The following is a 57,671-nucleotide window of genomic DNA, read 5'->3' on the forward strand; positions in this document are numbered from 1 at the left end:
AAAATCTCCCTTAAAAAGGGGGATTTACGGGGATATGCGGGTGTTATATCCTATAAGAAAAAGTTTTCAAATAACCTCTTAATCCTGTTCATCCTTAAATCCTGTAAATCCTGATTCAGACAATTTCCCTAACTAGTTTAGACGCGGTTTCTAACCGCCGATTTGACTTGTGTATATCTTTATTTTGACAAGTGATATTTTTTCTATAAAAAGTGGGTAGTATAAAAATGCTATCTTTATAAAAACTTTATACAATGAACGAGAAGCAACACCTCAACCCAGTAAATACACCATCAATATCCAGGTGAAGATAGTATTTACAGTTGCACAAATCAAAAAATTCAGTATTTTCCAGTTTAGAGTTTGGTTATCAACAATGTTATAACCGAAATACTCACACACAATCAGTCTCAGTGTATTTCAGTTTACCAACGACCTCTATTATAAAGTTCTGCTTTAAATTCGGCAGTCAGGATTATTAGTAATCATAACCAGAAAATATTCACTCCAATTACTTGACGGGGAAGCAACTATGTCTCGAAAACGTCAGCCATTAAAAATAATTACGAGAATCTCCAGCAGGTTTATCCGGCGATTCCTAGCTAACACCAAAAAACAACTTATTTGGTTACTGAGGGCTGTTTTTGGTACTCAGAAAAGACAAACAACAGCAACCGCAGGTTTCGTATTGCCAACAGTAGCCATGGTATCAGTAGTGGTGATATTACTGACCACTGCGATCATGTTACGTTCTTTTGACCGGGCAAAAAATGCCAGTAACGTTCGCGTTAATGAAGCTGTTCTGAGTGCTGCTACCCCAGCAATTGATCGAGGTAGAGCCAAAATCGCTAAACTCTTTCAGGATAGATCCTTACCACGGGCTACACCAACAGATGATGCGCTGTATAACACTCTCATTAAAAATATAGACAAATATACCTTTGGTGATGAAACTAAGCTCAAACTAGAGTTTGAGTTTAATGGTGAGAGTAATATCCAAGAACCAACTGACGATACACCAATAGCATTAAATAAAGACGAAACCGTAAAAACAGCATGGCGATTTCCTGTTGATACTGACAACAATGGGAAATTCGATAGCTATACCCTCTATGGAATTTTATTTAGAACTCCTCCAGTCGTTAATGTTACGGTAAATGGTCAACCTGTTAGTAAATATCAACGGGCTAGAAATCCCTTAGAAGCCAGAACTCCACCAATGTCTACAGGGACAGCGGATGCTAATTGTGGTGGTACTACCAGCGCCAGTTTAGTCGGTAATACGGGTTGGGTGAGACAAGATAATGAACTAAAGAAATCCTTTTTTGTTTATACAGCTACAGTGCCAATCACAGGTACTCCTCCTGGTACTAATTATGAAACCTATAAAGGTGGCAGTGGTTTTGCCGCAGTAGAGTATCAACAAGACAGAATTCAAATACCCCCAAATAACACCGCTGTTATTTATGAAGATGATATCGCACTGACTCCTGGAGCAGCCTTTAATTTGAACGGTGCAGTTTTCACCAACAGCAATTTTATTACTTCTAATACTAATGGTGGAGCAATCAAGTTCTATCAAGTTAGTAGTAGGTCATCTTGTTTTTATGATGCTAAAAACGCGAAAATCATCGTTGGTGGTAATACAGGACGTGGTGGTTTTACAAATACCAGCCAGACAGGTTCAGCAACCGTTGATTTATACCAAGGGAAAACTACTGCTGTTTCTACCAGTTCTTGGATACAATCAAACACCAATGCTCCTAATGTCACAGCCTATAACAACCTAGCCTATGCGAGACGCATCAATACTCTAGTTGCTGCTCAAATGGCAAATGGTATAGATAGTGACCCACAAGAAGTTAAAGACGGAATTGAGAAGAAAAAGACAGATTTAGGGTTAGCAAGTTTTACAACAGCAGAATTTGATAAATATCGGCGGGAAAACCTGACACGTTATTTTAAGATTCGTACCCGCCGTGTACCTTATACAGAAGTTGCTTTTGGTGTTACAGAAACAAATCCTAGCCCATTATTGCAAACTGAGAACGGTGATCCTGATACTCTCCGTCCTAATGATATATGGATTTATCCCACAGACCCAACTGATGGCAAAACAGGGACTAACTACACCAAACTAACACTTAATATTGGCGGATCATCCTTAGAGCCAGAAGCCACAGAACCAACAGAACTGAAAAAAAATAGTGGTAAAGAAGGAAAAGTAGGTGACAGAGTTTTAGTCGGTAACAATCTTCCGGAACTGTGGTGGGATAAGACTAAAGAGCAGTTTGTCGGTTCAGGGCTTGAAGATACTCAAGAAATTAGCGGTGTTAAATGGGACTTACCCACTGGAACAGATGAAGTTCGGACTCGAAAATCTTTAGTACAGACTTTGGCTGATGTCGGAAGTACAGATAGAGACGGAGAGTGGGAATTAGATGCAGCTAAAGTACCCAGTGACCCCACAGAACCAGTTGGTGGTTTGCGTGTTGTTACAGGTGCAGGGGTTTATTTACCGATTGATAAGACTCCTACTAGTAGTAGTTTTAGCACCTCTCCTACAACAATCTGGCCAGATACAATGCCAGTTCCGGGTACAGCACCATTTCGTCAGCTACCACCCAATTTTGATCCAAGAACTGGTGTAATAACAGCATCATCTACTCGACCAACACCACCACTAGGCAGAACTGATAAGCCATATTGGATGTACGCATACATGGGAACTAATGCTCAAACTATTGCGGGTATTACATATAGGTGGCCGGATGTTAACGATACTACTGATGCTGTAGCTAACACGCCATATCTGAAAATGCGAGCCACGGCGGTTTATCACTACAAATCTGCTGGCTATGATCCCACAAATCCCCAGCCTATAGCTTGTGTAAGTAGTTATTATGTTCCTACTAATAGCATTTATGCTAAAAACAAACCTACATTTGCGGGGAAAACTATTACTTATAATACTGGTGTAACAACACCACCTACACCTACAGATACAAATCCCCAAACTGGTATAGCCCTATCTAATAATGGTGTAGTTTATGATTAAAACAGGATACCTTTTTGATGATCCCGACTCGTTTGGTAGTGAAAATAATAAAGGACCCAAATGTTTTGATGATGCTGCACCTCGAAGAATAGCCTTTGTTCGCGATTTAGCCACTGGTGTACCTCTAAACCCTCTAAAAGTATTAGGTGTGAATAAGTCTGGAAAAGTGCAAATTTTTGATTTTGGCAATCCTGGACCAGATTTAATGCCACCTCCTAATGGTGTATCAATGCCTTGGTTAAAGCCGAATTTTGATGGCAGTAACAACATTACATCTCTTGCTGCACCCATACTACAGATTCAGAAACCATTTCTTAAACCTGGGGATACAACAGATAATAATACGACCCTTAATAGTAATGGTACTAGTGGTGTAGATACGCGGCGATGGTTACAACCAGTATTAGCTGATACTACTTTCAACTTAATTGTTGCTGCCGGTGATAGCCCAGCCCGTTCTAATGAAGATAATGGTGGTTTACATAACTTTGTGCGGTTTCAAGAAAACTGGCAATCTGTAGAGGGCAAATTCAAAACCAAGATTAGTGGAGCTTTTATGCAGGTGAAAAAGAGTGCCTATGCCACAGGTTCATTTACTACAGCTTTAACCACTACAAATGCTCTTGAATATGCCATTGAGATTAATAATGGTAAAGGTACTGGTTATCTTCCTCCTAACAGACAGTGGGGTTATGATGTAGCGTTACTGTCTCAATCTCCTGACTTATTTGCCAGCAAACTGGTACTCACACCACCTGATTTACCCGATGAATATGTGCGGGAAGTTGGCAGAGATGACAAATGGGTTCAGACTTTGTTATGTGCTAAAAAAGCTAGTGACAATAATAAAGCCATAGATGATAATCAACGTCCTTCTAACTGCCCTTCATAGTAAAAAGCAGGTGATACACAATGATGAAACGCAAACTACAACCACCAATTCGATCTTCTAGTGATTCTGGTTTTACGATTATTGAATCACTCATGGGCATAGTTGTAGTTGCCATTCTCTTGGCATCTATAGCCCCGGTTTTGGTTATGTCAACAGCTATCCGGGTTCAATCTCGGCGGATAGAAAAAGCAACTCAAGCTGCAAATACTTTTGTTGATGGTGTGAAAACTGGTTCAATTGAAGCGCCCAGTATAAAATTTGAATTAGATCCACCAACTAAAGAAGTTCCTCGAGACCTGGCAGACTCTTTAATTGACACAGACAAAATGCCAATTCCTGTAAGTAAAACTGATCCAAAAGTTAACTTGTATTTCTTAAAAACAGATGGAACTATTTGCCTAGTAAGTAATGAGAAGTGTAAAACAGAGTCTACAAATCCATTTGAAGAGTTTTATATTCAAGCTGCTCAAATAATAGTTAAAGATAGTAACCCAAATGACGGTTATCGTTTAGGACTTCGGGTTTATCGAGGTGATGTTGATTTTAGTAAAACTCTCAAAGCTAGTAAAGATGATATTAAAACCGTAGAATCACCCATTACAGGAACTCTAGGAAATAAACAAGCTCCAGCAGTAGAAAGAACAGTTGATATTGGCAATAGAAATACTACGTTTCAGGCTTTATGTTCCCGTCTGGGCATGGTAGTAATAAATAAGGAAGATGGTACAAAAGAATATCAACCTTGTCAATAAATTGCTTTTTAAGTTGGGTTGACATACTTCAACCCAACATGATTTAGGACTAAAGTCCTAACTACGAACTTATGGTTTATGTAAAGTAAAAAAACTGGAAATCTGCTGGTGGTGTATCTATTGAAAAGAGGAAAATCCAATGTTGAAGACACTTAAATTTATACTCAGGAGTCAGATTAAAAGCTCCAAAATCATTCATAAAGCTGGTGGTTTTACTCTGATTGAATTATTGGTAGCTTTATTAATTGCGTTTTTAATCATTACACCGTTGTTAGGTTTCATGATTAGTGTCATGACTACAGACAGAAATGAACAAGTTAAGGCCAACTCTGAGCAAGAAATTCAAACTGCTCTCAATTATATTTCTCGTGATGTACAACAGGCTATTTATATCTATGATGATGATGGGATTAAAGCGATAAAATCTCAATTGCGTTACCCAGATGATGATGATAAAACGCCCATATTGGTTTTTTGGAAACGGGAATTAGTTAGTAATGTCATTTCACCAGCAACAGGAACAGAAAAAGATGACACTTTTGTATACTCTTTAGTTGCTTACTATATAGATAATTCTGAAAGCACTACTTGGTCAAAAGCTGCTCGTATTAGTAGATGGCAAATTAAAGATGGTGTAGCTACTGATAGTCCTGTTTGTACAGGAAATAATGAGCCGGGTTGTCGCAATCCAGGTTTTGCTGCCTTTAATGGTTATTTTGAGGGATCTGATAGTTTAGCGGAAGGGATGAATAAATGGAAGAAATCATCTGAAGCTTATACGACTGATGCTACAGTGCTGATTGACTATGTAGATCAAACCACAGATTCACCACCAGCAGCTACTTGTCCTCCTCCTCTCGACAAAACAGACACAACACCTGAAATCACATGGTCAGCAGTGAAACCAACAAGTATGACAGGTTTTTATGTTTGCGTAGATAGAGACAACACAACTGCACAGGTATTTATCCGTGGTAATGCTATGGCTCGGATGGAGAATGATGCAGCGAAAATCAAGTATGATGAAGATAATAAAACTTATTTTCCTACAACCAGTGTGAGAGTCCAAGGACGAGGATTCTTGTATCAATAAATATTTTAAGTGGGAGAAAAACTAATGGCTACTAATTATAAAATTGCAAACCGACGGATTAAGTTATTACAAGGTTACAGTAAACGATACATTGATCAGAATGCTGGTTTTACATTGATAGAAATGATTTCAGTGGCGTTGATTATTGGTATTTTATCAGCGATCGCTGCTCCCGGTTGGTTAGGATTTGTCAACAGACAACGCTTAAATAAAGCTAGTGACGGACTGCTCTCTGCTGTCAGACAAGCACAGACAGAAGCTAAAAATAAGAAACTCAGTTACAGCGTCAGTTTTCGAGTTAACAATGATATTCCTGAATACATAGTTTATAACTATGCTCCTACTACTCTTAAACCTGCGCCGACTACAGGTTGGAATCCTTTAGGTGATACCCTAGAACTAAAAGCCAGACAAGTTTTTATATATACCAATCTTACATCTCTAACAGCTTATAATACCACAACTGCAACTCCTAGTGATATAGTTACAACCGCAAAGGGAGAAGGGACAATAACTTTTGATTATCTAGGTGCTTTAGCAAATAAAGCTGATAATAGTGTCATTAATGAACCTTTAAAAGTCATGGTAGCCATACCCCAAGCCACAGGTGACGCAGCAGGTGATTTAAAACGCTGTGTGATCATTGAAGGTTTGATTGGGGGAATGCGAACCGAGAAGGATGCAAGCTGTAAATAATTGAATTCGTATCCGCAAAATATCAAAAATCCGTAAATAAACGGTATATTAAAGAGTAGCCTATATAGCATTATATATATGTTGGGTGCGATATTTAGCTATGTATTGCATACTGTCCGCCTTGGCTAAAAACACACCAGACAAAATTCCTATAAACATAGTTTCATGAATAATTGTCTTGATTTGATCATTGCTATTCCTACCTACAACGGTGAACACCGTTTACCGGAATTACTAGAACGGCTAAAAAATCAGATTAACACAGAACATTTTTCTTGGGCGATTATAGTTGTTGATAACAACAGCATAGACAATACAGCTAAACTTGTTCAAAGCTATCAAGAAAATTGGCAATGTCCCTATCCACTGTATTACTGTGTTGAACCCCAGCAGGGAGCAGCTTATGCTAGAAAAAAAGCCATAGTAGAAGCCAAAAGTGAACTTATCGGGTTTCTCGATGATGATAATTATCCTAATTCTACTTGGGTTGCAGCAGCTTATAATTTCAGTCAACAGCATCCCCAAGCAGGGGCTTATGGTAGCCAAATCCATCCCAATTGGGAAGTAGAACCAACACCTAACTTTAAACGAATAGCGCCATTTTTAGCGATTACAGAACGAGGAAATTTACCACTACTTTATCAACCACAGAAAAAAATACTTCCTCCGTCGGCTGGATTAGTTATTCGTCGTCAAGCTTATTTAGAAAGTGTCCCCAGTCAACCAATTTTAATTGGTAGAGTTGCTGGGAATATGCTCGCTGGTGAAGATATAGAAATGGTATCTTATATTCAAAAATCTGGGTGGGAAATTTGGTATAACTCCGATATGGAAGTTTATCATCAAATCCCTAAAGCTCGGTTAAGTAGAGAATATTTAATTCCTTTTTTCCAAGGTATTGGATTAAGTCGTTATGTTACTAGAATGGTGAATATTAAACCGATTACTAAACCATTTTGGTTAATAGCTTATTTAGTTAATGATCTGCGAAAGCTTGGCTTACATTTAATTAAATATAGAACCAAGATAAAAACAGATTTAGTCGCTGCTTGCGAAATGCAATTGTATATTAGTAGTTTAGTTAGCCCGTTTTATCTGTGGAAAAATGGCTATCTGAAGAAGTAAATAATCTAGAATTACGTAGGTGGAAGTTAGAACATCAAAATTTGTGAATAAAAGTAAAATACCCCAAAATTTCCTTCTTCTTCCTTGTTATAACGACAATTTTTAACGCCAACCTAATTAAAATACTTGAAACTATGAATGATAAAAATCACATTTTAGATATTACAGTAGCAATTCCTACCTATAATGGTGAAAAACGTTTACCTCTGGTTTTAGATTTACTTTTGAATCAGACAGGGTTAGAGAACGTCAAATGGGAAATTATTGTTATTGATAATAATAGTTCTGATCAAACATCGGAAGTTGTTGCCAAATACATAAAAACTGCTAATAGCAATAATATAGACTTGCGTTACTTTTTAGAACCTCAACAGGGAGCAGCTTTTGCCCGATTGCGAGCCGTAAATGAAGCTACAGGTAATATTATTGCCTTTTTAGATGATGATAACTTACCTGATGTAGATTGGTTGGCGGCGGCTTATAAATTTGGCATTGATTACCCACAAGCAGGTGCTTGGAGTGGGCAAATTCATGGAGCTTTTGAAGTTAGTCCTCCAGAAAATTTTAAGAGAATTCAGGCTTTTTTGGCAATTAGAGAACATGGTAATAAACCCTATATATTTGATGGGGATAATTTAAGGCTTCCTCCTGCTGCTGCTTTAGTTATCCGTAAACAAGTATGGTGTGAAAATGTTCCCAAAAAACCTATTCTGAGTGGAAAATTACCTGGTATCTTAGTCCAAGGTGACGATTATGAACCACTACTTTACATACATAAAGCAGGTTGGGAAATTTGGTATAACCCTACCATGCACACATATCATCAAATTCCCCAGTGGAGATTAGAAAAAAATTACTTATTAAATATAGCTCGTGGCTGTGGTTTACCTACTTTCCAGCTAGTCTTAATTAATACCAAGAAATGGCAAATACCTAAAGTTTTTGTTTACACTGTTTTAGGTAGTTTACGTCGTTTATTAAGGCATATCATTAAGTACCGAGGGAAAATAAATAGCGATTTAATTATTATGTTTGAAATGGAATTTTACAAGGCAAGTATGCTCAGTCCTTTTTACTCTTGCCAGCTTTACATGAAAAGATTTTATAGATAATCAAGGCTCAGAAAATGATTGAAAATTATCAAGGTAGAGAACCTAAAATTTCTGTAGTTATACCAGCTTATAACTGTGAAAAAACCATTACAAAAACAGTTGAATCTGTTATCAATCAAACTTTCACTGACTGGGAATTAATCATCATTAACGATGGCTCAGAAGACTCAACTTTAAAGATAATTTCACAGATTCATGACTCACGAATCAAAGTATTTTCTTTTGAAAATGCTGGAGGTAATGTTAGTCGGAATCGGGGTTTAAAATATGCAGTTGGAGAATTTGTCAGCTTTTTAGATGCGGATGATATTTGGACGGCTGATAAACTTGCAAGTCAGTTAAAAGCTTTAGAAGAAAATCCCCAAATAGCAGTTGCTTATAGTTGGACTGATTATATTGATGAAAACGATGAATTTTTAGGTTCAGGTGGACGAATTACGGTTAAAGGTGATGTTTATGATAAGTTGTTAGCCACTAATTTTTTAGAAAACGGCTCTAATCCTTTAATTAAGAGAGAATCTTTAATATCCCTAGCTGGCTTTGATGAATCACTGACTGCGGCTCAAGATTGGGATATGTGGTTAAGATTAGCTGCAAAGTTTGAATTTGTTTGTGTCCCATCTGTACAAATACTATATAGAATTAGTAAAAATTCCGTTTCTACTAATCTAGACAGACAAGAAAAATCTTGCTTATTAGTCATTGATAAGGCTTATCAATTCAGACCACCAAAACAGAATTTTAATTTAAATTCAAGTCTAGCAAACTTGTATAAATATCTAACTTGTAAAGCATTACAAAAGCCTCTGTCCCGTCAAAAAGCACTGCCAGGGATTAGATTTTTATATCATTATATGATGTATGAATCTTTAACTATGAACAGGATTATATTCATCGCCAAATTAGCATCAAAAATCTTGATTATCATGATTTACCCTCCTTTGCTAAACCGGAATTATAGAAAACATCCTTAAATCAGAATTCACCAAGTCACAATCAATATGAATAGCAAAGCTAATTTATTGTCTTTAGTTAAGTTAACAAAGAGATGCAATATTTCTAGCGGTGGTTTTACCATGCTCGAAATGTTAGTAGTCGTTTTTATGAGTGGTATATTATCAGCAATAGTCGCACCAAGCTGGTCAGCTTTTATTAATACTCGTCAATTGAATGTTGCTCAAGGCCAAGTTTATCAAGCTATGCGTCAAGCCCAAAGTCAAGCCAGAAAAGAAAAGTTAAGTTGGCACGCTAGTTTTAGAGAACAAAATAATGTTCTCCAATTAGCTGTTCATCCGGCTACAATTAATCCATCTGATGCTAATTGGCATAATTTAGATGCTAGTGTGCAATTGGATGCAGAATCAACACTACAATTGTCTAATGACGTGAGACGAGTTCCCTTTGATTATATGGGTAGTGTGAAACCTCCATTCGGACGAATCACCTTATCTAGTAAGTCTGGTGGAAAAGTCAAGCGTTGTGTTTTTGTTTCCACTATTTTAGGTGCAATGCGAACCGCCAAGGAAAAGGCTAAACCTGACAGCAACGGAAAATATTGTTATTAGAGGGTGTTTGCAAAGGCGACTAGAAGTCGCTACTACACAAACAAAGTCCGCCTGCGCGGACTAATATTCAAGATTTCCCAACCCTATTTAAGTTTTACTTATATGCTTAATCAAATTAGTGCCGCTTTTGAATGTAAAGATTATGAAACAGCAGCTAAATTAATCCAACAAATGCTGGTAGAATCACCGGAAAATCCGTGGGTACAACTGTATTTTGCTAGGTTACAGGAAGTTTCTCATCAAGTACAAGATGCAGAAAAATTATATCGCCAATTACTACGATTAACAACTCATAGTAAAATCATTTCTCAAGCCCGTCAAGGTTTACAGCGATTAGAGGAAATTAAGCAAGAGGAAAAACAAAGAGCGATCGCTAAAGCTACAGCCGCACCAGATAAAAACGAACTGGGAATATTAGTTTTAGAACCGATTAATAATGAACTAAAAGCGAATGCTGCCCTTAATTTCGCTCAAATCATGCAGATAGACGCTTACACAGCCAGAATGATATTACCTAGCCAGAATTGGCGAGTTTACCGCATAGGTAAAGTGGGAGAATTAGCATTTTATGGAACGCAATTACAGCAATCCGGTATTCCCTGTTTTTGGGTGAAAATTCCTCAGATTCAAGAAATTCAAGTATTTCAAGTTAAATATTTATCACTAGACAAATCTCAAATCAAAGTAGTTTGTCAAAATGAAGCAAATCAAGTTGGTTCTATGACCTTTGATTTATCAGAAATTACGGCTAGAGTTGTGGGAATGTTACCAGTTTTTGAACAAGTTGTAGATATTAATGCTAGAGGTAAACTAGAACGCAAGACTAAAACTCAAGATTATGCTCAATTTTGTGATTTACACCTATCAACAAGAAGGAGTATTTTGCGAATTTATGATCAAGGCTATGAATTTCAGCGAGGTTTAGAAATTAGCCCCCAATCTAACCAAAATACAATTAGAATTAATTGGAATAATTTGATGAATTGGGTTGAGCAACAGTTACCTCAAGTTAATCTTTGGTCAGATTTTACGCCTTTTGCACAAACAGTTATTGACCAAACAGAAACCCTAAAGCAAATTCCATCTCATATTAATCTTTTTCGGAGAGAAAAAAGTAATTGGGATACAGCTTTTCATCTATATAGTGGAATTATTTTTACTAAAAATGCTTCTTTGCAAACATCTAGTACCGCAGGGCGGAATTAAAAATTCTTACACAAGCTTCTTGAAAATTGTTAATGATTGCTTTGTTTTATTTACACCATTGTATACTGGTAAAAAATTATATAGAGACGCTCTATAGCGGTTATCGCCCTTGATGCAATACAATCGAGGGCGCAGACCCTGCGCCCCTACAGGATTTGTTTGATGTTTAATCAAAAACTTATCCGGGAGTTTTAACCTGACGGGCCATATCTAAAAAGCTATTCATATTCACCCCAGGACGACGACGAACATTGTTATTAGTAGGAATCAGATACTTGGTTGCAAAATTAGTTTCCTTTGGTACTGATACTTTCACAGGTTCAGCCTTAGTGACTTTTGCTGCTGCTGGTGCAGCTTTGACTTCTACTGGTGCTGCTGTTGGTGCAGATTTTTCTGCTGGTGCTGCTGCTGGTACTGGCGCTTGAGCAACATTTGCTTCTTCTTTTAGTTCCAGATAGTAGCTATTATCTTTTTTGCTAAACAATCCAGTAATAAAACCCACAATACCCGCAATGAGATTTTTGATAAAGCCCATAAAAAAATGCTCCTGGTTTGAATAATCTGGAAGAAGACCGAAATTGTTAAAAATCACGGTGTAATATTACATTTGATTGCGCTATTTGTTGTCAGTCATGAGACATAATATCTTTCAATGAAGAAGCCAAAATGAATACACAGAAAGTATTTTCAGGCTTTTTATGTCAGCGATCGCAACTGGTAGATAATGCAAATTAATTATTAAATTTTATTATAACTATAAAATTCTGAGAACTTACTTAACAAATCTTAATAATTACTCTTCGTCTGTAGAGGCGTATTGCAATACGCCCCTAATATTGCTGAGTTAGATTATTAACAATAATGAGAAAATAAAATTATGACAACAACACAGCAAAATCCCGTTTTATTAGTGCATGGTATTAACGACACTGGGGCAGTTTTTAATAAAATGGCGTTTTACCTCAGACAACGCGGGTTATCTGTGCATACATTGGATTTATTTCCTAATAATGGTGTAGAAGTTCTAGATAAATTAGGACAGCAGGTAGCTGATTATATAGATAATACTTTTGCATCTGAACAACCACTTAATTTAGTTGGTTTTAGTATGGGTGGTATTGTCAGCCGTTATTATATTCAACGTTTGGGGGGAATAAAAAGAGTACAGCGATTTATTACTATTTCTTCACCCCATAAAGGAACTATAGTTGCTTATGGTTCATGGCTACCTGGATGTCTACAAATGCGTCCTCATAGTCTTTTTCTAGAAGATTTAAATTCTGATGTTCAGATGTTAAAACAATTAAATTTTACATCTATATGGACACCTTATGATTTGATGATTCTACCAGCAACAAGTTCGCAACTGGGGATTGGGAAAGAAATAGTTTTACCTGTGATTTTACATCCTTTAATGTTAACAAATACTCAGGTGTTAGCAATAGTCTTAGAAAGATTGACAGAACCAATGAAATTATAAATTTTCAATTACCAAAAAATACATTTTTTTTGTGCTTCTGAAAGATTTTTGCTCAGGAGACGTAAATCATTGTACGCAAGAGTAGGTGTACCATACAATACTTGTTTATGTCTTCTAGTAGTGTAATCAAAAAAGATCGTAAATCGGTCGGAAATAATAGGTGGTTTACCTCTATGAAAAATATTAGCTGTATCAGCAATGATGACTGTACCAGCAATGCCGGTGCATGATTTATAAATTGATGATGATATAACTCCTTGCATAATTTTGTCTTGAATGTAGCCAGATGTATATTTTAAACACTGAGCGATTTTTGATGTGAAAGGCTTAGGAATATATTGAAAAGGTCCATGATCTTCACTAACATCATGTAAGTAAATAATTATCTTTAAAATTTTTCGGTCTTCTTGATCTATATGCCATAATCTTGAACCTACTTCTATGCCATTGGCAATATCTCGGCGAAAATATGCACCTTGATAAGCTACTGGTAAACCAATAAAATGTTCGATGATATTAAGTAAACGTTGTTCTAGTCCCCATAGAAAAATTTTCGGATATGCCATTATTTGTTGAGGACTAGCATGAGTAACAATTTGATTGGGTTGAAAAAATATATGTTGTGATATTTGTGGAATCAACTTTTGGGCTGATTCAATCATCTCAGGTGTAGATGTAATTTTCAATTTTTCCAAAGTAGTAATTACAACTCCTTCTTTTTTAAGTCTCTCCACTAAATCAAGGTCTTTTGGTGGAATAGGAGGAAGATTGTGAATATTTTTTTCTATAGCTTTTTGATAAAAACAATCAGCTTGATGTTTTGTATATGGATGTGTATCAATTTTTCTTAAAATTTTTTTCCGAATCTTCAGCAAAATCTTATTCACAAATTATTATCCTTATGTTATTGATATTTGATGCCAGTTGCCCAGACTGAGGTTAATTTTAAGATATTTCAAAATTATGAATAACTATAAATGCAATTGACATTAAGATATCTGTTTTTATATTTATAAAAATCATACTATTGATAGTTGTTATATAGGAATTAACTTTAATTCTGATAAATTGAAGTGGGTATTCTTACTCAGTTCATTATATAGTTATCGCCCTTGATGCAATACAATCGAGAGCGCAGACCCTGCGCCCCTACAGGCTTTATGATTGGCTGACTGTATCTCACAAAGAGTGCATACCGCTATATTTGATTTATGAAATACAGCAGATTGCTAGTGAATAAGGATAAACAAAAACTTATTACACAGTCATGATGTTAGTAATAATGCTATTGATAAAATTATAATTGGGAGATGAAAATAATTTGTGCTATAAAACTTACATTCGTTAAACTGATTGCATATAAAGATCAAATTAACTGAATTTAATAAAATGGATTTTAGTCAACTCCTGGCTGATAAAACTGATACCATCATAGATAGATGGGTGACAGCTGTTCGTCAAGATCATCAAATTGAACGTACTGATATTTTATCATACGGTGCGATTAAAAATCATATTCCATACGTTTTGAAAGCAATGGTGACGGTACTTTCAGGATCTCAGAATAATGATTTAAAATCAATAGTAAGCGCCAGTTGGCATCATGGAGTAATTAGAGCTACACAAGGCTTTAACCCCGTAGAAATTGCTAGGGAATATCATCATTTAAGAACGGTAATATTTGACACTATCCAAGCAGATTTATTGCAAGGAAGTCCTACAGATATTATTCGGGCTATGCGATTAATTAATGTTGTAATTGATGAAGCGATCGCTCGGTGTTTCCATAGTTATGTTGATGAACGGTTACGAGAATTAGAACATCTACATAATACTTTGGCATTACATAATCAAGAACTAACTCGTTTAATTAATGCTAATCAAGAAAATCTCTCTCTCCTAGCTCATGATTTAAAACAACCTCTAGCTTCCATTATTGGTTATTCCGATTTATTTTTGCGTCAACATCGCCAAACCAAAGTAAAAGATAATTATACCAACATCGAACATATTGAAAGAGTATTACGGAATGGTAGACATTTGTTACATTTAATTAATGATTTACTAGAATTATCACAGTATGAAGCCGGAAAAATCAAACTTCAACTGACATCAGTTGATGTCTGTGAAATTATTGATAATGTTTGTAAAATGTTAGATCCTTTAGCGTCTGAAAAAGATTTATCCCTTGTCGTAAATTGTGAGCAATATCCCCAAAAAATAATCACAGACCCATTTCAATTACAACAAATTCTCACAAATCTTGTTAGTAATGCGATTCGCTATACAGAATCAGGAGGTATTCAGATTACTTATCATGTCTTAGATAATCAAAAGTGGAAATTTGTCGTTGCTGATACAGGTATTGGAATTAAATCAGAAGACCAGAAGCATATTTTTGAACCCTATTTTCGTTGCAATAATCAAAATTACCACCTTCCTGATAGCACTGGTTTAGGTTTAGCAATAGTTTCGCGGTTAGTGAAACTGTTACAAGGTGAAATTATGCTATTTTCTCAACCGGGTATTGGTTCTACATTTACTGTAATTTTGCCATTGCACCTGAAAATCCCATCAAGTTGATTTCAGTCTAACAGTGGGTAAGTGCTTGATCAAGAAGTTTTTCGTTATGAAATGTGAGAATTTTGTGCATTTTTCTTTAGACAATATTATTGCATTAACTAAATTTCTACCCCACGGGGGTGTTTGAATCATTGGCGTTGCTGATAGCCATATTGAGGTATGAAATTCCTAAATTGAACCTTTAAAACTCTTACCTTTGCGTCTTTGCTACGGCAGTCGCTCATGGGGGAAACCCCCAAGACCGCGCTGCCTCGCCTTTGCGTGAGACTAAAATTCATACCCTTAATCAGCAACGCCGAATCATTAATAGGACTTAAGCAATAACTCTCTGAAACTCTTATTTCTCCGCATCCTCTGCGGTATGGCTAACGCCACGCTTCGCAAACGTTTCTTCAAGATTAAGTTAACATCTCCTTTAAATGCTGTGTTGTATACAAATATAATTGTATAAGAACAAGTAAGTATAAACACAACGAGAAGTGGTTTCTGTAGAAATTGCTGATGAGAGATAAAATATAAGAACTAAAGGAAGGGTTTGCCAAGAGTTAATATGCGATTACTACACACCATGCTTAGGGTAGGTAATTTAGATCAGTCTTTGAAATTTTACTGCGATGTGCTGGGAATGAAGTTACTCAGACGTAAAGATTATCCAAGTGGAGAATTTACCCTGGCTTTTGTTGGTTATGGAGAAGAAAGTGATCACACCGTGCTAGAACTCACCCACAACTGGGGCGTAGAAAAGTATGATTTAGGTAATGCTTATGGTCATATTGCTTTGGGAGTGGATGATATTTACGCTACCTGTGAGACGATTAAACAACTTGGCGGTAAAGTAGTCCGAGAACCGGGTCCTATGAAACATGGTTCTACGGTAATTGCTTTCGTGGAAGATCCAGATGGTTATAAAGTTGAATTAATTCAGTTGAAAAATCAAGGATAATCTAGGGTAGAGGGTAGGAAGACAAAGAACTTCTTTACCCATTACCAATTCCACCCCTAAACAAAAATCTAAAATCTAAAATCTAAAATTTTACAAATGCAGCCTACAGACCCCGATAAATTTACTGATACAGCCTGGGAAGCAATCACAAAATCCCAAGACGTAGTTCGTGCTTATAAACAACAACAATTAGAGGTTGAACATTTAATTATTGCGCTTTTAGAAGAACCTACCAGCCTTGCTACAGCTATTCTCACCCGTGCGGAAGTGGATTCTGGGCGATTTAAACAACAATTAGAGGCTTTTACCCAACGTCAACCAAAAGTAGGTAAAAGTGATCAACTTTACCTGGGACGTAATTTAGATTTACTCTTAGATAAAGCTGATGAAATTAGAGTGAAAATGAGGGAGGAGGAAATCTCAGAAGGGCATATAATCCTAGCTTTCGGTAGTGATGAACGAATTGGTAGAAGATTGTTTAAAAGCTTAAATGTAGATATTGTTCAGTTAGAACTTGGGGTGAAATCTGTTCGTACTAGTCCCGCTATCAAAGCATCCCCCAAGGTAGAAGCAGATGTCCCTTATGAAGCTTTAAAAAGATTTGGACAAGATTTGACAGAACAGGCAAAAGCGGGAAAATTAGATCCTGTGATTGGCCGAGATGATGAAATTCGCAGAGTAATTCAGGTTTTATCGCGTCGTAGCAAAAATAACCCTGTGTTAATTGGTGAGCCGGGAGTTGGAAAAACTGCGATCGCTGAAGCATTGGCACAAAGAATGGTAAATGGTGACGTTCCTGAATCTTTGAAAAACCGCCAATTGATCTCTTTAGATATCGGTAGCTTGATTGCTGGGGCAAAATACCGAGGTGAGTTTGAAGACCGTTTAAAAAATGTTCTCCATGAAGTTACTGAATCTAATGGGCAAGTAGTTTTATTTATTGATGAACTTCATACCGTCGTTGGGGCTGGTTCTAATCAACAAGGTTCAATGGATGCCGGAAACTTACTTAAACCAATGTTGGCGCGTGGTGAATTGCGCTGCATTGGTGCAACGACCTTAGATGAATATCGTAAATTTATTGAAAAAGACGCAGCTTTAGAAAGAAGATTTCAACAAGTATATGTAGATCAACCAACGGTAGAAAACACAATTTCCATTTTGCGGGGTTTGAAAGAGCGTTATGAAGTGCATCATAACGTCAAGATTTCTGATTCTGCTTTAGTAGCTGCTGCAACCTTATCAGCGCGTTATATTGCAGATCGCTTCCTACCAGATAAAGCCATTGACTTGGTTGATGAAGCCGCAGCGAAATTGAAAATGGAAATCACTTCCAAACCAGCGGAATTAGAAACTATTGACAGACGTTTAATGCAGCTAGAAATGGAAAAGCTGTCATTATCTGGAGAAGAACAGAGTATTTCTCCAACCAGAGAAAGGTTAGAACGCATTCAGGAAGAAATTGCCAGTTTAACCATCAAACAGCAAATATTTAATGAACAATGGCAAGGTGAGAAACAGATATTAGAATCTATTAGCAGCTTAAAGAAAGAAGAAGATGCGTTGCGGGTACAAATTGAACAAGCAGAACGGGACTATGATTTAAATACAGCCGCTCAACTTAAATACGGTAAATTAGAGGGAGTACAGAGAGAGCGAGAAGTAAAAGAAGCGAAACTGTTAGAAATTCAAAGCCAAGGTTCTACTTTGTTGCGCGAACAAGTCACCGAAGCCGATATTGCCGAAATCGTGGCTAAATGGACAGGAATCCCTGTAAATCGGCTTTTGGAATCAGAACGGCAAAAATTACTCAAACTCGAAAGTCATTTACACGAAAGGGTAATTGGTCAAGAAGAAGCCGTTTCCGCCGTCTCTGCGGCGATTCGTCGCGCCCGTGCTGGGATGAAAGACCCCTCTCGACCCATTGGTTCATTTTTGTTTATGGGACCAACTGGCGTGGGTAAAACCGAACTCGCCCGCGCCTTAGCTCAGTTTCTCTTTGATTCGGATGATGCTTTGGTGCGTTTGGATATGTCCGAGTACATGGAAAAACACTCAGTTTCCCGCCTCGTAGGTGCGCCTCCTGGATACATCGGTTATGAAGAAGGTGGACAACTTTCCGAAGCAATTCGCAGACATCCCTATTCTGTTGTGCTGTTGGATGAAGTGGAAAAAGCCCATCCCGATGTATTTAATATTCTGCTGCAAGTATTAGATGATGGTAGAGTTACGGATTCTCAAGGGAGGGCTGTAGATTTCCGTAATACTGTTATAGTCATGACTAGTAACATCGGTAGTGAGCATATTCTGGATGTATCTGGTGATGATTCCAAGTATGATATGATGCGGAATAGAGTGATGGAAGGTTTGCGATCGCACTTCCGCCCCGAATTCCTTAACCGCATTGATGACTTAATTCTTTTTCATGCTCTTAACCGCTCAGAAATGGGGCATATTATCCGTATTCAACTCAAACGAGTGGAAAACCTGCTGAAAGAGCAAAAAATCTCCTTTGAGATATCCCAAGCCGCTTGTGATCATCTGGTAGAAGCTGGTTATGATCCAGTTTATGGCGCACGTCCCTTAAAACGGTCAATTCAGCGAGAGGTAGAAAATCCCTTAGCTACAAAGTTACTGGAAAATACCTTTATTGCTGGTGATACAATCATCATTGATATGGGGGAAACTGGTTTAACTTTTAACAAAAAAGCAGCAGTATCTTTACCTACTAGTGTAAAATTGTTAGAAGTTTAAATTTTATTAAACGCTAGGGCAGAATTAAAAATTAAAGAATCTGATAACACAAGGTTTTTTGTGTAATTTTTAATGATTGCTTAACTGATAATGCTTTGTAGTATGAATACGGCTGAAAAGAGTAGGTAAAAATGAATCTTTTTACAGGAAAAGCTATAAAGTGGATAGTAATTTTTATCATTACCGCTTTGTGTGTAGTAATGATCAGAGTTAAATTAGAAGATCTTTCGCGCAAACAAACAGAAGGATGGACCCAAACAAGCCAACCATTCCCAGGATACGAAGAAATAGATGCAAAAATTAAGACTACTTTTATAAATGAAAACCAATCCCCTTTTTTGCGATACAAAGCGTTATTTGAATATTTTACTCTTGGCTTTATCAAATACCGTTCTCCTCATGGGGCGTTAATTTATTACCCAGGTGCTGCTAGTTCTCATGGAAGAAAGGTAGATGCATTAGAAGGATTTGCCCGTTTTTTCCCTCTAGCTGCTGTATGGATGTCCTCTGGACATGGAAATATTGTAGATATTAATAATGAAAAGATTGATCTAATTCAAATTTTACATCAAGGTATAGTTGCAGGAACTGATCTCCAAAATACCGAATATTGGGGACAAATGAAAAACCGGGATCAACGTATTGTCGAAGCAGCCGATATTGCGCTGGGACTTTGGATTAGTCGTAATCATCTTTGGACTACCTTTTCACCTCAAGAACGCCAACAAATTGTGACTTGGTTAGAACAAGTAATGGATCAAAAATTGCATGATAACAATTGGTATCTTTTTCCGATAATTATTCAAAAATCCCTGGAAAGTCTAGGAGTAAGTAACAACAAATATGACAAATTAATTGAGGATTTATATCAAGATTATAAACAACGCTATTACATAGGAGAGGGCTGGTTTAATGACCCACCTAAGGGCGTAGATTATTATAATGCTTGGGCTATTCATTATAGTCTTTTCTGGTTAGATCAAATAGATCCTCAGTTTGACCCTATTTTTATTAGAAAAACCCACGCAGAGTTCTTAAAGTTTTACCGATATTTCTTTAGTAAAAATGGGTTTCCCTCTATGGGAAGAAGTATCTGTTACCGCATGGCTGCACCAGCACCAATAGTGACTGGAACTATGTTAGCACCAAAGGAGATATCCCCAGGTTTTGCTTTGGGCGCTTTAGATTTAACTTGGCGTTTTTTTGTAGAGAAAAATTCATTGCAGAAAGGTACAGTTACACAAGGTTATTTTACTCCAGACTTAAGTATTATTGATTCATACTCAGGACCTGGTAGTTGTTTATGGTCTCTGCGTTCTCTGATTGTTGCTTTTTATGTAGATAAATTTATTCCTTTGTGGAATTCATCTCCAGAGAAATTACCTATTGAAGTTGCTGATTTTTCTGAAGTTAATAAGTCTATTGGATGGCGCATTAAAGGGGACAAATTAACACAAAATATTGAATTAGAACTGTTGAAAAACCAAGGTAATAAATTTACAAAAATTAAGCAATATGGCATATTTAATCAAATCAAAGAGTTTATTGCTAAACGTCCTTTTCGTCCTCAAAACTATGAAGCACTATATCGCCGTCCTTCATATTCTACTGCTTCACCAGTATCAAATCCTCAAAAAGATAATATTTAAAAAGGTTACAAATTAGCAGATTTACTCAAAAATTTATAACTTAATAATTATGGAACTAATTTCTGTGATCATCCCTGTGTATAATGGCGAAAAAACGATCAAAGGAACTATAGAATCTGTTTTACAACAAACTTATGCTCACTTTGAACTGATTGTTATTAATTCAGATTCTAGTGATGGAACATTCGAGATAGTTTCTAGTATCCAAGATCAAAGAATAAAAATATATAATTATCCAAAAGCAAATGCGGCAGTTAATAGAAATCGTGGTTTAATTTATGCTAAAGGTGAATTTGTTAGCTTTATAGATGCTGATGATATTTGGACAGCAGATAAACTGGAAGCACAATATACAGTGCTTAGAGAAAATCCTCAATCTGGTTTAGCCTACAGTTGGACTGATGTCATTGATGAACTAGATAAATTTGTGCGTCCATGTAGTTATGCTACTTGGCAAGGAGATGTTTATACAAAACTATTATTAAAGGATTTTATTGCGAGTGGATCTAATGTCATGATTCGCAAAAATATTTTAGCTAAAGTAGGTGGCTTTAATGAATCTCTCACTAATGCTCAAGATAGTGATATGTGGCAACGTTTAGCTGCAATAACTGATTTTGTATGTGTGCCAAAAGTGCAAATTTTATATCGCATTATCCCTAATTCTATGTCATCTAATGTTTTGGGCATGGAAGCAGCAAAATTACAAATTATAGAAAGTGGTTTTTCTAGCCAAAAAGCAAAATCCCTAGAGCATCTCAAAAAATACGCTTTATCTAATCTTTATCAATACCTAACTTTCAAGTCTTTAGAAGCACCTCCAGACAAAATCGAACGCTGGACATCTATACGATTTCTGTGGAATTGGGTGCGGTATAATCCAGCCGTGCTAAAACAACGCCAAACTATGTTGATAGCAGTGTTTAAAATAGCTTTTCCTCGACTATACTACTCTTTTAAAAAGTTTTGGAAAGCCAATAACTAAATCTAACCAGAATGTGATGTAGGGAAATCCGCATCAGTATTAGGGTGTAAACAAACCCAGACAAGAGAAGCGATCGCTCTCGCAATCCGATTAAAATTCAGAGTGAGCGAATTTTATTAAACCAAGACTATGTTAGAACAAGGCAATATCAGTATTCATACTGAGAATATTTTCCCGATTATCAAGAAATCACTTTACTCAGATCATCAAATCTTCTTGCGGGAACTGGTATCCAACGGGGTAGACGCTATCCAGAAGCTAAACATGGTATCCCGTGCTGGGGAATACAATGGTGAAATTGGCGAACCAGAAATTACAATTAGCATTGATAAAGAGAACAAAACCCTCTCCATTGCTGATAATGGCATTGGGATGACAGCAGAGGAAGTAAAAAAATATATTAACCAAGTTGCTTTCTCCAGTGCTGAAGAATTTATTCACAAGTATGAAGGGAAGGCAGATCAACCGATTATCGGTCATTTTGGTTTGGGTTTCTACTCCTCCTTCATGGTGGCTAAAAAAGTAGAAATTGATACTCTATCTTACCAAGAAGGCGCACAAGCAGTTCACTGGACTTGTGATGGTTCACCCAAATTTACCTTAGATGAATCTTCCCGTACCACTCGCGGAACGACTATTATCCTCACCTTGGAAGGGGAAGAAGAGGAATTTTTAGAACCAGCACGAATTAAGAATCTGATCAAGACTTACTGCGATTTCATGTCAGTTCCCATCAAAATGGATGGGGAAGCTTTAAATAAACAAAAAGCAGCATGGCGTGATTCTCCCAGTAATCTCACTCAAGAAGATTATTTAGAGTTTTACCGCTATTTATATCCTTTCCAAGAAGAACCCCTACTGTGGGTGCATTTGAATACAGATTATCCCTTTGTAATTAACGGGATTTTGTATTTCCCGAAAATGCGTCCAGATGTAGATGTTACCAAAGGACAAATTAAGTTATTCTGCAATCAGGTATTTGTCAGTGATAACTGTGAAGAGATTATCCCCCCAATTTTTTGATGCCTATGCGGGGTGTAATTGATAGCACAGATATACCTTTGAACGTTTCTCGGAGTGCATTACAAGGCGATCGCACTATTAAGAGAATTGGCGATTATATAGCCAAAAAAGTCGGCGATCGCCTCAAAGAATTATACCGCGACAACCGCGAACAATACGTAACAGCTTGGAAAGACTTGGGAACATTCGTTAAATTTGGCGTTCTCAACGATGATAAATTTAAAAAACAAGTTGAAGACATCATTATCTTCCGTAGCACAGCCAAACTAGAAGCCCCTGTAGCCGATACCGCAGCCGTTGAAGTCCAATCTTCAGAAGGTGATGCGTGGCAAGATGTCACCCCAGCCAATGGCACTAGCATCCCTTACACCACTCTCAAAGAATACCTCGAACGTAACAAAGAACGTCACGAAAACAAGGTATTTTACAGTACGGATGCAATCAGTCAAGCTACTTACATTGAACTGCACAAAAATCAAGGTTTAGAAGTCCTATATATGGACTCCTTCATTGATACCCACTTCATTAACTTCCTAGAACAAGAATATCGGGATGTTAAATTTACACGGGTGGACTCTGACCTCGATAATACCCTCCTCGATGACAAAACCAGCGAAATTGTTGACCCCACCACCAACAAAACCAAAGGTGAAGTCATTAAAGAACTATTTGAGAAAGCCCTCAACAAGCCAAAACTCAATATCCGCACCGAATCCCTCAAATCAGATGATCCTCAAGGTACACCACCAGCAATGGTGCTATTACCAGAAATTCTTCGTCGTCTGCGAGACATGAACGCCATGATGCAGCAGCAAAACGCTGAATTTCCTGAAGATCATATTTTATTGATCAATACTGCCCACCCTTTAATTCAAAACCTCGTCAGCCTCAGTCAAGGTAGTATTATTCAAGGTGATGGTGAGTCACCTTCTCATCAATTAGTTAACATGATGTGTCAGCACGTCTATGATTTGGCGCTGATGTCTCAAAAAGGCTTTGATGCAGATGGGATGAAATCCTTTGTAGAACGTTCTAATGACGTACTCACCAAGCTAACAGAACAAGCCAGCAAATAAACAACTAGATTCCTGACTTCTGCCAGAGGTCGGGAATCTGAACATAAGCTGTCAATCAGGCTTTCAGCAGATATAATGGAAAGGTTGTCTTTAAATAACACTCTAGGAGATATTTATTATGTCCCGTCGTTGTCAACTAACTGGTAAAAAAGCCAATAACGCTTGTTCCGTATCCCACTCCAACCGTCACACTAAGCGCCTACAACACGTTAATCTGCAAAACAAGCGGGTTTGGTGGGCTGCTGGCAACCGTTGGGTAAAATTGAAACTTTCCACCAAAGCCATCAAAACCTTAGAATTCAAAGGTTTAGACGCAATGGCAAAAGAAGCAGGAATCAACCTCAACCATTACTAAATAGTAGGGCATAGGGAATAGGGAATAGGGAATAGGAAATAGGGGAAGAAAAGTCCTTTGATATTGATTATTCTTCTTTCTAGTTTACAAGAGCATCCGGTAAGAGTAAAGCTCAGTGTCTTTAGACCTGAGATATAAGCGACTCGTGCGGTTTTAACCGCATAGAGTCTTTCTTTTCATGAAGATTGGTTGAGATGCGCGAAGTTTTGTTATCTTTGCTCTCAATGATGTTATACTGTTCACAACAGGAATGGTAATCAACCTGTATAAAAACCTAACTGCCTAACGGCTTTTCTGGTCCTTGACAACTGAAGATATGGGTTCTATTCCATAGTTCTAGTGACTGCCCTCCGAATAGGTAAAATCTTCATGGGAGCTAGACTTGTGTTGAGCGAAGTCGAAACACGACACAGAATTTAAACTCAATCAAAATTTGCAGTCATGCAACTACCTTCGGGCAGAGGGAAAGTTAACGCTTGGGGAGAGAACCACCTCTGGCTTAGATACCGCAAGGGTTCTAAGTTAAGTGGACTCGTTGAACCAAGAATCTCAGTGGCTTTAGCCCTGAGAGTGTCAATTCTTTATTCTTGTTTCTGACTGGGCGCAGGCCCTGCGCCCCTACCTCCTGACTCCTTTGATCAAACACTATTTAATTTAATTACACCCCGATCAAAAACGCGGTTATTAGTACCAATACCTCTGACTTCCATTCTATCTGCGTACACATCATAAGTCGCAAAACTCAAATTACTGGTTGAATATTCTGTCCATTCAGAACGCCCAACAGGACGACTACCAGCACCAGCACCACAAGTTAAATAGGTAGTTCCATTAATAGCACGAGTGCGTTCATAGTTATGTTCATGACCATTTAGATAAAGTTGAACATTGTATTTTGTGAATAATGGAGTAAAGGTTTTAATAAAATTTTTGTTACTCCCATAATTACCAGATGAATAAATTGGATGATGTCCAAATACAACTTTCCAAGGTGCTTTACTAATACTTAATTCCTTCTCTAACCAAACTAACTGATTCGCCCAATCTGCATTACCATTAGTATCTAAAGCAAAAAACTGGACTTGATCTTGACCAAATGTGTAATAACGTCCCTTCATATTAAAACCAGGATATTCAACTTGAGGAACACCATTATCAGTGCGAATATCATGATTACCTAAACAAGCATGAAACTTCACACCTTTTCTAAGTAAAGGTTGATATGGACGTTCAAAAACTGCATTAATTTTCTCGATTTCGCCATTATTATAGATATTATCACCAGCTAAAACTACTAAATTGTATGGATTGAGTTGATGATAAAGATTCATCGCTTTAGCTACAGAATACTGTCCTCTAACACCAGTTCCTGTATCAGCAACAGAGACAAAACGTAATAATAAATCTTTTTTAACAGGGTTAGCAGCGATCGCTGTTTCCATGAGAGAATTTCTGTTTGATAATTTCCAACCCAAAAACCCAGATGCTATGGTACTAATTCCACTTAATAACAAAAATTGACGGCGTTTAATATTCATAAGAATAGACGGTAAGTGGGAAACGAGCGCGGCTTTAGCCCTGATAGGGATGCTTCGACATGGCTCACCAGCCACGGTACAAGCGGTTTTAACCGCCTTAAATAATTTTTCATTACCGCCTTGGAGTTGGTCAATTCGGGGTACTTTTGTGATGTACTTTCAACGGGACAATTACCGATTCAAATTTTCCAACTCTGTACGCATAATGTTTTGCTCCAAAGAGCCTCCCATTTCTGGGGTAATGTTAGCTGATGCCTACGGCACGCTGCGCGAACGACCAGTTATAAGAGCTTGTTAGACTTGCAACACTGTTTCAGTGACCTTAAAACTGTTTAATTGCAAATGACAGAGCAGGGAACTAGCTACGCATTCCGGGGTGTCGTGACTCAAATAACGGCTACCATAAGACTACGCTCAGGGTGGTCTGGTCAGTACGGCTTGATTGATTGCTCTTACAAGCCCAGTCCCTTTAGGGCTGGGTTACTGACATTTCACAAAATGACACAATAGGGAATTATAGTCAAAATATATTTTATATGTTTTTGATTCGATAATCTGGGTAAAAGTTCCATGTCAGGAGAGAAACGAAGAAAACCAAGGAATGAACAAAAAAGTCAGTCATCACCCCAACTTGATCAAAAAAATCAGCCAATTTGGAAAACGACAATCATCCAAATTCTGCGCGGAACGATTGGTGTTTTAGAAAGCACAGTAGTAAAATTAGAGACGGAAGCGCCTACTGATACGCAGAATAAAACCAGTTTTTTGTCGCGTTGGGATAGCTTTTTAAGGACATTTCGTTTATTCTTGCCATCAAGTATATCTAACAATGTGTCAGATACGGTTTTGACAGGAATTTTTGCAGTCATTTTTGCGGTGACAATAGGGATAACTACATTTATGTTTATTCCTAAATCTACGGAAATCGCCACTGTTCCCCCTGTAGAGGAAGTTACCACACCAACTCCAGTTATAGAACCAGAAGAGACACCAACCCCAGTTGTAGAACCAGAACCGACTCCAACCCCAGTTATAGAACCAGAACCGACTCCTACTCCAGTTGTAGAAACAGAACCGACTCCTACTCCAGTTGTAGAACCAGAACCGACTCCAACTCCAGTTATAGAACCAGAACCGACTCCAATCCCAGTTATAGAATTAACACCGGAACAAAGGTTACTAGCAGCAATTGAAAATCAGTTTTCAGAAATTAGTGTTTCCGTAAAAAATACCAAAGACAAAAATATTTTTTCTCAATTAATAAAACCTATTCACGCTAATTTTCGTACCAGCGATTTAACTGTAAAAATTAGTGATATTTGGTATAGTCTAGAAAAATCCCAACAAGATAAACTAGCTGCGGATATATTAAAACGTTCTCAAGAAATTGATTTCACACATTTAGAAATTGTTGATTCTCAGGATAAATTAATCGCCCGCAGTCCATTTGTTGGTAACGAGATGATAATTTTTAAACGCTGAAATTTAATAGACGCTTGCTGACAGTGACTATAGCGCAGGGGAATCGCATTGTAAACAAATGTTAATACAACAAAACATTTCATCTTAATTTCATATTGAAATGAAAAGCTATAATTATAGTCAAACAAATAACTGAATATCTGAAACAAGTTAGGTTTGATAACTTAAGGTTTGTTCTTAAATCTTCATATTCTCAAAGAGGTAAAATTATGAAGAGTAAAAATTTGATTTATGGTTTGATTGGGTTAGTAAGTAGTAGTGCTGTTAGTGGATTATTAATTATCAGTAGTACACAAGCACAAACTCCCAATTCCGAACACGATTCTCATCATCCATCTCAACAAGCTAATCCTCCACAAAAAGAGATGATGACTCACACAGATCAGAATTTCATAGAAATGATGATTCCGCACTATCAAGAAACAGTGAAAATGGCTGATATCGCATTAACTCGCGCTCAACGTCCAGAAATTAAGAATCTAGCGATCGCTATTAAAAAAGATCAAAACCGCAAAATTGAACAACTGCGAACCTGGTATAAAGCATGGTACGGTAAAGAAGTACCCGTAATGGCTATGACTCATCAAGAAATGATGGCAAGTCATGGGAAGATGTGTCAACAGATGAAACCAGACACAATGAAAATGCCGATGAATTGTAAAATGAAGTGCATGAATATGGATTTAGAAACATTAAAAAATGCACCGGATTTTGACAAAGAATTTATTCGTCAAATGATTCCTCATCATCAAAGTGCTGTAAAAATGTCACAGATGATTGCTAAAAAAACTACCAAATTAGAAATCCGTAATTTAGCTGAGTCTATCATTAAAACTCAAACGGCTGAAATTAAGCAAATGGAACAATGGTATCAAAATTGGTATAACTCAAAACCTTTATAAACCATTGTCAAAAACCTAATCAAAAATTTTAGGGTGTTTCAGGGACTTCCAAATAAAAACGCTCAACCACCTAACGCAAAAAATCTCTCAAACTCTCTTTCCTTCGTGTTCTATCCCTGCGGGACACTCCGTGAACGTGCCTTCGTGGTTCATTCTTTCATGACTTGTGCTTAAGTTCTATAGGTAATTTATTTTTTGGAAGTCCCTCAGACTCGATAATTGAGGAAATATTGACAGAATTTCGACAAAAGTTGATATCTGAATCACCCTATCAACCATTATTATTAAGTATAAATTTTATATATGCGTTTATTATTAGTTGAAGATGAACATGATTTAGGTGTTAGTATTCATCATGCTCTTACCCAGCGTGATTATATAGTAGATTGGGCAGAAGATGGACAAACAGCTTGGGATTATCTGAATACAATACCATTAAGATATGAAATTGCAATTTTAGATTGGATGTTACCCAAGTTATCAGGATTAGAAATATGTAAAAGATTAAGAGAGCAGAAAAATCAATTACCAATTATGCTATTAACAGCTAGAGATAGCATGAATGATCGTGTAACTGGTTTGGATGCGGGTGCAGATGATTATCTTGTTAAACCCTTTGGTATGGAAGAATTATTAGCACGAGTAAGAGCATTACAAAGAAGATTACCAAATTTTCAACCACCGCAATTACAAATAGGTTCATTAATGTTAGATTATAGTAATTTTTCAGTTGTGAATTTAGCAGCGGAAAATTATTCACCAATTATTCTCACAGCCAAAGAATTTCAACTTTTAGAATATTTCATGCAGCATCCTCAACAAATACTCACTCATGAGCAAATCCGCGCCAGATTGTGGGATTTTGAAAGTGATACGGTGAGTAATGTTGTAGCTGCACAAGTGAGATTACTCAGACGCAAATTATCAGAATGTGGTTTTTCTAAAGCCATTGAAACTATGCGAGGTTTTGGTTATCGTTTTTGTGGATAATGGATAATTAAATGAACCACGAAGCAGCGAAGAACACGAAGGAAGAAAGGAAGAAGATAGGTAAAAGCCAAGGTTGGATACCTAATAATTCACTATTTAATCATTCTCGGTTTAAATTAGCCGTTACCTATGCTGGTGTCATGGGATCAACTTTATTAATATGTGGATATATAGCTCACATTGTCATGATCCAAGCTTTTACTCGCACAGTTGATCGAGAATTACAAATTTTGGGAAAGGTATTTGAGGATAAATTGAAACCAGAGTTAAAAATTCCTGGAGAATTATCAATTACTACTCAAAAATCTTTACCTGGAATTTGTTTTAAGCAACAAGCTTGTTTAGTAATGAAATCAGAATCAGCGGTAATGAGTTTATTAGCAGAAGGCTATTATGTGAGGTTGTTGACAACGAAAGGTGAAGCGATCGCTGCTATTGGTAATAAATTAGATGAATTTCCTGATAATATGAAAATCAATCATTCTTATGATATCAGAAATCGTCGTGGTGAACTATATCATTTACATTTGATGCCTTTAAAAATCAACAATAATCAATTGTGGGGATATTTACAAGTAGGGCGATCTGTACAACGATTAAATGATTATATGAATAGTTTACATTGGTTATTAGGATTGGGTGTTCCTGCTTCTATGATCATCATTGGTGGTGCAGGTTGGTGGTTAGCAGGTTTAGCTATGCGGCCAATTCAAAAATCATATCAACAATTACAAAAATTTACGGCTGATGCAGCCCATGAATTAAGAACTCCGATTACATCTTTACAAACAATTGTCGAAACAAATTCAATTAATCAAGAAACTCAAAAAGCACTTGAGAGACAAATTAAAAGATTAGTAACATTAACACAGGATTTGTTATTATTATCTAGATTAGAAAGTGGTTTGCAAGCAGCAAAATGGCGGCAAATTTGTTTAAATGATGTAGTCGCAGATGTAGAAGAAGAATTAATGCCAGTAGCTATGAATGCACAAGTTTTATTATCTAGTAATATTCCTGATCAATCTTGTTTTTATATTCAAGGTAATGAAAGTCAAATTTATCGAATGTTGCTAAATTTAGTGAGTAATGCTATTAAATATACGCCTGTTGGTGGGGAAGTGAAAATTAATCTGACAACCAATGATAATCAAGGCATAATTACTATCAAAGATACAGGTATTGGTATTCCTGCTGCTGATATTCCCCATATTTTTGATCGCTTTTATCGAGTCAATGCAGATCGTTCTCGAAATACTGGCGGTTCTGGGTTAGGGTTAGCGATCGCTTTGGCAATTGTCCAAACTCATAAAGGCAAATTAGAAGTCCAAAGTCATGTTGATCATGGCAGTACCTTTACTGTGATTTTGCCGCTCGTTTCCAAAGTAAACAGGTAATTTCAATAAAATAAGATTTTAAGAATCATTAACCGCAGATGAATGTAGATAAAGAGAGATGAGTTAGTTTTGGGCAATTTTATTTTTCTAATCCGGAATGATAAGCTTTAACTAATAAATCAATCCCGGTAATTGCCCCCCCAACAACAACAGCATCAGCACCTAAATCTAAGGCTTTTCTGGCCATTTCCGGGGAAGAAATACCACCTTCACAAATTACAAAAGTATCAAGATTTTCTACTATTTGGGTGAGTAATTCCCAACCGGGAGGAGCAAAGTTTTTAGTCTCTGCGGTGTAGCCAAACAAAGTAGTTCCCACAATATCTGCACCTGCATTAACGGCTAATTGTGCTGCTTCATAGGTATCTACATCTGCCATAACTAACTTTTCTAAGTTTTGATGGATCAGAGTAATAATATCTACTAACTTTTCATTACGGGGACGATTTCTGGTAGTAGCATCTATAGCAATAATATCTGCACCTGCTTCAGCCACAGCAGCGGCGTGATAATACAGGGGTGTAATGTAAACATCAGAACCTGTAATTATTTGTTTCCAAAGTCCAATAATAGGAACTTGTACCTTTTCCCGCACAGCTTGGATATGACTTGGTGTATCAATCCTGACAGCTACAGCACCATTATTAACTGCGGCTTGTGCCATTGCAGCAATTACATAAGGATCATGTAATGGAGAACTTACGGGTGCTTGACAGGAAACAATTAATCCTTTTGTTAAATTAATCATGTTTAATTTTTAATTGTTTTGGTATCCAGACAGTAAAAATTGAACCCATACCCACAGTAGATTCTACTTCAATTCTACCCCGATGTAGCTCTATAAGTTGTTTAGTTAAGGCTAAACCTAAACCAGTACCTTCATAACGACGACGATAGGGTGTATCGAGTTGTTGGAATTTCTCAAACAAGAGTGGGATTTTTTCTTCTGGTATACCAATACCAGTATCTTCTATTTGAAAAATAGCAGTATGATCTTCTACCCAAATCCGTAAGGTGACAATTCCATTTTCTGGAGTGAATTTAATCGCATTAGTTAACAGATTCCAGAGAATTTGTTCAACTCTACTAATATCAGCCGTAAAGTTATCTTGTGTAAGGTTAATTTGTAAATCGAGTTGCAGGGTTACATTTTCACTTTTTGCTTTTTTTTGTAGTGACTCTAAGGTATTTTCAGCAGTTTTAACTAAAGAAAAATCTAAAATATTTAATACGGTTTTTCCAGCTTCAATTTGTGATAAATCGAGGATGTCGTTAATCATTGTTAATAAATGTTCACCACTATCATGAATGGTTTGTAAATAATTCCGTTGTCGGGGACTTAATTCACCCAATGGCCAACGTAATAATGTTGAAGACATTCCAATTACATGAGTTAAAGGTGTGAGTAATTCATGACTCATAGTTGCTAGGAATTCACTGCGGAGACGACTAGCAGCTTCAGCAGCCAGCAGGGCTTCCCGTAGTGCCATTGTCCTCTCAATTACTCGCTGTTCCAGAGTTTGTTTTTCTTGAGTAAGAGATTGCATTAACTCTGTTTGATGAATAGCTATAGCCAATTGTTCGGCTACGGAAGTTAGGAACTTTTTTTCATTTTCATGCCATTTTCTGGGGGTATAACATTGATGAGCAATTAACAATCCCCACAACTTTTTTTCAAATATAATTGGGGCTGCTAACTTAGCTCGGACTTGATTTTTTCTTAAAAAATCTAATAAACAATTTTCTAGAAAATAGGTTTCTTCAATATCATTAACAGCTAAAGTAAAACCTTGTCGGTACTTTTCCCAACATTGAGTATTTGGCTTTAAACAATTTTTCTCTTGATAATTCAAGACGGAAGGAATATCTTCTGTAGCACAGACTTCATAAATAATACAACCTTCTGATAGAGAAACTCCGCGAACATATTGTTGAGAATTAACTAAGATATTTTGATTTTTAGATTTAGTATATTCAAATTTATAAATTACTAATCTGTCTAATTCCAAAAACTCCCGCACTTGTGTAATTGTCGTATTCATAATTAGCGACAAATCAAGACTTTTGCGAATTTGCGTGGTGACTGTATTTAAAAGTTGTTCTTGAGCTATTTGTTTTTTGAGAACATTTTGGATAGCTTGACAAGATTCGGGGGTGTTTGTGGTTATTGGTGCTGGAGAATGAGAAAGCAGATATTCTAATAACAGGAGTGTAAATTGACTTTGGAGAGGAGAATCATTTGGTATAATGTCTCGACGATAGTTGTCAAGAGTTTGATAAGTGTGGGAATCACATTTAAATAATTCACCTAATTGCGATATAAATAAAGCGATCACATCTACATTAAATGTCAAACTAGTATTTACTAATGAGTCTATTTCCTGTTCCCCTGCTTGCAGGTTTCCCACCAACAGCGCATTAAATCCTGGAGAAACAACCAAGTTAAATCTTTGCTTTTGCCACTCTACAGGAACTTCCACCCGTACAAGTATAGCTTCAGTCAAACTCAAAGCATCATTTCCTACTGCTTGAGCCATCTGTTGCAACAATTCCCCAAGCTGATTAAATATACTTAAAGGCAAGGTTTTAGAAAAACCCAAATCAGGAAAAACAAGCATTTTCAAAAATGTAATGAGGAGAAGAAGAAGCAGGAAGCAGGAAATAGGGAGCAATAATTTTTACCAATCACCAATTACCAATTATTAATTATGCATCGTATAAGTGCCACACCAGGGGGATTGAATCAGTCAGAAGGTTTAATTTTCATCGAACAAACTCCAGCCCCTTTCGTGTTGATTACAGCAGCAGATACTGATATTCAAACCTTAGCGACTGTTGTTCCCAAATTACCTAGCCAATTTCCAGAAATTAGAGTAGCCAACCTATTACAACTACAGCAACAAATAAGTATAGATGCTTATAGTGAACAAGTCTTAGAAACTGCCCAAGTAATTATCCTTCGTCTCATAGGAGGAAGTTCCTACTGGGCTTATGGCTTAGAAGTCGTACAGGAAATTGTACAACGGAATGGTACAACCCTAATTGTAATGCCAGGAGATGACGGACTTGATCCTGATTTAATCTCCAAATCTACAGTTTCTAAAGAAATTGTTAATATAATTTGGCAATATTTTCAAGAAGGTGGCATAGAAAATTTCCTCAACGCTTTGCAATTTATCGCTGATACAGCCTTATCAACAACGTTTAATCCTCCACCACCACAACCAGTTCCCCGCGTGGGATTGTATGAATGGAAAGAGGAGGTAGGGGCGGGGTTTCCCCGCCCTCACAGGATTCAGGAGAAGAAGGAAGAAGCGGAAGAAAGTAGAAGTTACCTGTCACCTTCTTCACTTTATCCTAAAGTGGGAATTTTGTTTTATCGCGCTCATTATTTATCAGGAAATACCAAAGTTATTGATGCTTTATGTAAAGCCTTGGTAGAGAAAAATTTACAACCTGTACCTGTTTTTGTTTCCTCATTGCGTGAACCTGGTGTAGCTGAAAAATTATGTGAATTGTTTGCAGCAAAAGATGATCATCATGTTAATTTATTGATGAATACAACGAGCTTTTCTCTAGCACAATTAGAAACAGAAATACCACAAGTTGAACTTTGGGAAAAATTAGATGTCCCGGTTTTGCAAGTAATTCTTTGTGCTAGTTCAGTTGAACAATGGGAATCACAATCACAAGGTTTGACACCTCGTGATATTGCTATAAATGTGGCATTACCAGAAGTAGACGGAAGAATTATTAGCCGGGCTGTGTCTTTCAAAGCCTTGCAAACTCGGAATAATAAACTAGAAACTGATGTCGTAGTTTATGAACCAGTGAGCGATCGCATTGAATTCGTCGCCCAACTCGCCGCAAATTGGGTACGATTGCGGGTAAAACCACCCCAAGAACGCCGCATAGCCCTAATTTTAGCAAATTACCCCAACACCAACGGTCGCCTTGCCAATGGCGTAGGATTAGACACTCCTGCCAGTTGTGTGGAAATTCTCAAAGCCTTAAAATTAGCTGGTTATGAACTAGAAAATACTTGTACTGAGCGACCTGTCCTGAGCGCAGTCGAAGGAAGTCGAAGTATTCCCGAAACTGGAGACGAATTAATTCAAATTCTCACATCTAGCGTTACCAATGATCCAGAAGGAAAAGACTGGAAACCAATAAATCAAAGTTTGTCAGCAGCAGAATATCAAAAATATTTTTCTACTTTACCTGCAAACATACAACAAGAAATTATTGCAAGGTGGGGATTAAACTTCGCTCAGTCTAAAGCTAGTGCAGAAAATTTTTCCCAATCACCAATCACCAATCACCAATCACCATTTCCCATTTCTGGAATTCAATTTGGTAATGTTTTCGTAGGAATTCAACCATCAAGAGGATATGATATTGATCCTAGTTTAAATTATCATGCTCCCGATTTAGAACCAACTCATAATTATTTAGCTTTCTATTATTGGGTGCGAGAATCATTTAATGCTGATGCTATAGTTCATGTTGGAAAACATGGCAACTTAGAATGGCTACCTGGCAAAAGTGTCGCCTTATCTAACACTTGTTATCCAGAAATTGCCTTAGGAGCAATGCCCCATTTATACCCATTTATTGTTAATGATCCCGGTGAAGGTTCACAAGCAAAAAGACGCGCCCAAGCCGTAATAATTGATCACTTAACACCACCCATGACACGCGCCGAATTATATGGACCATTACAACAAGTAGAAAACCTAATTGATGAATATTACGAAGCCGAAAGTTTAGATCCTTCCAGATTACCAACAATACGCGATCGCATTCAAGAACTCGTTATTAAAGAAAACCTTTATAAAGATTTAGGAATTACCAACCCCAAAGACATCGCCAACTTTGAAACCCTCATCTTAAATTCCCTAGACGGTTACTTGTGCGAACTCAAAGAAGCCCAAATCCGCGACGGCTTACACATATTCGGCCAATGTCCCCAGGGAACACAACTGCGAGACTTAATAATAGCGATCGCTCGCATCCCCAATCGCCACTCAATCGGCATTACCCGTGCCATAGCTCAACAATGGAACATAGACATAGACCCCCTCACAGATGACCTTTCCACCCCCCCTCTCCGCGTCTCTGCGCCTCTGCGAGAGACTTAAATCCTGCCACATCATCGGCGATGTCGTCGAACTCCTAGAAGCAGAAGCCGCCCATTTAGTAGAACAAATCATAGTAGGGGCGGGGTTTCCCCGCCCTCATCTAAACTGGATCAGCGACAAACTCCTCCCAGCCCTGCGAAAAACCACCGAAGAAACCACCAACCTATTACGGGGACTGGATGGAAAATACGTTCCCAGCGGTGCTTCCGGCGCACCCACACGCGGCCGCCCCGAAGTCCTTCCCACAGGTAAAAACTTTTACGCCGTGGATATTCGTGCCATACCCACAGAAACCGCCTGGGATATCGGCAGAAAAGCCGCTGAAACCCTAATTGAAACCTACACCCAAGAACATGGAGAATATCCCAAAACCCTGGGTTTATCGGTGTGGGGTACAGCTACCATGCGGACTGGTGGTGATGATTTAGCGGAAGCTTTAGCCTTACTCGGTGTTCAACCTGTCTGGGATGGTGCAGCGCGACGAGTAGTAGATTTTGAAATTTTGCCTTTATCAATTATCGGTCGTCCCCGTGTGGATGTCACCTTGCGAATTTCGGGCTTTTTCCGGGATGCTTTTCCCAATTTAATTGATTTATTTGATCAAGCTGTAAAAGCGGTCTCCTCCTTAGATGAACCAGCAGATCAAAATCCCCTCGCAGATACAGTTCGCAAAGAAACGGAACTATGGACTCAAGAGGGTTTATCTTTAGAAGCAGCCCAAGAGCGATCGCAATATCGCGTTTTTGGCTCAAAACCAGGGGCTTATGGTGCTGGACTCCAAGGCTTAATCGCCTCCCAAAACTGGCAAGATGACCAGGATTTAGCCCAAGCTTACACAAATTGGAGTGCTTACGCCTATTCTTCTAATCAGGGAACAGGGAACAGTAATTTGGAAGCTTTTGAGCAACGCTTGAAACAAATGCAAATCGTCCTGCATAATCAAGATAACCGAGAACACGATTTACTCGATTCTGATGATTATTATCAATTTCAGGGTGGTTTAACCGCAGCGGTGCGTTCTCTTCAAGGTCAAAATCCCGAAACCTATTTTGGTGATAATTCCAACACATCTCAGCCCAAAGTCCGCCAACTTAAATCAGAAATTGCCAGGGTGTACCGTTCCCGTGTGGTTAATCCTAAATGGATAGCCGGAGTTATGCGTCACGGTTACAAAGGTGCATTTGAAATGGCTGCAACGGTAGATTTTCTCTTCGCTTACGATGCTACCGCCCAATGTGTAGAAGATTATATGTATCAAGGTGTCGTTCAAGCATATCTAGAAGATGCTACTGTTTGTGAATTTATTCAAGACAAGAATCCCTGGGCATTGCGTGATATTGCGGAGAGACTACTAGAAGCCAATCAGCGGGGATTATGGCAAGATGTGAACATACAAACTTTAGAAAATCTCCGCAATTTAGTTCATCAAGCGGAAGCAACTATCGAAGAAAAATAATTAATTAATTTAAGTTAGGAAACAGATATGGAGAATCTTGCGTATTTGCATTTATCCTTTGCTAATGTAGATAGTGAAAATAGTGAGTTAATATCACTCAGTTCAGCACCAAATTGGCAACTCTTTTCTAGCAGTGCCTGGCAGTACATGATTCCTCTGGTACTGACTTTATCTATCCTCAATAGTGTTAGTAGTGTTTTAGCATTGGACGCAGGAAATCAAGAAACTGCTGTCCACAATCTTCAACCCCAAAATTCGATAGTTGAGATTGACATTACCAATAACACAGTTATCGAAACACCCCCCACAATCAAGGAAGCAGAAAATCAAGAGACTGCTGTTCACAATTTCCAACCCCAAAATTCCATATCTGAGATTGAAATTACAAATAACACAGTTATTGGCACAGCCCCCACAATCAAGGAAGCAGGAAATCAAGAATCTGCTGTTCACAATCTTCAACCCCAAAATTCCATCTCTGAGATTGAAATTACCAATCACACAGTTATCAGTACAGCCCCTACAACCAGCAATAACACAAATTACATTATCCCTATTACCAACAAGCGTAAAAACCCTAATTTCTTTACCAAAGGTGATGAAGGTGCAGAGGTAAAAATTTTACAACAACGTTTAAGAATCGCTGGTTTTTATCATGGCAACCCGACTGGGGTTTTTGGTCCAATTACAGAAGAATCTGTCAAAAGATTCCAAAGGGCTTATAAATTAACAGTTGATGGTATTGCTGGTAAGTCTACATTAGGTAAATTACCAGCGATTGATGCTGAGAATGGGACAATTGCTGCACAAAGATTAGATAATCGAGATACTCTCAGTTTAGGCGATCGCGGTGAAGCCGTCAGAATTCTCCAAGAACAATTAATTAAGGCTGGATTTCTACAAAGTCAGTCCAATGGTTACTATGGTTCTAACACAGTTGATGCTGTCACTCGCTTTCAAAAACAGCAGCAGCTAGAAGCCAATGGCATGGCTGGACAAACTACCCGCTCTAAGTTGTATAATTTAGTCAGAAATTCCGCCAAAAGTGATTTTACTACTTTAGAAATCCAAAGACGATTACATGAAAAAGGTTTCTATAAAGGTCAAATCAACGGCATGATGGCAAATGATACCAAAAAAGCAATTAGTCGCGCTCAGGAATTCTACGGTATCAGTCTTCAAGATATTAAAAACGGAAGTTTTTAACTCCCGCTTTCTCAATACACTTAGATTTTCGCACGACTTGATTCATCCTCCCAAATAATTGATAATTGTCCATTGTCAATTATCAATTGTCCATTGCTAAAGAGGCATTAACGCCCTTTGGCACTGAGGACAGACAGCATGAATTGTCATTTGACAATCTAATAAATGGAATCCTTCTTTCTGTGCTGTTTTTGCCCCAATCTTTAAAATCGAGTCGTTTTTAAACTCAATAGTCGAGTTACAACGCACACAAATTAGGTGATGGTGGTGATGGGGATAAGGCTGATTAATTTCATAATGCTTATGCCCTTCACCTAACTCTAATTCCCGTAGAATACCCATCCTCGCCATTAACTTTAAAGTGCGATAGATAGTAGATAAACTAATCCCCTCACCGTCAGTCTCTAAGCGATGATATAGATCCTCAGCACTTAAATGTTCACCTTGTGGAAGTTCTTGAAAAATATGTAGAATCGTTTCGCGCTGGGGAGTTAAACGCCAACCACGGTCGTTCAGTTCTGCTTTAAGTGAACCAGTTGTGTAGACAGTCATACTAATTTTTCTCAACAAAGCCCATTAATTGAGAATATAACAAATATTTGACCTGATTTGCAACAATCGTTGCTTCTTGACAATATTTGTTAGTTATCAATTTTTAATTGTCTCTAAGTCAACGATTCTAGATAATCGCGGATCAGGTTGCGGCGCTTTGGCTGGCGGAGTTTTTGCAAAGCCTTTGATTCAATTTGTCTGACTCTTTCCCGTGATAGGTCCAGGGCGCGGCCAATTTCTGCTAAGGAGTAAGCATGACCATCGGACAAGCCGAAGCGCATCAGAATAACATCACGTTCCCGACTGGTTAAATCATCTAAAAGATTATGCAAATCTTTATGTAAAGATTCCCGCATTAACATTTCTTCTGGAGTAATGCAATCAGTTTCTAGTAATTCGCCTAATTCAGTATCTTTATCTTTTCCTACTTTAGTCTCCAAAGAAACAGAACGAGGAACTCTCAATAACACTTCCCGGACTTGGATAGCTGTCATATCTAACTCAACTGCCAGGTCTTCTAAGGTAGGTGTGCGACCTTTTTCTTGGGCAATTTTCCGTTGCGCCTTTTTAATTTTGTTGAGTTTTTCGGTAATATGGACAGGGAGGCGAATTGTGCGGCTAGAAGTAGCGATCGCTCGCGTAATGCCTTGACGAATCCACCAGTAAGCATAGGTACTAAAACGATAACCCTTTGTAGGATCAAATTTCTCTACTGCTCTTTCTAAACCTAAAGTCCCTTCTTGGACTAAATCTAGCAATTCCAAACCACGATTTTGATATTTCTTAGCGACAGATACCACCAAACGCAAATTCGCTTTAATCATGTGCGATTTGGCTTGTAGTCCTTGAGTTTGAACTTGCTCTAGTTCTTCTACTGTTAAATTAGCAATTTCCGCCCAGCGTTTTTTACCATTTGCTAAAGTAGGTTTAAGATCAGGTAAATTGATACCAGCAGTAGTCGCCCACCGTTCCAAAGAAGGGCGATGTCCTAATTCCGATGTTAAACGCTCCTGTACCTCAATTAACCGCAAATAAGGGACAATTACTTCATCTCCCTCTTTGGCAGCTAAACTCAGCACAATTCGCATCTTTAAATAGCGTTGTACCTTTTGAGCTTCGGAAACTTCTTCATCTCGTCCTAATAAACGGACTCGACCGATTTCCTGAAGATATAACCGTACTAAGTCTGTACTGCGGCGGTTATTTTGACCGCCTAAATCAGCTTCAACTGCGGCCAGGTCTAAATCCGGTAAATCATCTACAGATAAATCATTTTCATCACCACTGATTTCCAGATCCAAAGGTGGGGTTGGATTTTGACCATCGTAAGTGGCATCTTTATAAAAGGATGTGGCTGGCATAATGTCTCAAATTGCTCCAGGTAACAATAGATTAGGGTCAGCTAAAATTACGGTCAGCTAATTAACTGTTGCTATTGTTCCCGTAATTCGTCATGAAATAACACGGTTTGGTGTTCGGCGTACAATTCTTTGCAAAACTTTGTACTAATTTAAGTAGACAGTAGGGAAAAAATAATTCAAAATTAAAAATAGAGCCTCCGGCTCTTGTACATTTTGGCCGAGTTGATCAGTTTTAGTCGCTGTGTGATTGAACCAATAGCTATTCAAATCTCTAGCTAGACTTGTCATAAGGAGTTATAGTCAACATTACCATTTTAGGGATATCGACGGTTATTTTTTTAACTAATTTACAAACATACTACTAGTACGGAACAAGGATAAGTAAATAAAGCATTAAAAATAATCAAAAGCTTGCGTAATCTGCTTTTTTAATTTTTAATTCTACCTTCCGGTACTGGTGATGATGATGTTTATAAACTACATAGTTATATTTACACGACTCAAAAGGTGATTTCCTGACGATTTGATAAATTTTTCCTAGAGATTTTGCGGTAATGATCTAATTTGAATTGGACACCTTTCTCTATCAGCATTTCTCCCCTTGTTACCACATTTGTTCTGTAGAAAAATGATCAAATTCGGGTTTGATATCTCGTAACATCAGTTGATCTAATGCTTGCTTATGTGTAACTTCTCCTTCAAGTAGTCGGTAAACTTGCTCAGTAATAGGCATAGCAATACTCTGTTGTTGGGCAATTTCCATCAACACCCGACAAGTGTTTACACCTTCGGCTGTACCAGGAAGATTAGCCAGAACCCCTTGCAGTGTTTTTCCATTGGCTAATTGATAGCCAACTTGATAATTGCGACTTAGAGGGCTGTTGCAGGTTGCTAATAAATCTCCTAGACCCGATAAACCGTAAAATGTTTCCGTTTTCGCCCCTAAACAATTACCTATCCTCACCATTTCCGTTAATCCACGAGTGACTAAAGCGGCTTTGGCATTTGTTCCCAGGTGTAATCCATCACATACACCAGCGGCGATCGCCATCACATTCTTGAGTGTTCCTCCTAATTCTACTCCCACAGGATCAGGGTTAGTATAAACACGAAAGCGACTCGAAGAAAATACCAGTTGCACAGTTTGAGCAGCATTCGTATTTTTACTAGCTACTACCGTCGCTGCTGGTAACTCTTGGGCAATTTCTTGAGATAAATTCGGACCAGATAAAACAACAACTGGAGAATCAGGAAAAGTTGCTTGCCAAATTTGCGAAGGTGTGTATGTAGTGTGTGGTTCTAGTCCCTTGGTTGCAGTAACAAAGATTGTCTGTGGGCAGACAGGAAAAGACTTTACCATAGAAGCTACATCTCTTACACCTTTCATGGAAATAGCCGACAAGACTATTTGGGCATTTTCTAATACAGTTTCTAGAGATAGCGATTCCTGACGTGACCATAGATGCACCTGATGGCCATTAATGGCTGCTAATTTTGCCAGGGCTGTACCCCAAGCACCTGCACCAAGAATAACGACAGATTTTGAATTTGGTGATTGGTGATTGGTCATTGGTGATTGGTAACTGGGTAGAATAACCACGGACAACTGACAACGAACTATCTTGGATAACGTTTCATTAATTCTCTTACTTGTTCAGCATGATATGAGCTTCTTGTCAATGGAGAAGAAACAACTTGTAAAAATCCTAGTTCTTCCCCAAAAGCTTGCCAAGCTGCAAATTGGGCTGGTGTGATAAAGTCAGCTACCTGTAAGTGTTTTTGACTGGGTTGGAGATATTGCCCAATTGTTAAAATATCACAATCTACTGCGCGTAGGTCTTTCATTACTTGGCGAACTTCTGCATCTGTTTCACCCAAACCAACCATGATACCAGATTTGGTGTAAGTGCGGGGAGAAATTTGGCGAGAACGTTGTAATAATTCCAGCGTGCGATCGTAATTTCCCTGGGGACGCACACGGCGATATAAACGCGCAATTGTTTCTGTATTGTGGTTAAGTACCTCTGGTTTAGCTTGAAGAATTATCTCTAAAGCTTGCCAGTTACCGCATAAATCAGGAATTAATACTTCTATTGTTGTTCGAGGTGAAACATCGTGAATAGCAGTAATACATTTAACAAATTGAGATGCTCCACCATCTGGTAAATCATCTCTATTAACGGAAGTAATCACAACGTGATTAAGTTGCATTCGCCGCACTGCTTCCGCTAGTCTTGTGGGTTCAGTGGGATCTAATGCTTGAGGTTTCTTTTCAAAATCAATATCACAGTAAGGACAAGCCCTAGTGCAAGCTGGCCCCATAATTAAAAATGTGGCAGTACCAGCATTGAAGCATTCGCCAATATTGGGACAGGAAGCCTCTTCACAAACGGTATTCAGGGCTAAATCCCGCAAAATTTCTTTAACGTTACCAACACGCTCCCATTGAGGTGCTTTTACCCGCAACCAGTCTGGTTTTACAGTCACAGTCTATTTTTACCATTTTAGTTATACAAATCTAATCCTAGCAAGCAAAGACCTCTATGGAAGATAGAAAATTTGTTATTTTATGTTGATTGTGATAGTATGGGTTCATATTGCCATTTTTATGGCGGGATGTGGCGCAGCTTGGTAGCGCACTTCGTTCGGGACGAAGGGGCCGCTGGTTCGAATCCAGTCATCCCGATTTTTTTGTGTCTTTTGCCAAATCAATTGTCCGTGTTGACAAATTACTTAATCATCATGGTTTATGTTGTTGTGATCAGGCAAAAACAAGACGAAAGTAATTCAGGCAATATGCTCTATCACAACACTAAAAAATCAAGAACCTGAAAATAAATCTAAGAAACACGCTAAATATGTGCCATTTTGGGCATAAATGATTATTTATATCTATGGAATAAATAAATTAGTCTTATGTGACGGTTATGTGACTGAAAATAACAATTTAGGAATTTATAAAATAGAAAAATGGCTGAAAGTATTATTGAATAGGGATTCTGAAGATTTATGTTTAAATTTTGTTATGTGATTCAATAAAATTCTGACTCTTTACATCTCCCCAAAAGGCGTGAAACACCTTTGACACCGATATTAGTTTTTTATCACCTGCGGATAGTTCGGTAATAATGTCACTATTCTCTATTTCATCATCATTTATTTTATCATCAGCCTGTGCGATCGCATTTTTAAAAGTCAAGTTCATCAAATCATATTTCTGGACTGGTGTATTTTTCTAAAATAAACTGATAAGCATTAACCGGAAAACCACAAGCCAGGGAATAAATTCCTTGGTTATTAAATCTGGCTCACATTATATTATCAAACAATTGAATTAAATTAAAACCCGAAATTCCCATTGTTACCCAAAAATCAAAAAAAGAATCATATAAAAATCCCATTTAGTATCAGATCCAAATCTAATAAATACCGCAAAAATGCTAACAAAGTATTATTAAATTGAGGCGATCGCACATCTGAAAGAGATCAAACATCTAATTCAATTGTAATTATTTGTACAAGGGCGTATTGCAATACATCCCTACTCAGACTTAAAATTAAAAGTAACTTGTAATTTTTGACTAATGACTAATCACAACCGAATTGGGATTATTTTAGGTACTCGTCCAGAAGCGATTAAACTAGCACCAGTGATTCAGGTTTTTCAACGTTCTCCAGATTTTGAATTGCAGGTAATTCTGACGGGACAACATCGAGAAATGGTTGAACAAGTAATGAAATTGTTCAAACTCAAAGCCGATTGGAATTTAGAGATTATGCAGCGTCAACAATCTCTCAACGATATTACCTGTCGGAGTTTACAGGGTTTAGAAGCATTATTTCAGGAACAAACATTAGATTTTGTAATTGTTCAAGGAGATACGACAACAGCTTTTGCGGCAACTTTGGCAGCTTTTTATCAAAAAATCCCTGTCGGTCATGTAGAAGCAGGTTTAAGAACGGATGATTTATTTAATCCTTTTCCAGAAGAAGCTAATAGAAGATTAATTTCCCAACTGACACAATTGCATTTTGCTCCCACTACTTTAGCTGTAGAAAACCTGGAACGTTCTGGGGTGTTGGGAGAAATTCACCTGACAGGAAATACAGTAATTGATGCTTTATTAAATGTAGCGGCAATTAAACCAGCTTGTGATATAACGGGTTTAGATTGGAGTAAATATAGGACAATATTGGCAACAGTGCATAGACGGGAGAATTGGGGAGAACCGTTGCAAGATATCGCGCAAAGTTTCTTGCAGATTTTAGAGCGATTTCCTGATACAGCCTTATTACTGCCATTACATAGAAATCCCACCGTTAGAGAACCATTACAACAATTATTAGGGAATCATTCCCGAATTTTCTTAACAGAACCCTTAGATTATGCGGAATTAGTGGGGGCTATCGAGCGATCGCATCTAATCTTAACTGATTCCGGTGGCTTACAAGAAGAAGCTCCCAGTCTTGGTAAACCTGTTTTAGTTCTCAGAGACACCACAGAAAGGCCAGAAGCAGTCACCGCAGGGACAGCAAAACTCGTAGGAACACAAACTGAAAATATTGTCACAGCCGCTAGTGAACTACTCAGCAACCCAGCCGCTTATACTAAAATGGCCACTGCTATTAATCCCTTTGGCGATGGTCATGCAGCAGAACGCATCCTACAAATTGTTAAAAATTATTTAAATGGGCATCTTTGAGAATTCTTGTAGAGACGTTCCATTGAACGTCTCCACATTATTTACGCCCTTAAATACCTAAAGCTCTCCGAGTTTGAGGACCTACAGCACCATCTACACGCAGGCCGTTACGTCTTTGGAAATGACGAACTGCGTTAATGGTTCGTGAGCCGTAAACGCCATCAACTCTAATACCTAAAGCCCTTTGGATTTGTCTGACTCGTTCACCTCTCGTGCCATACCCTACCGTTACTCTACCACCAACACCATATCCAGAACGATGTCTGCGGTAAGAACTGCCAGGAGAGTTACTAATCCATCTTTCCGCAACATAGTAGCCTCGATAACGTCCCGAAGAAATTCTGGCAAATCCATGTCTAACACTGCCAGTTTCACCAATGTATGAACCATTACGTACACAAGCTACAGATGAATTTGCAGTGCTAGGTCCTCTACGAATATAAAGACAACTACCATTAGTTCTCGCATATTCAGCGGAAGCAAACTGCATTTGAGCAACTGTAGCTAGTAATATAGTTACCCCAGCTAAAGTTAACCAAGCAGAAGATTTAAAAAGTTTCCGCCAATTAAATTGCAATTTAGGAATATCTAACTCAAAATTTCCATTTTTTTCTTCATCTTCTATATACATATAGGAATAAGCCAAATATTCCATAATCACCTGCTCCTTTATGTGAACTTTTGCAATACTTTCGTCTGGATTTAATCTCTATTGATTTTATACTTCTTCACTAAGAATAGTTAGCTGCTATATTCCGCCATTTGAACTGTCACATCAGGTATTTGTAATGAAATCATCAATTACTCATGGTGGTTAGTAGTTTTAGTTTCCCAAACCATAAGAAGTGAGAAAACTATCGGCACGAATTGGACTACCATTACGCCAAATTTCTATTTTTCTGTGCTAATTAAGTAGGAAAAACTGCCGTTATCTGCCCTATATCTGTTTTTGTTAACTTTCCAAGCGCGAAGTTTTAAAGTTGACTTGGTTCTTGTTTCAATTTCCCCAGATAAAATAACTGACCATTTTCCTCACAAACTTTGATACTCGCTGTTGCTGTCTCCCCTGTCATAATGGTAGTACCATCACATTCAGTATTCTTACTTATAGGTAAAACTGGTTGTGAAATGGGGTTAACTGGTTGATTTACTGGTTTTTTCGCAACGGTTGAGGACGGTAATAAATTCAGAGGATTACTAGCTAAACGACCATCTCCATAAAATTCAAAATGCAAATGAGGCGCAGTGCTATTACCTGTTGAACCCATTTCGGCAATAATTTGACCTTGTTTGACTAGCTGACCTTTACTGACCAATAGACGGCTATTGTGTCCATAAACAGTCAAACTATGATGAGGATGTTTAATTTCTATAAAATTACCCAATCCCCAATCATCCCAACCAGCTTTCACCACCGTTCCCGCAGCAGCAGCTAAAATAGGAGTACCTTTTGCACCAGCAATATCAATTCCCTCATGTTGATATTTACGGAAACCTTGAGAAAGAATGCCTTGAGTAGGCCAAATTAAGTTAGTAGTAGGTGCAGGTGTGGGGTTAATCAGAGAAACCGTCTGAGTCACCGCAGGGGAAATTTTTCCTAACGCTAGAGTGCAGGTGATTAAAGCTATCAAAGCATAATTACAAAATCGGTAAATATTAACTTTTTTCATCAGTTTCTAGCCTAATAATTGCTATAGCAGTGAAAAGGAAGTCAAAGCCGACTGCTTTAAATAGAGAAATGCTATAGTTATTTGCTATTTCAGCCGGAAATGTACTACATCAGGACAATCGGCTGGTTAAATTTACAACTAGTACCATAGGGCGGAATTAAAAATTAATAATTAAAAATTAAAAAAGCAGATGACACAAGCTTCTTGAGAGTTCTTAATGGTTGGTTGATTTACGCCGCAGTGTACTAAGTAGGTGAACAGAAAAAATTAAAGGTATGTGAAGAAAAGTAAAATCGCTCAAAACTCTCTTCCTGTTCCCTTGCCCCAACGACAATTTTTAACGCCCACCTACTTAGTAGCTAAATTGAGGGATGAAAGCAAAGAGGGCGCAGACCCTGCGCCCCTACGGGATTGATCATTAAAAGTAGGAGATTACTCATTTCTGAGAAATATTTCTTAAAATAGAGTTGGGGCATATTTGTAGGATTACCTAACTTTAGCCGTGACTCTATCTACTCAAACTCTACCATTAGTTAAAAATCCTGAAAGACTAGAAAACCGTCTTGGGGAAATTCCCGCAGAACCGGGGGTTTATTTGATGCGGGATGGGAGCGATCGCCTAATATATATAGGTAAATCTCGTAAATTGCGATCGCGTGTCCGTTCCTATTTCCGTGAATCTACTAATAAAACGGAACGCATCAATACGATGGTTAAATTGGTGACAGAGATTGAATTCATTGTCACTGATACAGAAGCTGAAGCTTTAGCACTGGAAGCCAATTTAATTAAACAGCACCAGCCATATTTTAATGTCCTACTTAAGGATGATAAAAAATATCCCTATCTCTGCATTACTTGGTCGGAAGAATATCCGCGTATTTTTATTACCCGCAAACGTCAATTAGGGAAAGCAAAGGATAAATATTACGGTCCCTATACAGATGCTGGCTTATTACGAGAAATTGTCCATATATGTAAACGCATTTTTCCCCAGCGACAAAGACCTCAACCCCTATTTAAAGACCGTCCATGTTTAAATTATGATATTGGTCGCTGTCCTGGTGTTTGTCAAAAATTAGTTTCGGCTGAAGAATATAGGAAAATTGTCCAAAAAGTGGCGATGGTTTTTCAAGGTAGAACTCAAGAACTAATTGATATTTTAACAGCACAAATGGCAGCGGCGGCAGAAGAGTTGAACTTTGAAAATGCAGCCAAAATTCGTGATCAAATTACTGGTTTAAAATCTCTGAATGCACAGCAAAAGGTATCTTTACCTGATGATACTGTATCACGAGATGCGATCGCTTTAGCTACAGATAATCAACACGCCCATATTCAATTATTCCAAATTCGTGCAGGTCAGTTAGTAGGAAGATTAGCTTTTATGGCTGACTCTCACGCTGAACCTGGCGCTATTTTACAACGAGTTTTAGAAGAACATTACCAAAGTGCAGAAAGTGTAGAAATTCCGGCTGAGATTTTGGTACAACATGATTTACCAGATAGTGAAATTTTGGCGGATGTTTTGACTGAACGCAAAGGCAGAAAAGTGACAATTTTAGCTCCTTTGCGACAAACTAAGGCAGAATTAATTGAAATGGTAGAACGAAATGCTCAATATGAATTGCAAAGAAACCAAAAATTGGGTGCAGTTAATCTACAATCTCTGGAAGATTTAGCTGCTATTCTTGATTTACCAGATTTACCTCACCGTATTGAAGGTTATGATATTTCTCATATTCAAGGTACTAATGCGGTAGGTTCTCAAGTTGTATTTATTGATGGTTTACCAGCAAAACAACATTACCGTCATTATAAAATTAAAAATCCTGATATTACTATCGGACATTCAGATGATTTTGCCAGTTTAGCGGAAGTTATTAATAGACGTTTTCGTAAATATATTGAAAATCCCCAATTATTACGAGTGGGTAATTCTGATTGGCCTGACTTAATTATGATTGATGGTGGTAAAGGTCAATTATCTGCGGTTGTGGGTATTTTGCAAGAAATGAATTTATTAGCAGATTTGCGAGTTGTGAGTTTAGCAAAAAAGCGCGAAGAAATCTTTTTACCAGATTCTTCTCAACCTTTAAAAACAGATGCAGAACAACCGGGAGTACAGTTGTTGCGACGGTTACGAGATGAAGCACATAGATTTGCTGTGAGTTTTCATCGTCAGCAAAGAAGTGATAAATTAAAGCGATCGCGTTTAGATGAAATTCCCGGTTTAGGAAATAATCGGCAAAAGTTGCTATTAGCACATTTTCGTTCTATTGATTATATCCGTGAAGCTACACCTACACAATTAACTCAAGTTCCCGGAATTGGTTCACGGTTAGCGCAAGATATTTATGATTATTTTCATCCGGTATAAAATATGCTCTATTTTTAATAATTTGGATATTTTTGATGGTCTAAATCTTAATTAAATATAAAACTACAAATTTTGTGACTTTGATTACAGTTTTTCTCTGATGGTAACGGTTGAATACAAAAACGACCTATTTTTTAAACGAGGAAAAACAAGCCTATCTCAAGGATAAAGTGATAGGGATCACAAAAAAACAAAAAGAAGTCACAGCCAAAGTAAATTTATATATCTAAAGCATGATGACAAAATTATCAAATTTAGGATCATAAGAGAAAATAGGAACTTTCTTTGTATAAAGCTTGTTCACAATAATTAACCATTTTTTTTCACTTTTTTTCAAAAATTATTAATCCAGGGGTTTTAAAATGCAAGTATCACAAAAAATTCACTGCCCAAATTGCGGTAGCGCGGCTGAACGTCACTACATTACGGATAGTCAAATTACAAGAACACAATGCCCTAGCTGTGATTACCTGATGATAACTTGCACTCGTACTGGTAAAGTTATTGAGGCTTATGCACCAGGTATTTACGCTAAAAGATAGGAAATAGGGGACTGAGAAGAATTAACATATTACCCTTCTTGCTTCTTACTCCTATTACCTGTCACCTGTCACCTGTCACCTGTCACCTGTCACCTGTCACCTGTCACCTGTCACCTATTACCTATTACCTTTTAGTAGTTCTTAATTGTCCACAAGCAGCGTCAGCTTCTAAACCGCGAGAATAACGAACACTAACAGCAGTATTTTGTTGTTGGAGAACGTTGACAAAAGTTTCGATTCTGTCGCGGTTTGGTCTTTTATAATCTACTTCTTCAATGGGATTGTAGGGAATCAAATTAACATGACTTTGAAATCCCCGCAGCCGTTTTGATAGTTCTAAAGCGTGTTCTGGGAGATCATTTACCCCAGCGAGAAGAATGTATTCAAAACTAACTCTGCGTCCTGTTATTTCTACATATTCTCGACATTCGTCTAATAAGTCTTCAATGGGGTAGGGTTTAGCACTGGGAATGAGTTGTTCTCGTAGTGCTTGGTTTGGTGCGTGGAGACTGACAGCGAGGGTAATTTGTAATTGGTGTTCAGCTAGTTGACGAATGCGATCGCGGATACCTACAGTAGATAATGTCAGCGATCGCGCACCTATGCCCATATCTTGATTAATAGATTTCAGCGCCAAAATCACATTTTCTGTATTCAACAATGGTTCACCCATTCCCATGAATACTACGTTACTAACTCGTTGTTTAAAATCCTCTTGGACAGTGAGAACTTGATCAACAATTTCCGCACGGGTAAGATTACGCTTATAACCACCTTTACCAGTAGCGCAGAAATCACAAGCCATGGGACAACCAACTTGTGTAGAAACACAGACAGTTAAGCGTTTATCACTGGGAATACCCACCGTTTCGACAATTTCCCCATCCGTCAATTTTAAAAGATATTTAACTGTATCATCAGGGGCAACAGAGCGATAATGTAGAGATGAGCGGCCAATGGGAACATCTGCAAGTTCTAAACGCCAATTTTTCGGGAATGCAGAAATATCAGCGAGCGATCGCACACCCTTATTATAAATCCAATCATGCAATTGCTTACCCCGATAACTAGGTTGTCCCTGCTGCTGTACCCAAGCAGTTAACTCCGTTACCGAAGCACCAAGCAGGGGGGGAAGAAGTTGAGATTTTTCGGAGTCGAGTAAATCTACTTGAGATACAAACGGCGTAGCAGACATAAGAAATCACAAATTAATTCTGAATTTCTATCTTACTATTTTTAATACTCAATTGGGGGAGTTACTGAAACCAAGATGTAGAGATTTTCCATGGAAAGTCTTTAGAAAAGTTATAATTTCATCTTCCTGCTAACGTAATGATAGTAACTTCTGGTGGACAAAATAAGCGTCCTGGTAAATAAGTTCCCAAACCACGATTTACATATAATTGATTATTTCCCACCTGATGTAAACCCTCTGACCATTGCCAATGACGTAATATAGCATGAGTTTGCCGTAAAAATGGCAACTTCCGCCGAATTTTCTTCGGTATTTTTTCCAGGATTTTGATATAATAAAGTATTGCCGGACCCAGACCAGGAATTACAATTTGTCCCCCATGAGTATGACCAGATAATTGTAAATCTACACGCCAGTTTTTTAAAATTTCTGCTGTATCTGGATTATGGGATAACAAAAGCCGGGGTGTAGTTGAATCAAGTTGATTCATTATTAATTCTGGATTAAATTCCCGTGAATAAAAATCGGCTAATCCCACTAGCGGTAATTTTTCTCCCAACGGGTAAGCAATTTGATTCCAAAGTACATTTATACCCGTATTTTTTAAAGCATTTGTAATTTCTAATCTAGAACTAGGATAATAAATATCATGATTTCCCAATACAGCATAGACACCGTAACGACTTTGGAGATTTTTCAGTTTTAATGCTAATTGATGAATTGGTTTTGCTACTGTGTTAACATAGTCACCAGTTAAAATCACTAAATCTGGACTAGCTGCATTGCTAACGGCGATCGCTTCTGTTAACATCTTTTCTGATAACCTCCCATTATCATAGTGAAAATCTGACATCTGTACCAGCTTAATACCATCTAAAGATGGAGGTAAATTGGCAATTTTCACTATCAATTTTTCCGTACTCAAAGCCCCAGATAATAACCTGTGCATAATATTATGAATATAATGGGTTTATTACAGTTCACTTAATTCTAGAACCTTAATTCTGTAGGTGGAATTGACACAAGTAAACCCAACATTTTATAGATTTTGTTTGGTTGCATTGTCGCTTAACTGAACCGTATTTATTTATACCTTAACAGAAAATTCTCATATTAGTTGTATTCCAACAGTAATAATCCAAGTTGTTAGGTAATTGGTAATTGGTAATTGGTAATTGGTAATTGGTAATTGGTGATAAAATCTCACCATTAATCCTTAAATCCTGTACTTCGACTATGGCTACGCCACGCAGGCTATCGCTCAGTAACCAAAAATCCTGATTCAGACAATTTCCCTTGATAAAATCGCACCCTTAATCCTGTAAATCCTTAAATCCTGTAAATCCTGATTCAGACAATTTCCCTTAATAAAATCTCACTCTTAATCCTGTAAATCCTTAAATCCTGATTCAGACAATTTCCCTTAATAAAATCGCACCCTTAATCCTGTAAATCCTGATTCAGACAATTTCTCTTGATAAAATCGCACCATTAATTCTGTAAATCCTTAAATCCTAATTTAGACAATTTCCCTAACTAGCAACTTACATTAATTATTCCAAAACTTAACTATTTCTCTCAGTTCCTCCATATCTAAATAATCATAAACAAAAGCTTTTCTTAAAAGTGGATAAGGAATAAACTGATCATACTTATTAATTTCCGGTGCTTCTGCTTCACTAACTAAATGTTCTGGAGAAATTCTTTGTTCACATAAAGACAAAATTTCTGGATAAACAGACTTAAATTTATCTTTTCCTAATTTTAAAATTAAATAATAGGGATTTACACCACCAATATTCCTAATTTCTAAAGATTCTCGACAAAAGGAATTTAACAATCTTTCCAAAGTCCGATAAGCTACTGTACCCAACCAAGGAAAAATACAGCATTTACCATTTTCTAATAACAAAATGTTGTTTTGATCTAATTTATATTTTTTTGCTAATTCACGAACTGCATTTAATCTTTGTTGAGCATTTTTTTGTAAATAAGCATAGTTCTTATCCTCTAATAAAACCTGCCGCATTCTTTGTAAAATTTTACTATGAATAATACCACCACCACCACGCCAATAAATAGTAGCTTTACCCTCAAATTGCTTAACAAGAATAGTTCTTTTTTTAAAATCAACTTCTAATACTTCCCAACTTTTACCGGCTAAAGAAAATTGACTACCCACCGCAGGAAGGATCACAATACTCCCAATTTCTGTTCCTCCATGTTTAACTTTATATTCTTGACTCTCAGCAAAAACTGCATAAAATTGAAATCTATTTACTATCTTTTCACCAGCTAAACCAATCATCAATTTACCTTGTTCCGTTTTTTGAAGATGATTAATATCAATTAAATAACGTAATAATAACAAATAATCATCCTTATCAAAATTAGCAAATGGTGAAAGTTGGAAAATTTCCTTAGCAAGTGCAGCCGGAGAAAGTTCTCCTTTAGCCGCTAAAATACTCATAGTTTGATGATATAATAAACTTAAAGGATATTTAATCGGTTTTATTGGTTCAATCCAACGTTCTTCTAAATAAAGCTGAATAATTGCAATAGATTGTAAAAGTTGCCAAGGAATTTGTTCCGCTAAAGAAGCCTCTGATAATAGTTTTTCTTCTCCACAAATAAACCGCATATCAGCAGATTCACCTCTTCTCCCACTCCGTCCTAATCTCTGTAAAAAACTAGCAACAGATAAAGGTGATTCTAATTGAATAACTCTTTCTAACTCACCAATATCTATGCCTAATTCCAGGGTTAAAGTTGCCGCAGTCACAGCCGGAGTATGAGGTTCACGCATAGCATTTTCCGCAGATTGTCGCAAACTAGCAGATATACTACCATGATGAACATGATAGATATCTGGAAATCCTGCTGTTTTAGCTATTTGACGCAATGAAGAAATAATAGATTCTGTTTGAGTGCGATTGTTAGCAAATATCAGACATTTACGAGATTTACTTAAATTAAAAATATAATTATCATAGTCTGATTCTTCAATTTCCTGATCAATATAAAAATGTTCTACAGCTAATTTCACTTGGCGGTTTCCGGCTTCTAGCTTTGGCGTAATTACAGATTTATTTGTTCCTGAACTTAACCAAGATTCCGCCATTGAGTAATCACCAAGAGTTGCGGATAAACCAATACGTCGAGGTTGAGTTTGAGTTAATTTTTCTAACCGCTGTAATTGACAAATAATTTGACAACCCCGTTCTGAACCCATGAAAGCATGAATTTCATCAATAATCACAAACTGCAAATTACCAAATAACCGAATAAGTTCCTGGTGTTTATTAATTAATAAACTTTCTAGAGATTCTGGAGTAATTTGGAGAATACCTTGGGGATTTTTTAACAGTTTGTGTTTACGACTTTGATTAATATCACCATGCCAAGAACATACAGATATATCTGCGGTCTTTAGCAAATCGTTGAGGCGAGTAAATTGATCATTAATTAAAGCTTTAATAGGACTAATGTACAATACATTTATCGTCCTTGTTGGCTTTTGATATAATAAGGTTAATATTGGTAAAAATGCTGCTTCCGTTTTTCCCGCAGCCGTAGCAGCCGCAATTAGTAAATGTGCATCCGTATTAAATATAACTTCACAAGCGGCAATTTGTACAGGTCTTAATTCTGTCCAATTGTGAAGATAAATATATTCTTGAATAAAGGGTGCAAGTTGAGAAAATGTGTTGTTGTTCATAGCTAGTGGAAACAGGCTGAAGTTTAAATTTGATTATTTGCTTGCGTAATATTACTGTGGCATAGGCAGAAGTAGTAAAATTATAAAAGTACCAAAGCTATACAGTCAGCGATATGACAAGTCAAAATTCTGGGAACTCTGCAAAGGAAATATTATTGGAACGCTACGAGGTGCAGCAGCAACTCGGTAAAAAAGCAGGAAGACGAACTTTACTAACCCGTGATTTACAAACGCAAGAACTGGTGGTAATTAAACTGCTATCCTTTGATGATGACTTTCAATGGGATGATTTGAAGCTGTTTGAACGGGAAGCAGAAACCCTCAAAGCAATTTCTCATCCAGCAATTCCTCATTATTTAGATTATTTTGAGTTAGATACACCTGAATATAAAGGATTTGCACTAATACAAAGTTATATTCCGGCTGAATCTTTAGAAACACAAATAAAAGCAGGACGGAGTTTTAGCGAATCTGAGGTGAGAGAATTAGCAAAAGCAATTTTAAATATTCTCACCTATTTACATAATCGTCAACCTCCTGTAATTCATCGTGATATCAAACCCAGTAACATCCTATTAACGAATCGTTCTGGTAATAGTGTTGGTGATGTTTATTTAGTAGATTTTGGTTCGGTGCAAACTATTGTCAGAAGCAATAGTACCATGACTGTTGTTGGTAGTTATGGATATATGCCACCAGAACAATTTAGTGGTAAAGCTACTCCTGCTTCTGATCTTTATGGTTTGGGTGCAACTTTAATTTATTTAATCACAGGTCAACACCCAGCCGATTTACCACAAGAAGACTTAATCATTAAATTTGAACAAGCGGCTAATGTTAGTCCTGGTTTTAGTAATTGGTTAAGAAAAATGACAGAACCTATGTTAAGTAGAAGATTGGGTTCTGCGGAAAAGGCTTTAAAAAGTTTAACTTTCTCCAAAAAGCAAATTCCCATTTCCGTAAAATCAGCTAATTTATATTTAGGAAAGCCTGTTGGTAGCAAAGTAATTTTAAACAAGGATGATGATTTTATAGAAATTATTATTCCACCAGCTAGGGGATTTCCTATAGTATTAATAATGTTGAAGTGGTATTTTCTCGCCAGTATATCACTTTCTTTTACTATAGCAATTGTACCTCTTTTGCATATGATGTTTGCACCTATTATAGCTCCACTTAATTTCCTGATATTATTATTAATAATATCTATTTGTTTATTTGGGAGGAAAAGAATTTATATCAATAAGAGACAAATCTCTTTGAGTCATGAATTATTTTCTATTAATCGTCATCAAATTCGTCCTAGTCTCAGAAAAAATATTATTCGCTTAGAACGAACTAATATTTACCATAATAATGAGCCTCGTCCATGTTTAATTATCTGGGCAGGAATGCTAAAATATGAAATTTTCACGGGTAGAGATAAGGCTTTTGCTGTTACTACCATCGAGTTAGATTGGTTAGCTGAAGAACTTAGTAATTGGCTAGATTTACCAGTTATTAGAGAGTAAATTCTGCGGACTCATTATCATCTAAACTACTATCTTTTCCCGTAGCAGTGGGTTGGAATTTAGAACCATGAATTAATTCGGAAAATTTAATTTGGGGATTTTGATAGATAACATTCAAAACACTAATAAAATCTCGGATAATTTCCCCTGGTGTGAGTAAAGCTTCAGCACCCAAGCGAGTGATAATTTCTTGAATAAATTCCTCTAGTTGGGAATTATTTAATGTTTTGTCATAACCAAGATTAAGAGCATGAATTTCTGTCAATCGTTGTAGAAGTGTGAGAATTTCTGTTGCTGTGAGGGGGTTAAGGCGAATAACTGGCCCCATATATTCCTGAACACCAGTTTGGGTAGAAAAACGGCTTTCTTTTGTGCGTCTGCGCCAAGCTTGGTCAGCAAAAAGCCCTCGATTTGGATCTTCTAAAAACTTTGTTGTTCCCCCAATGAAAATACCTAAATTTTCGGCTTTACATTGCATGGTGTCGTTAAACATTGCTAAAAGCCGATTATAGTTTTTTTCACGAGTAACTGTTGGAGATATTTGGTACAAATTTACAGCTTCATCTAAGAAAATTAATATGCCTTTATAGCCAATTTCAGCCACAAATTTAGCTAATAATTTGATGTAATCATACCAACTATCATCGTCAATAATAACACGCACTCCTAATGCAGCTTTAGCTTCTGTTTTAGTATTAAATTCACCTCTTAACCAGCGCAAAGACGCATTTTTTAAATCATCATCATCTAGGCGATAACCGCGCCAATATGCAATTATTACACTACCAAAATCAAAGCCATGAACTAAGTCTTCAATATATTGAATGACTTCTCTAATTTTGGTTTCTACTTTGTCATCAAAACTGTCATCATTTGGTCGCAGTCCTGTTTCTTGAGCTACTTCTTGTTGAATTTTATTAATCCAACCTTCCAAAATAGAAATTAATGCTCCACCGTCAGGACGAGTTTTTGTAGCGAGATGACTCATTAATTCTCGATAGGTTGCTAAACCTTCGTTATGACTTCCTGCTAGTCGGTGTTGAGAGGATAAATCAGCGTCAGCAACGACAAATCCTTGCTCCATGGCGCGGTTACGAATCATTTGCAACATGAAGCTTTTTCCTGAGCCATAGTTGCCAATTATAAAGCGAAATGCAGTGACACCTTCTGCTATATCATTGAGATTTTGTAAAAGGCTATTAAGTTCTTGTTCTCTACCTACTGCTATATGTTCAATTCCTATTCTAGGGACTACTCCAGCACTAAGAGAATTAATTAAAGCAGTGGATATTTTTTTTGAAAGTTTAAGTTTTGTCATGTAGTTTCAGGAATCAAGGAATTAAGGAGTCGTAGGGGCGTATCCCTGACGGGACTGGAAGCATCAGCATTCAGTGTAAGGGCGAAGCATTCGGAAAATAAACTTGGGAAAAAACCGATAATTAATCACCCGAATGCTTCGCCCCTACTTGAAAAAAAACCGATAATTTATCGTCCGAATACTTCGCCATTACAGGAGTAGGAGGAAGGAGGAAGAATCAATAGTTTATTTCATAAGTATTTAGATTTTTAATTTTTGATTT

General features: G+C 37.4%; 44 protein-coding genes, 1 tRNA gene and 2 pseudogenes (1 of these 47 cut by a window edge). 30 read left to right on the forward strand and 17 right to left on the reverse strand.

Annotated elements, in window-relative coordinates:
- Positions 1–532: 532 nt before the first annotated feature.
- The 10 genes from hpsA to FJR38_RS17875 all read left to right on the forward strand — a co-directional run bounded on the left by hpsA (position 533) and on the right by FJR38_RS17875 (position 11,499).
- Positions 533–3,058 (forward strand): hormogonium polysaccharide biosynthesis protein HpsA, encoded by a 2,526-nt coding sequence (hpsA, locus tag FJR38_RS17835; protein ID WP_217360032.1) that lies wholly within the window; start codon positions 533–535, stop codon positions 3,056–3,058.
- Positions 3,051–3,950 carry a hypothetical protein gene (locus tag FJR38_RS27810; RefSeq protein WP_217360033.1) on the forward strand — a complete coding sequence of 300 codons (900 nt, stop codon included), beginning with the start codon at positions 3,051–3,053 and terminating at the stop codon, positions 3,948–3,950. The genes hpsA and FJR38_RS27810 overlap by 8 nt, the downstream gene beginning before the upstream one ends.
- Positions 3,951–3,970: 20 nt before the next feature.
- A complete protein-coding gene (gene hpsB, locus FJR38_RS17840) occupies positions 3,971–4,702 on the forward strand; it encodes a hormogonium polysaccharide secretion pseudopilin HpsB (protein ID WP_168538521.1) in 732 nt (243 codons plus the stop codon).
- Positions 4,703–4,841: 139 nt separating this feature from the next.
- Positions 4,842–5,795, forward strand: a complete 954-nt coding sequence (hpsC, locus tag FJR38_RS17845) for a hormogonium polysaccharide secretion pseudopilin HpsC (RefSeq protein WP_371418235.1) — start codon at positions 4,842–4,844, stop codon at positions 5,793–5,795.
- A 24-nt stretch (positions 5,796–5,819) separates the two neighbouring features.
- The gene (locus FJR38_RS17850; protein ID WP_168538523.1) at positions 5,820–6,491 is read left to right on the forward strand and encodes a Tfp pilus assembly protein FimT/FimU; all 672 of its coding nucleotides are present in this window, start codon (positions 5,820–5,822) and stop codon (positions 6,489–6,491) included.
- A gap of 165 nt (positions 6,492–6,656) precedes the next feature.
- A complete protein-coding gene (gene hpsE, locus FJR38_RS17855; RefSeq protein WP_168491519.1) occupies positions 6,657–7,616 on the forward strand; it encodes a hormogonium polysaccharide biosynthesis glycosyltransferase HpsE in 960 nt (319 codons plus the stop codon).
- Between the two features lie 134 nt (positions 7,617–7,750).
- A complete protein-coding gene (gene hpsE, locus FJR38_RS17860) occupies positions 7,751–8,728 on the forward strand; it encodes a hormogonium polysaccharide biosynthesis glycosyltransferase HpsE (RefSeq protein WP_168491521.1) in 978 nt (325 codons plus the stop codon).
- A gap of 14 nt (positions 8,729–8,742) precedes the next feature.
- Positions 8,743–9,702 carry a glycosyltransferase gene (locus tag FJR38_RS17865; protein WP_168538525.1) on the forward strand — a complete coding sequence of 320 codons (960 nt, stop codon included), beginning with the start codon at positions 8,743–8,745 and terminating at the stop codon, positions 9,700–9,702.
- 27 nt (positions 9,703–9,729) lie between these two features.
- A complete protein-coding gene (locus tag FJR38_RS17870) occupies positions 9,730–10,293 on the forward strand; it encodes a type II secretion system protein (RefSeq protein ID WP_168491525.1) in 564 nt (187 codons plus the stop codon).
- Positions 10,294–10,395: 102 nt separating this feature from the next.
- Positions 10,396–11,499, forward strand: coding sequence for a tetratricopeptide repeat protein (locus FJR38_RS17875; RefSeq protein ID WP_168538527.1), 1,104 nt, complete (start codon positions 10,396–10,398; stop codon positions 11,497–11,499).
- A 178-nt stretch (positions 11,500–11,677) separates the two neighbouring features.
- Here the strand turns inward: FJR38_RS17875 and FJR38_RS17880 are convergent, their stop codons facing one another.
- Entirely contained in the window at positions 11,678–12,034 is a 357-nt protein-coding gene (locus FJR38_RS17880) for a hypothetical protein (protein ID WP_168538529.1), read from the reverse strand.
- 342 nt (positions 12,035–12,376) lie between these two features.
- On the opposite strand from FJR38_RS17880, the gene FJR38_RS17885 reads away from it, so the two are divergent.
- Positions 12,377–12,979 (forward strand): triacylglycerol lipase, encoded by a 603-nt coding sequence (locus tag FJR38_RS17885; protein ID WP_168538531.1) that lies wholly within the window; start codon positions 12,377–12,379, stop codon positions 12,977–12,979.
- Between the two features lie 8 nt (positions 12,980–12,987).
- Here FJR38_RS17885 and FJR38_RS17890 read toward each other — a convergent pair whose 3' ends face one another.
- Positions 12,988–13,866 carry a 2OG-Fe(II) oxygenase gene (locus FJR38_RS17890; RefSeq protein WP_168538533.1) on the reverse strand — a complete coding sequence of 293 codons (879 nt, stop codon included), beginning with the start codon at positions 13,864–13,866 and terminating at the stop codon, positions 12,988–12,990.
- A gap of 502 nt (positions 13,867–14,368) precedes the next feature.
- On the opposite strand from FJR38_RS17890, the gene FJR38_RS17895 reads away from it, so the two are divergent.
- From FJR38_RS17895 to rpmB, 7 genes and pseudogenes are all read left to right on the forward strand, one after another.
- Positions 14,369–15,562: a HAMP domain-containing sensor histidine kinase gene (locus FJR38_RS17895; protein ID WP_168538535.1), complete on the forward strand. Its 1,194-nt coding sequence runs from the start codon at positions 14,369–14,371 to the stop codon at positions 15,560–15,562.
- 550 nt (positions 15,563–16,112) lie between these two features.
- Entirely contained in the window at positions 16,113–16,505 is a 393-nt protein-coding gene (gene gloA / locus FJR38_RS17900) for a lactoylglutathione lyase (protein ID WP_168538537.1), read from the forward strand.
- Between the two features lie 96 nt (positions 16,506–16,601).
- Positions 16,602–19,259, forward strand: coding sequence for an ATP-dependent chaperone ClpB (clpB, locus tag FJR38_RS17905; RefSeq protein ID WP_168491539.1), 2,658 nt, complete (start codon positions 16,602–16,604; stop codon positions 19,257–19,259).
- A gap of 131 nt (positions 19,260–19,390) precedes the next feature.
- Positions 19,391–20,908 (forward strand): DUF2264 domain-containing protein, encoded by a 1,518-nt coding sequence (locus FJR38_RS17910; RefSeq protein WP_168491542.1) that lies wholly within the window; start codon positions 19,391–19,393, stop codon positions 20,906–20,908.
- A gap of 49 nt (positions 20,909–20,957) precedes the next feature.
- Positions 20,958–21,893, forward strand: coding sequence for a glycosyltransferase (locus FJR38_RS17915; RefSeq protein WP_168491543.1), 936 nt, complete (start codon positions 20,958–20,960; stop codon positions 21,891–21,893).
- Between the two features lie 129 nt (positions 21,894–22,022).
- A pseudogene (htpG, locus tag FJR38_RS17920) lies at positions 22,023–23,992 on the forward strand (molecular chaperone HtpG).
- A 118-nt stretch (positions 23,993–24,110) separates the two neighbouring features.
- A complete protein-coding gene (gene rpmB, locus FJR38_RS17925; RefSeq protein ID WP_168491547.1) occupies positions 24,111–24,347 on the forward strand; it encodes a 50S ribosomal protein L28 in 237 nt (78 codons plus the stop codon).
- Between the two features lie 638 nt (positions 24,348–24,985).
- Here rpmB and FJR38_RS17930 read toward each other — a convergent pair.
- Positions 24,986–25,885 (reverse strand): metallophosphoesterase, encoded by a 900-nt coding sequence (locus tag FJR38_RS17930; protein ID WP_168538539.1) that lies wholly within the window; start codon positions 25,883–25,885, stop codon positions 24,986–24,988.
- Between the two features lie 570 nt (positions 25,886–26,455).
- Between FJR38_RS17930 and FJR38_RS17935 the strand changes: the two genes are divergently transcribed.
- From FJR38_RS17935 to rppB, 4 genes are all read left to right on the forward strand, one after another.
- Complete coding sequence (locus tag FJR38_RS17935; RefSeq protein ID WP_168491551.1) at positions 26,456–27,367, forward strand: hypothetical protein; 912 nt, start codon at positions 26,456–26,458, stop codon at positions 27,365–27,367.
- Positions 27,368–27,576: 209 nt separating this feature from the next.
- A complete protein-coding gene (locus FJR38_RS17940) occupies positions 27,577–28,269 on the forward strand; it encodes a DUF305 domain-containing protein (RefSeq protein WP_168491553.1) in 693 nt (230 codons plus the stop codon).
- Between the two features lie 303 nt (positions 28,270–28,572).
- Positions 28,573–29,259 carry a two-component system response regulator RppA gene (rppA, locus tag FJR38_RS17945; RefSeq protein WP_168538541.1) on the forward strand — a complete coding sequence of 229 codons (687 nt, stop codon included), beginning with the start codon at positions 28,573–28,575 and terminating at the stop codon, positions 29,257–29,259.
- Between the two features lie 11 nt (positions 29,260–29,270).
- The gene (gene rppB / locus FJR38_RS17950) at positions 29,271–30,656 is read left to right on the forward strand and encodes a two-component system sensor histidine kinase RppB (RefSeq protein WP_174764040.1); all 1,386 of its coding nucleotides are present in this window, start codon (positions 29,271–29,273) and stop codon (positions 30,654–30,656) included.
- Between the two features lie 79 nt (positions 30,657–30,735).
- Here rppB and FJR38_RS17955 read toward each other — a convergent pair whose 3' ends face one another.
- Together FJR38_RS17955 and FJR38_RS17960 are read right to left on the reverse strand one after the other, a co-directional pair.
- On the reverse strand, positions 30,736–31,404 hold the full coding sequence (locus FJR38_RS17955; RefSeq protein WP_168538543.1) for an N-acetylmannosamine-6-phosphate 2-epimerase: 669 nt from the start codon (positions 31,402–31,404) through the stop codon (positions 30,736–30,738).
- Positions 31,397–33,274: a GAF domain-containing sensor histidine kinase gene (locus FJR38_RS17960; RefSeq protein WP_168538545.1), complete on the reverse strand. Its 1,878-nt coding sequence runs from the start codon at positions 33,272–33,274 to the stop codon at positions 31,397–31,399. The genes FJR38_RS17955 and FJR38_RS17960 overlap by 8 nt, the downstream gene beginning before the upstream one ends.
- Before the next feature lie 90 nt (positions 33,275–33,364).
- On the opposite strand from FJR38_RS17960, the gene cobN reads away from it, so the two are divergent.
- From cobN to FJR38_RS17970, 3 genes are read left to right on the forward strand one after another with little or no spacing between them, the layout of a single operon-like run.
- Positions 33,365–35,797 (forward strand): cobaltochelatase subunit CobN, encoded by a 2,433-nt coding sequence (gene cobN / locus FJR38_RS29370; RefSeq protein WP_371418236.1) that lies wholly within the window; start codon positions 33,365–33,367, stop codon positions 35,795–35,797.
- On the forward strand, positions 35,745–37,253 hold the full coding sequence (locus FJR38_RS29375) for a cobaltochelatase subunit CobN (protein ID WP_371418238.1): 1,509 nt from the start codon (positions 35,745–35,747) through the stop codon (positions 37,251–37,253). The genes cobN and FJR38_RS29375 overlap by 53 nt, the downstream gene beginning before the upstream one ends.
- A gap of 27 nt (positions 37,254–37,280) precedes the next feature.
- Positions 37,281–38,459 carry a peptidoglycan-binding protein gene (locus FJR38_RS17970; RefSeq protein ID WP_168538547.1) on the forward strand — a complete coding sequence of 393 codons (1,179 nt, stop codon included), beginning with the start codon at positions 37,281–37,283 and terminating at the stop codon, positions 38,457–38,459.
- A 96-nt stretch (positions 38,460–38,555) separates the two neighbouring features.
- On the opposite strand, the gene FJR38_RS17975 is transcribed toward FJR38_RS17970, so the two are convergent.
- From FJR38_RS17975 to lipA, 4 genes are all read right to left on the reverse strand, one after another.
- Complete coding sequence (locus tag FJR38_RS17975; RefSeq protein WP_168491565.1) at positions 38,556–39,011, reverse strand: transcriptional repressor; 456 nt, start codon at positions 39,009–39,011, stop codon at positions 38,556–38,558.
- 113 nt (positions 39,012–39,124) lie between these two features.
- Positions 39,125–40,372 carry an RNA polymerase sigma factor SigC gene (gene sigC / locus FJR38_RS17980; protein WP_168538549.1) on the reverse strand — a complete coding sequence of 416 codons (1,248 nt, stop codon included), beginning with the start codon at positions 40,370–40,372 and terminating at the stop codon, positions 39,125–39,127.
- A 604-nt stretch (positions 40,373–40,976) separates the two neighbouring features.
- Entirely contained in the window at positions 40,977–41,942 is a 966-nt protein-coding gene (locus tag FJR38_RS17985; protein ID WP_168538551.1) for an NAD(P)H-dependent glycerol-3-phosphate dehydrogenase, read from the reverse strand.
- A 47-nt stretch (positions 41,943–41,989) separates the two neighbouring features.
- Complete coding sequence (lipA, locus tag FJR38_RS17990) at positions 41,990–42,859, reverse strand: lipoyl synthase (RefSeq protein ID WP_168538553.1); 870 nt, start codon at positions 42,857–42,859, stop codon at positions 41,990–41,992.
- A gap of 125 nt (positions 42,860–42,984) precedes the next feature.
- On the opposite strand from lipA, the gene FJR38_RS17995 reads away from it, so the two are divergent.
- Positions 42,985–43,058: transfer RNA gene (locus FJR38_RS17995), tRNA-Pro, on the forward strand.
- Positions 43,059–43,385: 327 nt separating this feature from the next.
- Here the strand turns inward: FJR38_RS17995 and FJR38_RS18000 are convergent.
- Positions 43,386–43,577 (reverse strand): hypothetical protein, encoded by a 192-nt coding sequence (locus FJR38_RS18000; protein WP_168538554.1) that lies wholly within the window; start codon positions 43,575–43,577, stop codon positions 43,386–43,388.
- Between the two features lie 379 nt (positions 43,578–43,956).
- On the opposite strand from FJR38_RS18000, the gene wecB reads away from it, so the two are divergent.
- Positions 43,957–45,075: a non-hydrolyzing UDP-N-acetylglucosamine 2-epimerase gene (gene wecB / locus FJR38_RS18005; RefSeq protein WP_168538555.1), complete on the forward strand. Its 1,119-nt coding sequence runs from the start codon at positions 43,957–43,959 to the stop codon at positions 45,073–45,075.
- 49 nt (positions 45,076–45,124) lie between these two features.
- Here wecB and FJR38_RS18010 read toward each other — a convergent pair whose 3' ends face one another.
- Positions 45,125–45,730 carry a peptidoglycan-binding protein gene (locus FJR38_RS18010; protein WP_168538556.1) on the reverse strand — a complete coding sequence of 202 codons (606 nt, stop codon included), beginning with the start codon at positions 45,728–45,730 and terminating at the stop codon, positions 45,125–45,127.
- Positions 45,731–45,898: 168 nt separating this feature from the next.
- A pseudogene (locus FJR38_RS18015) lies at positions 45,899–46,745 on the reverse strand (M23 family metallopeptidase).
- Positions 46,746–47,247: 502 nt separating this feature from the next.
- Between FJR38_RS18015 and uvrC the strand changes: the two are divergent.
- Together uvrC and FJR38_RS18025 are read left to right on the forward strand one after the other, a co-directional pair.
- A complete protein-coding gene (gene uvrC, locus FJR38_RS18020) occupies positions 47,248–49,125 on the forward strand; it encodes an excinuclease ABC subunit UvrC (RefSeq protein ID WP_168491583.1) in 1,878 nt (625 codons plus the stop codon).
- Positions 49,126–49,487: 362 nt separating this feature from the next.
- Complete coding sequence (locus tag FJR38_RS18025) at positions 49,488–49,667, forward strand: replication restart DNA helicase PriA (RefSeq protein WP_168491585.1); 180 nt, start codon at positions 49,488–49,490, stop codon at positions 49,665–49,667.
- A 124-nt stretch (positions 49,668–49,791) separates the two neighbouring features.
- Here FJR38_RS18025 and rlmN read toward each other — a convergent pair whose 3' ends face one another.
- The 3 genes from rlmN to FJR38_RS18040 all read right to left on the reverse strand — a co-directional run bounded on the left by rlmN (position 49,792) and on the right by FJR38_RS18040 (position 54,580).
- Positions 49,792–50,862, reverse strand: coding sequence for a 23S rRNA (adenine(2503)-C(2))-methyltransferase RlmN (gene rlmN, locus FJR38_RS18030; RefSeq protein ID WP_168491587.1), 1,071 nt, complete (start codon positions 50,860–50,862; stop codon positions 49,792–49,794).
- Between the two features lie 118 nt (positions 50,863–50,980).
- On the reverse strand, positions 50,981–51,811 hold the full coding sequence (locus tag FJR38_RS18035) for a metallophosphoesterase (protein ID WP_168538560.1): 831 nt from the start codon (positions 51,809–51,811) through the stop codon (positions 50,981–50,983).
- A gap of 600 nt (positions 51,812–52,411) precedes the next feature.
- Positions 52,412–54,580 (reverse strand): DEAD/DEAH box helicase, encoded by a 2,169-nt coding sequence (locus FJR38_RS18040; RefSeq protein WP_168538562.1) that lies wholly within the window; start codon positions 54,578–54,580, stop codon positions 52,412–52,414.
- Between the two features lie 113 nt (positions 54,581–54,693).
- On the opposite strand from FJR38_RS18040, the gene FJR38_RS18045 reads away from it, so the two are divergent.
- Positions 54,694–56,091: a serine/threonine-protein kinase gene (locus FJR38_RS18045; protein ID WP_168538564.1), complete on the forward strand. Its 1,398-nt coding sequence runs from the start codon at positions 54,694–54,696 to the stop codon at positions 56,089–56,091.
- Here the strand turns inward: FJR38_RS18045 and FJR38_RS18050 are convergent.
- Entirely contained in the window at positions 56,081–57,409 is a 1,329-nt protein-coding gene (locus tag FJR38_RS18050; RefSeq protein WP_168538566.1) for an ATP-binding protein, read from the reverse strand. The genes FJR38_RS18045 and FJR38_RS18050 overlap by 11 nt on opposite strands.
- Before the next feature lie 248 nt (positions 57,410–57,657).
- Positions 57,658–57,671, reverse strand: the 3' end of a protein-coding gene (locus FJR38_RS18055) for a tellurite resistance TerB C-terminal domain-containing protein (protein WP_168538568.1). 1,318 nt of this gene lie beyond the right edge of the window; only the last 14 of its 1,332 coding nucleotides appear in the window; its start codon lies beyond the right edge, outside the window; it ends in the stop codon at positions 57,658–57,660.

This window comes from Anabaena sp. UHCC 0253 (genome assembly GCF_009712085.1).
Classification (GTDB): domain Bacteria; phylum Cyanobacteriota; class Cyanobacteriia; order Cyanobacteriales; family Nostocaceae; genus Dolichospermum.

Bases quoted from the DNA above. Each gene is read 5' to 3' on its own strand.
- hpsA (WP_217360032.1), top strand. From the start codon at position 533: ATGTCTCGAAAACGTCAGCCATTAAAAATAATTACGAGAATCTCCAGC.
- FJR38_RS27810 (WP_217360033.1), top strand. From the start codon at position 3,051: ATGATTAAAACAGGATACCTTTTTGATGATCCCGACTCGTTTGGTAGT.
- hpsB (WP_168538521.1), top strand. From the start codon at position 3,971: ATGATGAAACGCAAACTACAACCACCAATTCGATCTTCTAGTGATTCT.
- hpsC (WP_371418235.1), top strand. From the start codon at position 4,842: ATGTTGAAGACACTTAAATTTATACTCAGGAGTCAGATTAAAAGCTCC.
- FJR38_RS17850 (WP_168538523.1), top strand. From the start codon at position 5,820: ATGGCTACTAATTATAAAATTGCAAACCGACGGATTAAGTTATTACAA.
- hpsE (WP_168491519.1), top strand. From the start codon at position 6,657: ATGAATAATTGTCTTGATTTGATCATTGCTATTCCTACCTACAACGGT.
- hpsE (WP_168491521.1), top strand. From the start codon at position 7,751: ATGAATGATAAAAATCACATTTTAGATATTACAGTAGCAATTCCTACC.
- FJR38_RS17865 (WP_168538525.1), top strand. From the start codon at position 8,743: ATGATTGAAAATTATCAAGGTAGAGAACCTAAAATTTCTGTAGTTATA.
- FJR38_RS17870 (WP_168491525.1), top strand. From the start codon at position 9,730: ATGAATAGCAAAGCTAATTTATTGTCTTTAGTTAAGTTAACAAAGAGA.
- FJR38_RS17875 (WP_168538527.1), top strand. From the start codon at position 10,396: ATGCTTAATCAAATTAGTGCCGCTTTTGAATGTAAAGATTATGAAACA.
- FJR38_RS17880 (WP_168538529.1), bottom strand. From the start codon at position 12,034: ATGGGCTTTATCAAAAATCTCATTGCGGGTATTGTGGGTTTTATTACT.
- FJR38_RS17885 (WP_168538531.1), top strand. From the start codon at position 12,377: ATGACAACAACACAGCAAAATCCCGTTTTATTAGTGCATGGTATTAAC.
- FJR38_RS17895 (WP_168538535.1), top strand. From the start codon at position 14,369: ATGGATTTTAGTCAACTCCTGGCTGATAAAACTGATACCATCATAGAT.
- gloA (WP_168538537.1), top strand. From the start codon at position 16,113: ATGCGATTACTACACACCATGCTTAGGGTAGGTAATTTAGATCAGTCT.
- clpB (WP_168491539.1), top strand. From the start codon at position 16,602: ATGCAGCCTACAGACCCCGATAAATTTACTGATACAGCCTGGGAAGCA.
- FJR38_RS17910 (WP_168491542.1), top strand. From the start codon at position 19,391: ATGAATCTTTTTACAGGAAAAGCTATAAAGTGGATAGTAATTTTTATC.
- FJR38_RS17915 (WP_168491543.1), top strand. From the start codon at position 20,958: ATGGAACTAATTTCTGTGATCATCCCTGTGTATAATGGCGAAAAAACG.
- rpmB (WP_168491547.1), top strand. From the start codon at position 24,111: ATGTCCCGTCGTTGTCAACTAACTGGTAAAAAAGCCAATAACGCTTGT.
- FJR38_RS17930 (WP_168538539.1), bottom strand. From the start codon at position 25,885: ATGAATATTAAACGCCGTCAATTTTTGTTATTAAGTGGAATTAGTACC.
- FJR38_RS17935 (WP_168491551.1), top strand. From the start codon at position 26,456: ATGTCAGGAGAGAAACGAAGAAAACCAAGGAATGAACAAAAAAGTCAG.
- FJR38_RS17940 (WP_168491553.1), top strand. From the start codon at position 27,577: ATGAAGAGTAAAAATTTGATTTATGGTTTGATTGGGTTAGTAAGTAGT.
- rppA (WP_168538541.1), top strand. From the start codon at position 28,573: ATGCGTTTATTATTAGTTGAAGATGAACATGATTTAGGTGTTAGTATT.
- rppB (WP_174764040.1), top strand. From the start codon at position 29,271: ATGAACCACGAAGCAGCGAAGAACACGAAGGAAGAAAGGAAGAAGATA.
- FJR38_RS17955 (WP_168538543.1), bottom strand. From the start codon at position 31,404: ATGATTAATTTAACAAAAGGATTAATTGTTTCCTGTCAAGCACCCGTA.
- FJR38_RS17960 (WP_168538545.1), bottom strand. From the start codon at position 33,274: ATGCTTGTTTTTCCTGATTTGGGTTTTTCTAAAACCTTGCCTTTAAGT.
- cobN (WP_371418236.1), top strand. From the start codon at position 33,365: ATGCATCGTATAAGTGCCACACCAGGGGGATTGAATCAGTCAGAAGGT.
- FJR38_RS29375 (WP_371418238.1), top strand. From the start codon at position 35,745: ATGACCTTTCCACCCCCCCTCTCCGCGTCTCTGCGCCTCTGCGAGAGA.
- FJR38_RS17970 (WP_168538547.1), top strand. From the start codon at position 37,281: ATGGAGAATCTTGCGTATTTGCATTTATCCTTTGCTAATGTAGATAGT.
- FJR38_RS17975 (WP_168491565.1), bottom strand. From the start codon at position 39,011: ATGACTGTCTACACAACTGGTTCACTTAAAGCAGAACTGAACGACCGT.
- sigC (WP_168538549.1), bottom strand. From the start codon at position 40,372: ATGCCAGCCACATCCTTTTATAAAGATGCCACTTACGATGGTCAAAAT.
- FJR38_RS17985 (WP_168538551.1), bottom strand. From the start codon at position 41,942: ATGACCAATCACCAATCACCAAATTCAAAATCTGTCGTTATTCTTGGT.
- FJR38_RS18000 (WP_168538554.1), bottom strand. From the start codon at position 43,577: ATGAACTTGACTTTTAAAAATGCGATCGCACAGGCTGATGATAAAATA.
- wecB (WP_168538555.1), top strand. From the start codon at position 43,957: ATGACTAATCACAACCGAATTGGGATTATTTTAGGTACTCGTCCAGAA.
- FJR38_RS18010 (WP_168538556.1), bottom strand. From the start codon at position 45,730: ATGGAATATTTGGCTTATTCCTATATGTATATAGAAGATGAAGAAAAA.
- FJR38_RS18025 (WP_168491585.1), top strand. From the start codon at position 49,488: ATGCAAGTATCACAAAAAATTCACTGCCCAAATTGCGGTAGCGCGGCT.
- rlmN (WP_168491587.1), bottom strand. From the start codon at position 50,862: ATGTCTGCTACGCCGTTTGTATCTCAAGTAGATTTACTCGACTCCGAA.
- FJR38_RS18035 (WP_168538560.1), bottom strand. From the start codon at position 51,811: ATGCACAGGTTATTATCTGGGGCTTTGAGTACGGAAAAATTGATAGTG.
- FJR38_RS18040 (WP_168538562.1), bottom strand. From the start codon at position 54,580: ATGAACAACAACACATTTTCTCAACTTGCACCCTTTATTCAAGAATAT.
- FJR38_RS18045 (WP_168538564.1), top strand. From the start codon at position 54,694: ATGACAAGTCAAAATTCTGGGAACTCTGCAAAGGAAATATTATTGGAA.
- FJR38_RS18050 (WP_168538566.1), bottom strand. From the start codon at position 57,409: ATGACAAAACTTAAACTTTCAAAAAAAATATCCACTGCTTTAATTAAT.